This window comes from Novosphingobium lentum NBRC 107847, assembly GCF_001590965.1.
Classification (GTDB): Bacteria; Pseudomonadota; Alphaproteobacteria; order Sphingomonadales; family Sphingomonadaceae; genus Novosphingobium; species Novosphingobium lentum.
On sequence record NZ_BCTW01000016.1, the window covers coordinates 57,672 to 114,275 of the forward strand.

Consider the following 56,604-nt stretch of genomic DNA (forward strand, 5'->3'; position numbering starts at 1 on the left):
CATCCACCAGGCGGCCGAGCATGGCGATGTGCTCTTCCTCGCCCGGCGCGCTGGCGACCGCGAAGATCCGGCCGCCGATCGAGAGGTTGACGTTGCTCATCGCGGCATCCCGGCAAGGATCTCGTCGAGCTGGCGAAGGCCCTGCGCCACCGCCTGCTTGAGCTGCCCGTGGCGTTCCTCCAGCGCGGCAAGGTCCGCCGCCAGCTGTTCGGAATGTGCCTGATCGGCCTGGAGCGGGGCCGGGTCGGGCACGTGCGGCTGGCGCGCCGCCCGTTGCTCTGCCTGCGAAAGCGCCTGTTCCAGCCGGTCCAGCGCTGCGTCGAGTTGCTCGGTAACCATGTCACAATGGCTAGCACAATCGTGCGCCACCGCAACCGCGCGCTGCTGCAGATGGAACCACAGCTGCGCCGGGCGGCGGTCTGCGGTCCTGTGTGCAGGTGCACACGCCTTGACGCAAACTGGCATGGTGACCAAAGAGGCCCCGGCTCCGAATCGGCAGCGACGCATTCCGCATTTCAGGGAATGTTGCACAGGGGAAGGCAGTATTTCCGGCATGACCAGCGATCCGTCCACGATGGTAGCATCGTCGTTGCAGCAGGATATGGCCAACGCGATCCGTGCGCTGGCGATGGATGCGGTGCAAGCGGCGGACAGCGGCCATCCCGGAATGCCGATGGGCATGGCCGACGTGGCGACCGTGCTGTGGTCGAAGTTCCTGAAGTTCGATCCGGCCGCGCCGAAGTGGGCCGATCGCGATCGCTTCGTGCTGTCGGCGGGCCACGGCTCGATGCTGATCTACGCGCTGCTGCACCTGTCGGGCTACGCACAGCCGACGATGGACGACATCCGCAACTTCCGCCAGCTGGGCAGCCCGTGCGCGGGCCATCCCGAGAATTTCATGATGCCCGGCATCGAATGCACCACCGGCCCGCTGGGACAGGGCGTGGCGATGGCGGTCGGCATGGCGATTGCCGAACGCCACCTCAACGCCGAATTCGGTGACGACTTCGTCGATCACCGCACTTGGGCGATTGCCGGCGACGGCTGCCTGATGGAAGGCATCAACCACGAGGCGATCGGCCTGGCCGGGCACCTCAAGCTGGGCCGCCTCACCGTGCTGTGGGATGAAAACCGCATCACCATCGACGGCGCGACCTCGCTGTCGACCAGCGAAGACATTCCGGCGCGCTATATCGCCGCGGGCTGGCACGTCGAATCATGCGACGGGCACGACGTGGCCGACATCGAGCGCGCGATCGCCGCCGCCGTGGCGGACGAGCGCCCGTCGCTGGTTGCCTGCCGCACGATCATCGGCAAGGGCGCGCCCAACAAGCAGGGCACCAGCGGCGTCCACGGCGCCGCGCTTGGCGCCGCCGAAGTCGCTGCCGCCCGCGCTGAACTGGGCTGGACTGCCGCGCCGTTCGAGGTGCCCGCGCCGATCCTGGCGGGCTGGCGCGAAACCGGTGCTGCCGGTCGCGATGTTCACTCTGCTTGGGAAAAGCGCTGTGCAACCTCTTCGCGTGGTGCGGAATTCATTGTACGCATGGCCGGTGAATTGCCGCCGCTCGACGATTTCCGGGCCTACCTCGCCGATATCGCCGCCGCGCAGCCCAAGGTGGCCACGCGCAAGGCCAGCGAGAACGCGCTGGGTCCGCTGACCGAGTCGATCCCTGCAATGATCGGCGGATCGGCCGATCTCACCGGATCGAACAACACCAAGACCAAGTCCACCGGACCGCTCACCGCCACCGACTATGCCGGGCGCTATCTGTATTACGGCATCCGCGAATTCGGCATGGCGGCGGCGATGAACGGCATGGCGCTGCACGGCGGAATCATCCCTTACGGCGGCACCTTCCTGGTGTTCTCCGACTATTGCCGCAACGCCATTCGCCTGTCGGCGTTGCAACACGCCCGCGTGATCTACGTTATGACGCATGACAGCATTGGGCTGGGCGAGGATGGCCCCACCCACCAGCCGATCGAACATGTCATGAGCCTGCGCGCGATGCCGGGCCTTGCCGTGTTCCGCCCCGCCGACGCGGTCGAGACGGCCGAGTGCTGGGAACTGGCGCTCCAGCGCGCGGATGCACCCTCGCTGCTCGCGCTCAGCCGGCAGAACTTGCCCGCGCTGCGCAGCGATGTTTCGCAGAACCTTTCGGCCAAGGGCGCCTACCGCCTCGTGTCCGCCACGGCCGCGCGCAAGGTCGTGCTGCTCGCCACCGGGTCCGAAGTCGAACTGGCGCGCGATGTCGCCGCCAGCCTCGAAGCGCAGGGCATCGGCGCCGACGTCGTGTCGATGCCGTGCTGGGAACTGTTCGACGCGCAGGACGCGGCCTATCGCGCCGACCTGCTGCCTGCGGGCGTGTTGCGCGTCTCGATCGAGGCGGGCGTCACGCTGGGCTGGCACAAGTACGTGGGCGATGGGCTGACCATCGGCATCGACAGCTATGGCGCGTCGGCGCCGGCACCGGTCCTGTTCGATCATTTCGGCTTCACCGTCGACAAGATCGTTCCGCAGATTGTCGCCAGAATTGCTTGAATTTCAACATATCAGCAGGAGCTCCTGACATGGCCACCAAAGTTGCGATCAACGGATTCGGACGTATCGGGCGCAACGTTGCCCGTGCCATCCTCGAACGCCCCGATTGCGGGCTCGAACTGGTTTCGATCAACGACCTGGCCGATGCCAAGGCCAACGCGCTGCTGTTCAAGCGCGACAGCGTCCACGGCGCATTCCCCGGCACGGTGGAAGTGGACGGCAGCGACCTGATCATCAACGGCACGCGCATCCACGTGACCGCAGAGCGTGATCCGGCCAACCTGCCGCACGCCGCGCAGGGCATCGACATCGCGCTCGAATGCACCGGTTTCTTCACCGCGCGCGCCGCCTGCCAGAAGCACCTCGATGCCGGTGCCAAGCGCGTGCTGATCTCGGCGCCGGGCAAGGAAGTCGATCTCACCGTGGTGTTCGGTGTGAATCATGACAAGTTGACCGCCGATCACAAGATCGTCTCGAACGCGTCGTGCACCACCAACTGCCTCGCGCCGTTCGCCAAAGTGCTGAACGACGCGATCGGCATCGAGCGCGGGCTGATGACCACGATCCACGCCTACACCAACGACCAGAAGATCCTCGACCAGATCCACGAGGATCCGCGCCGCGCCCGCGCTGCCGCAATGTCGATGATCCCCACCACCACTGGCGCCGCCCGCGCCGTGGGTGAAGTGCTGCCCGAACTGAAGGGCAAGCTCGACGGTTCGGCAATCCGCGTGCCGACGCCGAACGTCTCGGTCGTCGATCTGACCTTCACGCCCAAGCGCGACACGACCAAGGAGGAAGTCAACGCGCTGCTCAAGGCCGCCGCCGAAGGCCCGCTCAAGGGCGTGCTGGCGTTCTCGAACGAGCCGCTGGTCTCGATCGACTACAACCACGATTCGCACTCCTCGACGATCGACAGCCTCGAAACGACGGTGATCGACGGCAAGCTGGTGCGCGTGCTGTCGTGGTACGACAACGAGTGGGGCTTCTCGAACCGCATGGTCGATACCGCCGGGGTCATGGGCAAGCTGATCTGAACACGACGACACGGTGTGCGAAATGGTGAGGATCGAAGAATGAACGCATTTCGCACACTGGACGACCTTGGAGATGTTACCGGCAAGCTTGTGCTGGTCCGCGAGGATCTGAACGTGCCGATGGCCGATGGCGCGGTGACCGACGATACCCGGTTGCGCGCCGCCGTGCCGACCCTGTCCGAACTGGCCGACAAGGGCGCCAAAGTGCTCGTGCTGGCGCATTTCGGACGTCCCAAGGGCCAGCCCGATGCGAAGTATTCGCTACGCCAGGTGATCCCGGCGCTGTCCTCGGTGCTCGGCCGTCCGGTCGAATTCATCGACGACTGCGCCGGGCCGACTGCGGCAGCTGCGGCAAAGGCCTTGGCCGATGGCACGATCTGCGTGCTGGAAAACACGCGCTTTCACGCGGGCGAGGAAGCCAACGCGCCGGACCTCGTAGAGCAGATGAAATTGCTCGGTGATCTCTTCGTCAACGATGCCTTTTCTGCCGCGCACCGCGCCCATGCGTCGACCGTGGGCCTGGCGCACGCGCTGCCCGCTTATGCCGGTCGCGCGATGCAGGCAGAGCTGGAGGCGCTGGAAAAGGCGCTGGGCAAGCCCGAGCATCCAGTGGCGGCAGTCGTTGGCGGCGCGAAGGTTTCGACCAAGCTCGATGTGCTCAAGCATTTGGTTGGTCAGGTCGATCACCTGATCATCGGCGGTGGCATGGCCAACACGTTCCTGGCCGCGCGGGGGGTCGATGTCGGCAAGTCGCTGTGCGAACACGATCTGGCCTCCACCGCCGACGAGATCCTCGCCAATGCCGACAAGGCGGGCTGCACCGTGCACCTGCCGTACGATGTGGTCGTGGCGAAGGAATTCGCCGCCAACCCGCCCAGCTTACGCACCTGCAACGTCCACGAAGTCGCGGCGGACGAGATGATCCTCGATGTCGGCCCGGCCGCCATCGAGGCGCTGGCCGACGTGCTCAAGACCTGCCGCACGCTGGTGTGGAACGGGCCGATGGGCGCGTTCGAGACGCCGCCGTTCGACACCGCCACCGTGGCGCTGGCACGCACCGCCGCCGCGCTGACCCGCGAGGGTTCGCTGGTCTCGGTGGCGGGCGGGGGCGACACCGTCGCCGCGCTCAACCATGCCGGCGTGGGCGGCGATTTCAGCTATGTCTCGACCGCCGGTGGCGCCTTTCTCGAATGGATGGAAGGCAAGGAACTGCCCGGCGTCGCAGCGCTAACCCAGGCTTGAACGCCGCAGTTGCGGACGGTCCGGGGCGATACACCACGCTCGACGGCATGCGCGGCATCGCGGCGATCGCGGTTGCGGTCATGCATTACGACGCCGCGCTGCTGCCCTGCGGCTACCTCGCAGTCGATTTCTTCTTCATGCTGTCGGGCTTCGTGCTGGCATCGCGGTACGACCAGCCGCTGGCCGATGGGCTCGGGCTGATGCGATTTCTGGCGATCCGGCTGGTGCGGCTCTATCCGGTTTACGCCGTCGGGACCGCATTCGGGGCAAGCATTGCGCTGTACCTTGTCCTGCGCCACGCGCCCGGCCAGTTGGCGCTTGCGCCATTCGCCGGTTCGCTGCTGGTCAACGCTGCTATGCTGCCTTCCCCCTTTTCAGCAGACCTATATCCGTTCGATCTCGCCGCCTGGTCGCTATTGTACGAACTGATTGCTAATATACTCTTGGCCACCGTGTTCTTGCGGATGGATCGCCTGTTCTTGGTAATTTTCGTTTTGGCGTCTGGGCTGATGCTGGTGGCCGCTACCTCGGGTGACATGGATGTGTCCTGGGGGGACAACTGGACGTCATGGCCGGTGGCGGTGGCGCGCACAGCGTTCGGATTCGGCTGCGGCGTGCTGATCTCACGCACCGTGCCACGGCGGAGCACGGTCAATCGCACTCTGGCGATGTCCGCCTGTCTGCTACTACTGGCAGTGTTCACGATACCGGCCCCGCGCGAGTGGCGTACGCCGATCGACCAAGTGATCGTCTTCCTGCTGTGGCCGGCGATATTGATATTCGGTAGCCGAATTGAACCATTCGGCCGCATTGGCAAGCTGATGATGTTTTTGGGCAGCATATCTTACGGGCTGTACCTTACGCATTTACCGTTGGTGTACATGTTCAGGCGCCTTGCGTTCAGAGTTGAAATTGACGAGTTCGCACTCATTCCATTGTTCGTACTGTTTGCGATAGCCACTGCGGTTCTCGCGCTGAAATTGGTGGATCTGCCCGGCCGACGATTGTTGGGACGCCTTCTGCTCGGGTAATCGCGCACGCCCCCCCGTTTCCGCACCGTCCTGATCCCGACCCCTCCAAAATTGACCAAGCAGACGAGTTGCAGAGCCATCCCCGCCCGACTATGGGCAGTCCCGCATACGAATGCACGCATCAGGAGCGACCATGAGCACGACGCCCACCGTCCAGAAAATTCTCGCCAATTATGAATCCGACAGCCCCGGCGTAAAGGCCAACCTCCACCGCATCCTGATGCAGGGCCGGCTGGGCGGCACCGGCAAGCTCGTCATCCTGCCGGTCGACCAGGGTTTCGAGCATGGCCCGGCGCGCAGCTTTTCGGTCAATGCCCCGGCGTATGATCCGCACTACCACTACCAGCTGGCAATCGATGCGGGCCTTTCGGCCTACGCCGCGCCGCTCGGCATGCTGGAAGCGGGCGCATCGACCTTTGCCGGGCAGATCCCTACGATCCTCAAGGTCAACAGCTCCAACAGCTGGGCGACCGGTGCCAACCAGGCGCTGACCGGCAGTGTCGAGGATGCGCTGCGGCTGGGCTGTTCGGCGATCGGCTTCACCATCTATCCGGGCAGCGACGATTGCTTCGAACTGATGGAAGAGATCCGCGAAATGTCCGCCGAGGCCAAGTCGGTCGGCATCGCCACGGTGATCTGGTCGTACCCGCGCGGCGGCGCGCTGCCCAAGTCGGGTGAACTCGCGCTCGATGTCGGGGCGTATGCCGCGCACATGGCGGCGCTGCTCGGCGCGCACATCATCAAGGTCAAGCTGCCCAGCGACCACATCGAGCAGAAGGACGCCAAGAAGGCCTACGAGGGCTTCGACAGCTCTACCCAGGCCAAGCGCGTGGCGCATGTCGTGCAAAGCTGCTTTGCCGGACGCCGCATCGTGGTGTTCTCGGGCGGGGCGGCCAAAGGCGCCGACGCGGTCTATCAGGACGCGCGCGACATCCGCGACGGTGGCGGCAACGGCTCGATCATCGGTCGCAACACCTTCCAGCGCGAACGTGGCGAGGCGATGGCGATGCTCGACAAGATCATCGGCATCTACAAGGGCGAGGGATAACGCAGTCGCTTCAGGCGGTTATGGCCTGAAGTCGAAGTGAAATCGATAATCGCCGGGCGCATCTGCGCGTCCGGCGAGCTTGCCGGGTTCGGCGCTGTCGAACACCAGTTGCCCGCCGCCGAGCGTCAGCGGCTCGCCCAGCGTCAGTTGCTGGAGCGAGGCCTTGCCGTGGTCGATCACGGTTGCCTCCACGATGAGCCGGCCCGCCCATACGCACCGCGCGTTCATCGGGCAGCGGCTGTCCTCGACCAGATGGTCGGGTCGGACCGATAGCGGGCCGGCGTGGGTGGTTTCTCCCAGCCGGGCAAAACCGTCCGCCGTGGTGGTATCGGGCGCGGCCGGTGTTTCGGCGCTGGCCAACGGCGTGGCAGCGGTCGCACCGGCGCGTGGAACGGTGGCGCATCCCGAAAGGAACGCTGCGGCGGCAAGGGGAAGCATCCATTTCATCCAGCGCACATCGGCCTTCGTCGATGAACGGTGCCCGAACCGCCACCGCCGAACCGCCCCCTCCAAACCGCCCCCTCCAAACCGCGATCGTTGCCGCCCGGACCTTGAGCCGCTAGAGCGCGCGCCATGGCCCAATCTCCCAACCGCACGCCCGCCTGCCAGCTGTACCTGATCTCGCCACTCGATGTCGGGGGGGCGTTTCCCGACCGGCTCGCCCGCGCGCTTGATGCGGGTGAGGTCGCGGCGTTCCAGTTCCGGGTGAAGGACATCGACGAACACGCCGCTGCCGCGCTGGCGGAGCCACTGCAGCGCATCTGCGCCGAGGCCGACGTCGCGTTTATCGTCAACGACAGCATCAGCCTGGCCAAGCGGCTGGGCGCGGATGGCGTGCATCTGGGGCAGGGCGACGGCGACATCGCCGAGGCGCGCGACCAGCTGGGCCGCGACGTGCAGATCGGCGTGACCTGCCACGACAGCCGCCACCTGGCGATCGCGGCGGGCGAGGCGGGGGCGGACTATGTCGCGTTCGGGGCGTTCTTCCCCAGCGAGACCAAGTCGACCGAGCATCGCGCCGAACTGGAACTGTTGTCGTGGTGGCAGCAGATGGTCGAACTGCCGTGCGTGGCGATCGGCGGCATCACGCCTGCCAATTGCGCCCCGCTGGTGACCGCAGGCGCGGACTTTCTCGCGGTGAGCCAGGCGGTGTGGGGCGACGACGAGGCTGCAGCGGTGCGCGCATTCCTCGACGTGATCAGCGCCGCGCCGCGCGATTTCTGAGCGCCGCGCGGCCGTATCCACGCGTCGGACCTTTCCGGCGCGCTGATCGTTTGCCCCTGGAACCAACCAGGGAAAACCGATGCAGCGCCAGATCCTTACCACCTGCCTTCTGACCAGCATGCTGGCGCTTGCCGCCTGCAATACGGCGGGGGCCGATCCCAAGAAGGACAGCGCGGCATCGGGTTCCCCTGCCGCCGCCGCGCCAACGTCACAACCCCTCGCCCCGCCCGCAGCCGACGGCATGCTGTCGCACGATCCGGGGCCGGGTGAGGTTGCTCCCGCATCGGCGGCCGACGACAAACCGCGCCCTGACATGCAGATACAGGTGGTGCTCGACCGGCTGGGCTTCACCCCCGGCGTGGTCGATGGCAAGACCGGCCTGTCCACCCGCAACGCGCTCATGGGCTTCCAGGAGGCCAACGGCCTGCCGGTAACCGGCAAGCCCGATGAGGCGACGACCACGCAAATGCAGCGCTGGTTCACCATCCCGGCAACAAGGCTCGTGACCATTCCCGCCGACTTTGCCGCAGGGCCGTTCGCGCCCACGCCCAAGGCGGCAGCGGATCAGGCGGCACTGCCCGCGCTGGGCTATCAATCGCTCGACGAAAAGCTGGCCGAGCGGTTCCACACCACCATCGCGGTGCTGCACGACCTCAACCCGCAGATCGCGGGAGCGCCACCGGTTGCTACAGGATCGCCAACGGCGGCTGGGGCCAGCCCGTCCGCGACGCCGGTGTTCGCCGACGGGCAGCAGATCCGCGTGCCGAACATCGGCGCGGACGCGATCGATCCCACGCTGGTCAAGGACCCGATCTGGCTTGCCACGCTGCAATCGCTGGGCGTCGGCACGGCGCAGCCCGATGTCGCGCGGATCGTGGTAAGCAAGGCGAAAGGCACGCTGCGCGCCTATGACGGCGCCGGCAAGCTGGTCGCGCTGTACACGGTCACCACTGGATCGAGCCACGATCCGTTGCCGCTGGGCAACTGGAAGATCAACGGCATCTCGCACAATCCCAAGTTTTCCTACAACCCCGAACTGTTCTGGAACGTGGCGGACAAGACCGACAAGCAGATGCTGCCGCCGGGTCCGAACGGTCCGGTCGGTGTCGTGTGGATCGACCTGTCCAAGCCGCACTACGGCATTCACGGCACGCCCGAGCCCGAGACGATCGGGCGGGCGCAAAGCCACGGTTGCGTGCGATTGACCAACTGGGACGTGGCGCGTCTGGCGCAGATGGTCTCGACCCGTACCAAAGTCGAGTTCACGGCCTGATCGCGATGGGCTTCTGGCAGAAGGCGCGGCTGGTCGCCGTCACGGTGACGGTGACGTCGGCGGCATGGATTGTCGCAGGCGCGATATACCTCGACAGTCTGGCGCCGGTGCCGACCGGTGCGCCCGCGCGGTTTCTGGGTGAAAGCGCGGCGGCCCGGGTCAGCCCGCCGGCCGGACAGGACCGGGGTGTCATGACGTCGCTTCTTCAGCTGCGCGGTGCGATCGCCATCCCGGTGCAGGGCGTGCAGGCGAGCCAACTGGTCGATACCTATACCCAGTCTCGCGCCGGGGGGCTGCGGGTGCACGATGCGATCGATATCCTGGCGCCGGTCGGCACGCCGGTGCTTGCCGCCGCGCCCGGTCGCGTGGAAAAGCTGTTCCTGTCGCACGACGGCGGGAATACGATCTACGTCCGATCGCCCGATGGCATGACGATCTATTACTATGCCCACCTCGATCACTATGCGCCCGGGCTGGCAGAGGGCCAGACGGTGGGGGCGGGGCAGGAAATCGCCGCCGTCGGGGCGACGGGCAACGCCGATCCCGCCGCACCGCACCTCCATTTCGCGGTGAAAGCCGCCACGCCGCAAACACCGTGGCACGAAGGCGAGCCGATCAACCCTTACCCGCTGCTGGGTGGCAAATGACCGGTCTTGCGCGCCGCGCTTTCCTACACGCGGCGAGCGTGGCATCAGGGTGGGCGAGGCCATGACGGGGCGGCTTGGGAGCGGGAGGCGACTTCTCCTCAGGGCGTGAAAACTCCGTCAACTTCGCCAGAAAAATTGACACTTTCCTGAACGGGAGACCCGCGTGGCACGAAGCGAATCGGACGGTATCGGCGGCCCTGCCGCAACGGTGCAGCCGCGCGAACTGACGCTGCGCAGCGTGGTGCTGGGCGCGATACTCACGCTCGTGTTCACGGCGGCCAACGTCTACCTCGGCCTGCGCATAGGCCTGACGTTTGCCACATCGATCCCGGCAGCGGTAATCTCGATGGCGGTGCTGCGGTTCTTTTCCGGCGCGACCATCCAGGAAAACAACATCGTCCAGACGATCGCCTCGGCGGCGGGCACGCTGTCGGCCATCGTGTTCGTGCTGCCCGGCCTGATCATGGTCGGCTGGTGGACCGGATTTCCCTACTGGCAATCGGTGGCGGTGATCGCGATCGGCGGCATTCTGGGCGTGATGTATTCGGTGCCGCTGCGCCGTGCGCTGGTGACCGGATCGGACCTGCCGTACCCCGAAGGCGTCGCTGCCGCCGAAGTGCTGAAAGTCGGCGCGGGCGTGGGCGGCGAGGAGGAAAACCGGCGCGGTCTGGCGGCGGTGACCGTCGGCGGGCTGCTTTCGGCGTTCTATCCGCTGCTCTCCAAGATGAAGCTGGCGGTCGACAGTGCGGGCACCGCGTTCCGCTTCGGCGGCGGCGCAACCTCGGCGTCTGCAGGCCTGTCGCTGGCACTGGTCGGGGTCGGGCATCTGGTCGGGCTGGCGGTGGGCATCGCCATGCTGACCGGCATCGTCATCAGCTTTGGCGTGCTGCTGCCGGTGCTGACCCACGGCGGACCGCCGGCGGGCACCGAACTCGCTGATTTCGTATCGGGCGTGTTCCGCGCAAAAGTGCGCTTCGTCGGCGCCGGCACTATCGGCGTCGCGGCAATCTGGACGTTGCTGCGCGTGATCGGCCCGATCGTGCGCGGCATCACCGCCGCGCTGGCCGCCAACGCCAAACGCAAGGGCACCGGGCTCGCCAGCCTCGAACTGACCGAGCGCGACCTGCCGATCGGTCTGGTCGGCGGCACGATCCTGCTGTGCATGGTCCCGATTGCGCTGTTGCTGGCCGATTTCGCGGCAGGAGGCCCGGTCGCCGGGGCGCTGGGGCTGACCATCACGCTGTCGGTGCTTTACGTGCTGGTCGCAGGCATCGTGATTGCGTCGGTCTGCGGTTACATGGCCGGACTGATCGGCGCGTCCAACAGCCCGATCTCCGGCGTCGGCATCCTTGCCGCGCTGGGCATTTCGCTGCTGCTGCTGGCGCTGTTCGGGCGCGGCGCGGCGGATGCCTCCTCGACCAAGGCGCTGGTCGCGTTCGCGCTGTTCGTCACTGCCATCGTGTTCGGCGTGGCGACGATTTCCAACGACAACCTGCAGGACTTGAAGACCGGGCAACTGGTCGGCGCGACCCCGTGGCGCCAGCAGGTGGCGCTGATCCTGGGCGTGCTGTTCGGCGCGCTGGTGATCCCGCCGATCCTCGACCTGCTCAACACCACGTTCGGGTTCCAGGGCGCGGCAGGGGCAGGGGCCAATGCGCTGGCGGCCCCGCAAGCCGCGCTGATCTCGGCGATTGCGCAAGGCGTGCTGGGCGGAAGCCTCGATTGGGGGCTGGTCGGGCTGGGCGCGGCGATCGGCGCGGTGGCGGTGCTCGCCGATGAAGTCCTGCGCGGCACCAAACGCGGTGCGCTGCCGCCGCTGGCGGTCGGCATGGGCATGTACCTGCCGATGGACGTGACCGCGCTGGTCATCGTCGGCGCGGTGCTGGGGCATGTCTACAACAACTGGGCCAGGCGCCAGCGCGATCCCGAATTCGCCGAGCGGATCGGCGTGCTGATGGCGACCGGCCTGATCGTGGGCGATAGCCTGTTCAACATCGTCTATGCGGCAATCGTCGCGGCCACCAACAATCCCGATGCGATGGCCGTGGTCAAGGATTTCGCCGGTGCCGAACTGGTTGGCGTGATCGTGTTCACGTCGATCGTGGTCTACGCCTACGCCCGCATGCGCCGCGATGGGGCCATGCCGGTGAAGGTTTAGCAGGCTGTTGAAGAAGTCTCTGGTGTGAGCGGGTTGTTCGTGATTCACTGATCGGGCTGGAGGGTCGGATGCGCGGATCAGACGAACGCACGGGAGCGCTATTCTCGTATGTCGATGTGGAGTCCCGGATACGTTCGGATCATCCGCTCCGGCGGATCCGGGAGATAACCAACGCGGCGTTGGCGGCTCTGGATGAGGATTTCGGGGCGCTTTACGCGCGCCGTTTTGGCCGGCCCTCGATCCCGCCGGAGCGGTTGCTGCGAGCGATGCTGCTGCAGGTATTTTACGGGATCCGTTCGGAGCGCCAGTTGATGGAGCGGATCGAGTTCGACCTTTTGTTCCGCTGGTTCGTCGGGCTGGGTGTCGACGAGGCAGTGTGGGATCATTCGAGCTTCAGCACCAACCGGGACCGGCTGCTCAGTGGCGAGATCGCCGCCAAATTCCTGCGCGCGATCCTCGCACAGCCCAAGGTGAAGCGGCTGATCTCGAGCGATCACTTCTCGGTGGACGGTACGCTGATCGAGGCATGGGCCTCGATCAAGAGTTTTCGCCGCAAGGATGGGAGTGACGATGACCAGCCGGGTCCGGGCCGCAATGCGGAGCGCGACTTCCACAAGGAGAAGCGCTCCAACGAGACCCACCAGAGCACGACCGACCCCGAGGCACGGCTCTACAAGAAGGGCGACGGCCAGCCCGCCAGGCTTTGCTATATCGGCCACGCCATGATGGAGAACCGTAACGGTCTGGCGGTGGACGGCGGCATTACCCAGACCAGCGGCACCGCCGAACGGGAAGCAGCGCTTGCGATGCTGGATCGCCGGACGCGTCGCCGCCGCATTACGCTCGGCGGCGACAAGGCCTATGACGTGCGGCAGTTCGTGGAGGATTTGCGCGAGCGGACGGTCACGCCGCACATCGCGATCGACGGGCATCTTTCGAAGACCGGCAAGCCCCGCGCCACCGCCATGGATCGGCGGACGACCCGTCATCCCGGCTATGCCATCAGCCAATGCTGCCGCAAGCGCATCGAGGAGGTGTTCGGCTGGATCAAGGGTTCCGCTCGCCTCGCCAAGGTCAAGCTACGAGGACAGGCCAAGGTCGACGCGGTCTTCACCCTCGCCTTGGCCGCCTACAACCTGATCCGCCTGCCCAAGCTCCTCGGAGTGCCGGCATGAGCCTCAAAGGCAAATGGCGCATCGTCGAAATGCCCGACTTCGACGCCGATTATCCCGACATGGTCGAGCCAGCCTACATCCTGTTCGAGGGCAATGGCTCGGGCGAGTTCGCCTTCGGGTGCTGCACCGGACACTTCTGGGAGGCGAGCAGCACCGAAGCGACCAGTATCGACTTTTCCTGGGACGGAAGTGACGAAATGACAGAGGTATGCGGAGACGGCTCCGCCGAACTCCAGCCAGACGGCTCCCTCCGCGGCGAAATCTGCTACCGCCACGGCGACGAATATGCCTTCATCGCCCGAAAATGGACTTCTTCAACAGCCTGCTAGCGCCTAACGCAGCAGCGGCTTGGCCGGCAGCGTTTCGGGTCCGTCGCTGCGCGAGGTGCCGCCCGGCTGGGTCGGGTCGCGGAAGCGTTCGCTGGGCGGCGGGCTGTCGGCCATCGCCGCCGGATCGCCAAAGCGGACGCAACGCAGCGGCGTTTCGGTGCCCCGGCTGTCCAGCTTGTGCAGGAAATTGTCCGATTGCATCGCATAGCGCGACCCTGCGAGCGAACCCGTGGTCATCACCAACTGGTCGGCCAGCAGCAGGTACGTGCCCCGGTTGCCGTCGGCGGTGCGATAGCTCGAATCGGGCACGACGGTGAACGTCTCGTCGCGGCGGGCGAGGGCGCCGGTCACGGCATCGCCGGGCAACTCGCAGAAATACGTGCCCAGATTGAGCGTGCCCAGCGTGCCGCCGGGAACCGCAGCCGCAGGCGCCGCCAGCCCGCAGGACAGCAGCACGGCGGCAGAAAGGCGCAGCGCACTCATCACCTCGCTGCGCTAGCACGGCGGTGCCGCTTGAAGCAATCGGCCGCAACGGCTAAGGGCCGCGCTTTCGAGACGATAAGGCTCTTTGCACCATGAAGATCAGCGGCGTGGACATTCGTCCCGGCAACATCCTTGAATATGAAAAGGGCATCTGGAAAGTTGCCAAGACGCAGCACACCCAGCCGGGCAAGGGCGGCGCGTTCATGCAGGTCGAAATGAAGAACCTGATCGACGGCCGCAAGACCAACGTCCGCTTCCGCAGCCAGGACACGATCGAGCGCGTGCGGCTCGATACCAAGGACTTCCAGTTCCTGTACGTCGATGGCGATGCCCTCGTGTTCATGGACCAGGAAAACTACGAGCAGATCACGCTGCCCGCCGACCTGATCGGCGAAGCCGCCGCCTTCCTGCAGGACGGCATGGAAGTGACGCTCGAAATCTACGACGAACGCCCGATCAGCGTGGCGCTGCCCGAACAGGTCGAAGCCACGATCGTGGAAGCCGACGCGGTGGTGAAGGGGCAGACCGCTTCGTCCAGCTTCAAGCCCGCGATCCTCGACAACGGCGTGCGCGTGATGGTGCCGCCGCACATCGGCAGCGGGACGCGGATCATCGTCGACGTCTACGAACGCACGTACGTCGGCAAGGTGGGCTGACCGGACCATGGCAATTTCGGGTCTCGTCCGGGTGATGGAGCGTGCGGCGCGCAAGGCCGGCACGCGCCTGCGCCGCGATTTTGGCGAAGTGGAGCATCTGCAGGTCTCGAAGAAAGGCCCGGCGGACTTCGTGTCGAAGGCGGACCGGGCTGCCGAGCGCACGATCTGGGACGAGCTGCGCGTGGCGCGGCCCGACTGGGGCTTCGTGATGGAAGAAGGCGGTACGATCGAGGGCGACCCGACCAAGCCGCGCTTCATCGTCGATCCGCTCGACGGCACCAGCAACTTCCTCCACGGCATTCCGCACTTCGCGATCTCGATCGCGGCGCAGGAGCCCAAGCTCGATGGTTCGGGCTGGGGCGATGTGATCGCCGGGATCGTCTACCAGCCGGTCACCGACGAAAGCTTCTGGGCCGAAAAGACGCGCGGTGCGTGGCTGCAGGACCGCCGCTTGCGCGTGTCCTCGCGCCGCCATCTGGACGAGGCGCTGATCGCCACGGGTATCCCGTTTGCCGGGCGCGGCGACATGGGTGAATGGACCCGCATCTACCACGAGATCGGTTCCCGAGTCGCCGGCGTGCGGCGGTTCGGCGCGGCCTCGCTCGATCTGGCGTGGGTTGCCGCCGGGCGCTACGACGGGTTCTGGGAAAGCAGCCTGTCGCCGTGGGACACCGCCGCCGGCTGCCTGCTGGTGCGCGAAGCGGGCGGGTTCGTGTCGGACTATCGCGGCCGCAATCTGCCGATCTGCGACGAAACCGTGCTCGCCGCCAACGATCCGCTGCATTCGCGGCTGCACAAGCTGGTGGTCGGCGCGATCAATCCGGCAAGCAGGCCCGCCAGCACGAAGCCGGTTGCGTGACGACCCGCGCCCAACTCTGATACTTGATGCAACGGCGCGGCCCCGCTAAGCCGCGCCTCCGGTGTGCCCCTGTGGCGGAATGGTAGACGCGATCGACTCAAAATCGATTGTTGCAAGACGTGCCCGTTCGAGTCGGGCCAGGGGCACCAAGGAAGTAAGTTGCGGCCTAGCGCATGGCGGATCAGATGCCACACGGCCCAAGCCGAACGACACCGAGCGCTACAGTACCTCGAACAGCCCGGCCGCGCCCATGCCGCCGCCGACGCACATCGTCACCACGACATACCGGGCGCCGCGCCGCTTGCCTTCGATCAACGCATGGCCGACCGCGCGGGCGCCGGTCATGCCGTACGGATGGCCGATCGAGATCGCACCGCCGCTGACGTTGAGCAGCTCGTTCGGAATGCCCAACCGGTCGCGGCAATACAGCACCTGCACCGCAAACGCCTCGTTCAGTTCCCACAAGCCGATATCGCTCATCGCCAGCCCGAACCGTTCGAGCAGTTTGGGCACCGCGAACACCGGGCCGATGCCCATTTCGTCGGGCTTGGTCCCGGCGACCGCCATGCCGACATAGCGCCCGAGCGGGGCCAGGCCCCTGGCCGCCGCAACGCTGGCCTCCATCAGCACCGAAGCGGACGATCCGTCGGACAGCTGGCTGGCGTTGCCGGCGGTGATGGTGCCGCCGTCGATCACGGTCTTGAGGCCTTGCAGGCCTTCCAGCGTGGTATCGGCGCGGTTGCCTTCGTCCGTGGCGAGGGTGATCTGCTTTTGCGAGGTTTCGCCGGTGGCCTTGTCGCTCACGTTCATCGTCACCGTGACCGGCACGATCTCGGCATCGAATGCGCCGGCGGCCTGCGCGGCGGCGGTCCGTTGCTGCGATTGCAGTGCATACGCGTCCATCGCGTCGCGCCCGATGCCATAGCGCTCGGCCACCACTTCGGCGGTCTGCAGCATCGGCATGTAGATATCGCCGTGCATCGCCAGCAGTTCGGGATCGGCCGCAACGCGCATCTGCGGGGTCTGGACCAGGCTGATCGATTCCTGCCCGCCCGCGACGACCACGTCCATCCGGTCGACGATGATCTGCTTGGCGGCGGTGGCAATGGCCATCAGGCCCGAAGCGCATTGCCGGTCCAGGCTCATGCCCGAAACGCTGGCGGGCAGACCGGCGCGCATCGCCACCAGCCGCGCGATGTTGCCCGCCTGCGTGCCCTGCTGCAGCGCCGAGCCCCACAGCACGTCGTCGACGTCCTCGCCCGCGATACCCGCGCGCCTGACTGCTTCTGTCACCGACAGAGCGCCCAGCGTGGCGCCCGGCGTAGCGTTGAAGGCCCCGCGATAGGCCCGCCCGATCGGCGTGCGCGCGGTACTGACGATGACGGCATCACGCATGGAACTCTCCGTTGGCTGGCGGGCAATGCAAGGGTTGCCCCTGGGTTGGGGTATCTAGGGATGCCGCGGGCAGGGGACAAGCCGGGGGTCGATGCGCGGTTCCGGTGCGGCCTTCATGCCTCTCGAACGCCATCAGGGTGGATATATCGCCAGCAGCAACACCTATTCCTGCATTTGCCGCTTGAATCGGCGGTTTAACTATGATTCTGTGCAGATATGAGACGGCGTCGCCCCAATCCCAGATTACCGCGCGAAGGCATCGGGCAATCGCTCGCGCTCGTTGCGTTGCTGATCTTGGGCGGCGTGGGCCTTGCCGGGCCGAGCGGGCTGCTCGCGTGGAGCGAAAACGCGCAGCTGCTGGACGAGCGGCAGGCCGAAGTGAAGCTGCTGACCGAACAGCGCGATGAATTGAAGAATCGCGTCACCCTGCTCGATCCGCGCCACGCCGACCCCGATCTGGTGGGCGAACTTCTGCGCAGCAATCTCAACGTCGCGCACCCGGATGAGTTGGTGATTCCGCGCCACTGATCGCTGCAGCAACGCATTCGACTGCGCGTTGCCCATTCTCTGCCAATTTACCACCGGATCGGCGTTGCACGACGGCTTCGCTTCGCCCTATACGATGTGCAGGCCCCCGCCGATCGAGCGGGGCCCGGGGCGCCCAGCAAAGGAACCGTCGATTGGCCAAGACTGTCAATACGCGCGCCACCAGCACGCAAACCACTGCCCCTGCCACCCGCAGGAAGGCGCTGACCAAAGCCGGACCCGGGCGCTCTGCCACGGACGCGGACGACTCCATCGCCGGTGCCGACGATGAAGCGACGTTCGCGCTGCGCAGCCTGCAACAGGCCCACGCCAACAACCGCCGCTACGACGCCAGCGACGAGGAGCTGCTCGATTTCTACGAGCAGATGATGCTGATCCGCCGGTTCGAGGAAAAGGCCGGCCAGCTTTACGGGCTGGGCCTGATCGGCGGGTTCTGCCACCTCTACATCGGCCAGGAAGCGGTCGCGGTCGGCCTGCAGTCGGCGCTGGTCACGGGCAAGGACAGCGTGATCACCGGTTATCGCGATCACGGCCACATGCTGGCCTACGGCATCGATCCCAAGGTGATCATGGCCGAACTGACCGGCCGCGCCGCCGGGATCAGCCGGGGCAAGGGCGGATCGATGCACATGTTCTCGACCGACCACCGTTTCTATGGCGGGCACGGCATCGTCGGCGCGCAAGTCTCGCTCGGCACCGGTCTGGCCTTCGGGCACAAGTATTCCGGCGATGGCGGCGTGTGCATGGCCTATTTCGGCGATGGCGCGTCCAACCAGGGCCAGGTCTACGAAAGCATGAACATGGCTTCGCTGTGGAAGCTGCCGATCATCTTCGTGATCGAGAACAACGGCTATGCCATGGGCACTGCGGTCAAGCGCGGCAGCGCCGAAACCGAGTTCTACCGGCGCGGGACGGCGTTCCGCATTCCGGGCATGGACGTCAACGGCATGGACGTGCTCGAGGTTCACCAGGCGGCGCAAGTCGCGCTGGAATATGTCCGCGCGGGCAACGGCCCGGTGCTGATGGAGCTCAACACCTATCGCTATCGCGGGCACTCGATGTCCGATCCGGCCAAGTACCGCAGCCGCGAGGAAGTGCAGGAAATGCGCGAGAAGCACGATCCGATCGAAGGCGCCAAGAACGAGCTGCTCAAGCGCGGCGTGCCCGAGGACAAGATCAAGGCGATCGACAAGGCGATCCGTCAGGTCGTGGCCGAATCTGCCGATTATGCCGAAACCTCGCCCGAACCGGACATGCACGAACTTTATACCGACGTGCTGGTGGAGCAGTACTGATGGCGATCGATCTGAAGATGCCCGCGCTTTCCCCCACGATGGAGGAAGGCACGCTCGCCAAGTGGCTGGTCAAGGAAGGCGACGCGGTCAAGTCAGGCGATATCCTCGCCGAGATCGAAACCGACAAGGCGACGATGGAGTTCGAAGCGATCGATGAAGGCACGATCGGCAAGATCGTGATCCCCGAGGGCACCGAGAACGTCAAGGTCGGCACCGTGATCGCCACGATCACCGGCGACGGCGAGGATGCCGCAACGCCGGCCCCGGCTCCCGCAGCCGCGCCTGCACCGGCCCCCGTGGCGAAGGCCGAAGCCGCTCCCGAACCGGCCAAACCCGAAGGGGGCGCGGCGCAACTTGCCAGCTCGGCCAAGCCCGCAGCCGATCCGGAAGTCCCGGCCGGCACCGCCATGGTTTCCACCACGGTACGCGAAGCGTTGCGCGATGCGATGGCCGAGGAAATGCGCCGCGACGACCGCATCTTCGTGATGGGCGAGGAAGTGGCCGAGTACCAGGGCGCCTACAAGGTCACGCAAGGCCTGCTCGAGGAATTCGGTCCGCGCCGCGTGATCGACACCCCGATCACCGAATACGGCTTTGCCGGCATCGGTACGGGCGCCGCGATGGGCGGCCTTCGTCCGATCATCGAGTTCATGACGTTCAACTTCGCCATGCAGGCGATCGACCACATCATCAATTCGGCGGCCAAGACCAACTACATGTCGGGCGGCCAGATGCGCTGCCCGATCGTGTTCCGTGGGCCCAACGGCGCGGCCAGCCGCGTCGGCGCGCAGCACAGCCAGAACTATGCGCCGTGGTACTCTGCCGTTCCCGGCCTGATCGTGATCGCGCCGTATGACGCGGCGGATGCCAAGGGCCTGCTGAAGGCCGCAATCCGCAGCGAGGATCCGGTGGTGTTCCTCGAGAACGAGCTGATCTACGGGCGCAGTTACGATGTGCCCGATCTGGGCGACGATCATGTGCTGCCGATCGGCAAGGCGCGCATCGTGCGGCCGGGCAAGGACGTGACGATCGTGACGTATTCGATCGGCGTGGGGCTGTCGCTCGATGCGGCAAAGCTGCTGGCCGACGAAGGCATCGACGCCGAAGTGATCGACTTGCGCACGCTGCGCCCGCTCGACAAGGCCGCCGTGCTCGAAAGCCTGGCGAAAACCAACCGCCTGGTGGTGGTCGAAGAAGGCTGGCCGACGTGCTCGATCGCATCGGAAATCATGGCGATCTGCATGGAAGACGGCTTCGATCATCTCGATGCGCCGGTGGGCCGGGTGTGCGACGAGGATGTGCCGCTGCCTTACGCCGCCAACCTTGAAAAAGCCGCGCTGATCGACGTTCCGCGGATCGTCGCGGCGGTCAAGAAGGCCTGCTACCGCTGATCGTTCACGCGGTGCCCTGCCGGTGAGCGCAGGGCAGCGGGCGCCGTCAGAACGAGTTGAACGCGGCACAGCCCAGTACGGGGTCGGGCACGGTCGGGTCGCGCTGGTAGATCTGGCTGAGATCGCGACTGTCGCGCACGTTGAACGCGGCGGTGGCGTGGACCGGGCCGCTCCGGGTGAACATGTCGGTCATCAGCGGCTGATAATCGTATGTCACTTCGACATAGATCACCGCATCGCCCTGAACCGCCTGAACTTCCTCGCCCGGGGGCCCCATGCCGTTGAGCGTGCCGGTCAGGCCGGCGCCTTCGGCACCATAGGCCGAATTGACATGCTTGGTGCCCTTGCACCGCTGCCAGTGGATATACTGCTTGTCGGCGGTGCCCGGAACGACCTCGAGGCTACTGATGATCACCCGTCCATGATCGAACAGGCCCAGCTTGCCGGCCTGGATGTTCGAACCGAGCATGAGGTCGTCGATATCGCTTTCGTAGATCTTGTGCGCGCTCAGTTGCGACGTGTCGCCGATCCGCGCGGCGTTGTCGGCAATCTGCACGGCCAACTGGCCGACGCGCATGTGCACCACCGCCAGATTGGCGGTTTCGGTGCCGAACAGCCCGGCGGTCAGCAGCACCGGCAGCGACATCGCAAACTCCACGGCGGCCACGCCCGATCGCGCGGCGAGCAGGCGGCGCAACAGTCCAAGGCTGCCGATCATGTGCAATTCCCCACGGTGGCGACGATTTTCTGGTCCGTATAGGGCTGGTTGCGCAGCACCGTCGCGGCTGCAGTCGTGACATTGGGCGACAAACCGATGAGCGAGGTCATCGGGAAGGCCCGCGGGTAGGTCATCGTCACGGTGTAGAGCACCGCGTCACGCGCGCCGCCGAGCCCGGCAACGCCGCGGTCGCGATCCCAGGTGCCGTTGCCGTTGGCATCCTCGAACGCTTCGCCGTTGTCGCATACCCCGTCGCCATCGGCATCGGTGAAATCCTCGGGCATGTTGACGTCGCCGAAGTTGGTGTACGATTTGCGCACGAACGTGAGCGTCGCGCGCGGGATCACGCGATGCACCGACGTGGACACGATGGAGTCGATCGATCCCAGCGTGGTCGCCGCACCCTCGATGGTGGAGGCGCGGGCGGCCTGCTGCAGCGATCCCTGCAGCATGGTCTGCGCGTACATGGTGTATGCCATGTCGAACAGGCCCATCAGCGTAACCATCAACGCCGGTGCGATCAGCGCGAATTCGACCGCGCTGACGCCTGAGCGATCCCGCGCAAGACCGCGTAGCCGCCGGCGGCCATCACCGATCGCCATCACAGGTTGAGCCTCAACTGACCGATCGCCTTGGCGATGTCGGAAAACGCCTGGTCCAGCTCGGTCGAGTTGCTCGCCGCGAAATAATGGCCTTCGCCCGCGCAATTGCTCATGATCGGGTTGATGTCGGTGCCGAACGCGATGAACCACACGGTGACGTTCTTTTTCTTGGCGGCTTCGCAGGCGTAGGAGAAGCGGTTCTCCACGGTCTGGGTCAGCGTTAGCGGGCTCGACGAATTCCACCGCCGCTTGTCGAGCGGTTCCACGCCATAAGCGCCGTAACTGATGTCCAGCGACGAGGTCGCACCGTCGGTCAGCATGATGATGTTGCGGTTGGTGCGGTTGTTGGGCGCGACATCGGCGTTTTCGGTCGCGAAGATTCCGGTCGGCGAAATCAGCCGCGCGCCCCAGATCATCCCGATGTCGTGGTACGTGCTGCCGCCCGGGGTGAGCGTCGCGACATAGGAATCGATATCGCTGGCAGACATTTCGGCCAGCTTGTGCGCCGCCGGAGGGCAGGCGGCGAAGCCGGGAATGTAGGGCGCGACATATTCGTCGTTGGTGGTGATCGCAGCGGTGTTGAAGCTGCCACCGCTCCACTTGAGCTGGCGTTCGTAGATCATCGCCGGATATTCCGGCCGCCACTGCGTCGATGTGTCGCCGGCATTGGGCACCAGGTCGATGTCGAGATCCTTGGCGCGGGTCAGGTCGACGTTGTTGTAGTCGTCGATCTCGTAAGTGCCGCGTTCCTCCATGCAGCCGTTGGACTCGGTGCGCCACGCGCTCGTGTCCTTGTTGACCAGCTGGTACTGCCAGTTGCTCCCGCCGTTGAGCTTGGGCTCGGTGATGTAGGTGTAGGCGCTGACATAGTTGCTGTAGATGGTCTGGTTGACCGTGCACGTGGTGCCCGACAGCGATGTGGCGTAAGAGCTTCCGTTTTGCGTACGCTGATAGGTCTCGACCGTTTGCGTGCCGGGAACGGGCGTTGTCACCGTTGTGCTGACGGTTGAAATGAGCACCGGGCTGCTGGTGGTCAGCGTGTTCGCAGGCTTGGTCGGACACGAATACGTGCTGCCGCTCTGCTTTGCGGCGTACGTCGAAACTGCGGAGGTGTAGTAGTTGCCCGAAACCGACGTCAGCGCACCGTAATAGCTGTACGTGCCGCCCGTGCTGCCGGTGCCGACCAGGACGCGCGAATCGTAGTTCCAGTTAGGCACCACCCAGGAATCCTGCAGCAGCGAGCCGACATTGACGTTGGTCGAATAGGGCACAAAGCCAAAACGGATGCGGCTGCCGGGCACCTTGCTGCCCATCATCTGCGCGTAGAACGTCTTGACCACCGATTTCAGCACGGCGATCTTGGGCTGGCTTTCGGTCGGCGTGTTTTCAGCCATCGAACCGGTCACGTCGAGCACCATCATGATATCGGTGTTGGTGACATTGAGCCGGGCCGAACAATCGATCTTCACCGGGATGCGCGTGTAGCCAAAGATCGACATGATCGAGGTCGGCATGTCGATCGCGGCCTTCCCGGTGATCGAGAAGTCGTTGTTGAGCACCATCGTGAACGAACGGTTTTCGCTGCCGTAGCTGCCATCGCGGAAGTTGACGTTGAAGAACTTGTTGCCCGCGTCGGTCACTTTGGGGCCGTCGGTCGAAGCATTGAAGTTCGCGCCGGCCCCCAGTGACTTGCGCGCGCCGAGCACGCCGGCATCGCAGGCGGACTGGAGCCGGGCCTGCGCGAGGTAGGCGCGGCCCATGTCAACGCCGCCGCCGATCATCGCCAGCAATGGGATCATCGCCGCCGCCACGATCGCGATCGTGTTGCCCGTGCGATCGCCTGCCAATCGTGCGAGGAACGGGCGTGCCAGGAGCGGGCGGGCCATGAACGGGCTGGTCCGCCGCGAACGAAGCGCGCGCGTCAGCAGGCTCAGCAATGTCGTGACCACCCCGTTCATGCGTCGACCATACCCGCGTGCGGTAAAGGTTGCCGCCAACAGGTATGGTTAACGAACGGTTAGCGCGCCGCCCGGGCAAGCCGCCGACCGGCTTCGGAAACAGCGCCTTACCCCGAGACACGCAAGTCTCCCATCGACTTGGCAATGTTGGAAAATACCGTTTCCAGTTCCGTGGCATTGCCGGCGGAAAACGAATGACCCACGCCGGCACATTGCGTCATGACAGGGTTAAGGTCGGTGCCGAATGCCACGAACCACACCGTGATGTTGCGCTTTTTCACTTCCTGGCAGGCAACGGTGAACCGCTTTTCCACCACCTCGGTCAACGACAGCGGCGACGATGGCGACCAGCGCCGGTGGTCGAGCGGTTCGATGCCGTACGCGCCATACGACAGGTCGAGCGGCGCGGTCTGCCCGTCGGTCAGGAAGATCAGGTTGCGGTTGGTCGGCTTGCCCGCGAGATCGGCGTTTTCATCCGCGAACAGGCCGGTCGAGGACAGCAGCCGTCCGCCCCAGATCATGCCAATGTCATGGTAGGTGCTGCCACGGGGCTGCAAGGCGTCGACATAGTCCGACAGATCCTGCGGCGTCATCGGCGCCAGCTTGCGCGCAGGGCTGGGGCAAGATGACAGTCCCGCCCATTCCGACATCATGAAGTCGCCGCCGAACGTGACCGGCCCCGGCGTGAAGCTGCCGTTGCCGTTCCAGTCCATGCTGCGCACCCACGAGATCTCGTTGAGCATGGGCTTCCACTGTGTATCCGGGTTGGCGCTGGTCGGGATCGTATCGAGATCGAGATCGAGCGCGCGGGTCAGGTCGACGTTGTCGTAATCGCCGATCTCGTACGTCGCGCGCTCTTCCATGCAGCCGCGAAACCAGGCGCGCAGCGGGGAAGGGCTGGCGGGAGACCCCGCCATGGGAACGTCGAGATAACCACCGGCCAGCGGCGCATCGTCGGTCGCACCTTTGAGGTTGCGCACATCGAACGCCATCGGCTTGTAGCGCCATGTGAACACCGGGTTGGTCACCGTGCCGGTCTTCTTCGTCGTCCAACTGTAGACATAGTGGTCGTAGGTGGTGCCGGTGACCGACTTGTTCCCGCTGTCGGCAAAGGCGCAGCCATAGGCGGTGCCGTTGATTTCGGCCGTGCCCGTCACGGTGCCGTCGGGGGCCGTGTTGTACGACAGCTGGGCCCATGTAACGGTGTTCGCGGGGCAGGTCGCCGACAGGTATGCTGCGACGGCGCTCGTCGTGCCGCTGACATAGGCATAGGAGGTGTCGTACGTGTCGTGCGTTTCGGTTGTCCCGGTGTCTTCCCCGACGCGGCCCTGGTAGGTCGCGCTGTCGGCAACCCAGCCCGATTTGAGCAGACCGCCGACGTTGACGTTGGTCGAATACGGCACGAAACCATAGCGTACGCGGGTGCCGGGGCTCTTGCTGGCTTCGAGCTGGCTGTAGAACGACTTCACCACGTTGCGCAGGACTTGCAGCTTGGGCGCGGTGTCACCCGGATTGGTGTCCGCCATCGATCCGGTGGTATCGAGCACCATCATGACGTCGGTGTTGGCGTAGTTCAGCCGGGCCTTGCAGTTGACGGTGATCGGCACTTGCTGGAAGCCGAAAATGCGCATCAGCGTGGTGGGCACGATGACGGTGGCGTGGCCCGAAATCGAGTAATCGCTCTCCAGCGCCATCGCGAACGTGCGGTCGGTGGTGCCGTAGCTGCCATCGCGAAAGTTGACGTTAAAGAACCGCTGGCCGATGGTTGCGGCCGCTTCGGGAATGGCGCCCGAGGTCGGCGCGACCGAGCCCAGTGACTTGCGCGCCGCGAGCGCGCCGGCATCGCAGGCCTGCTGGAGGCGCGATTGGGCGAGGTAGGCGCGTCCCATGTCCAGCCCGCTGCCGAGCATCCCGATCAGCGGAATGATCGCGGCGGCGACGATGGCAAGGGTGTTGCCGGCACGGTCGCGGGCCAGGCGCACGAGCCACGAATCGTCGCGGTGCACAATCCGGTCGGTGGTTTCGTCCAGTCCGAAACTGCTCACGCAAACCACTCCTTCCGGGATGTGGCTATAACTTTCGTTCAGGAATGAACCGGTAACTGCCGTGGTTAAGTTTCAGTTAAACCCATGACTATTTGATCCACTATGGTATTGAAGGCTATCTTGATTTGAAAGTCAGGAAATTTAACGGCTGTTGACGATATTTACTGCGTCAATTACTTATCGCCTGCATGACGATCCTGCACCGATGACCGGGCCGCTTGGCCCGCAGAGATTAACGCCCGACTGGCCACATCCCGTCCGTCAGCGCGCATTTTGGCGGTCCAGCGACTTGTCGGGGGCAGACTCGCCGCGAACGATCCCGTATCGCCGGGCCATGATGCCAACAATTCCCGACGGCAGGACGTGACCGCGCCGCCCGACCGACACGCCCTCATGGACACGCTCGATCCGCCCGAACGGCTGGCGCTGGCTTATGCGCCGCGATCGGTTGCGCCGCTGTGGCTGGGATTTTTCGCACTCGATGCACGGCTGAGGGAAACAGCCCGTCCCGGGCGTGAGCCGGTGATGATCCAGTTGCGGCTGGCGTGGTGGCGCGACCGGTTCACCACGCCCGCGGGCGATTGGCCGCGCGGCGAGCCCCTGCTGGCACACCTTGTCCCGTGGGAGACGGAGCGGGCTGCGCTGGCCGGGATGGTCGATGGCTGGGAAGCACAGGCCGTGGGCGAGGACGGCGGTGGCGAACTCGCCGATGCGCGGATCGCCGCGATGACTGCCCTGGCGCGGCTCTGCGCCATTGCCGACACGACGGCTGTAGGCAGCGCGGCGAGCGACTGGGTGCGCCCCGCCGCCGCCGGGCCGGGCCGCACTCTGAACCGCGCCATGCGGCCACTGATGCTCCTGCGCGGGCTGGCGGTTCGTGCCGCCGCGCGGGGAGGCCGGCCCGCTCCGATCGCGGACCTCGCGGTGGCGCTGCGGCTCGGCCTGATCGGGCGGTAACGACAGGCCCTACGTAATATTACGCAGGAATGGATGCGGTTGGGAGTCACCGCCCGACAGGACCGCGCTATCGTCAGGCCGGTCGCTCCGGCGGCGGCTGCGAGGGCGTCCGATGAACCGTATCGTATTGGGCGCGTTCGCCGCGTTGCTGCTGGTCGCCTCGGGTGTGTTTTGGTGGCAGGGCCGCGCCCAGACCGCGCGCAACGCGCCGCCGCCCAGCATCGCGGCAACCGATGGCGCGCAACCCGATGCCGAAGACCCGCCCGATGAAGACGGCGCGGGCCAGCACGGTGCTTCGCTGCCGCAAGCGAGCGAGGAATCGCGCGAAGCCCGCCGGTTCGACCGGTTCGACAAGGACCGTGACGGGCGGATCACGCGCAACGAACTGCTCGCGCCGCGGGTAAAGGCGTTCCGCAAGCTCGATGTCGATGGCAACAACCTGCTGTCGTTCGAAGAATGGGCGGTGCGCACCAGCAACAAGTTCAAGGGGGCCGACCACAATGGCGACGGCGCGCTCACCCGTGAGGAATTCGTCGCCACCAAGTCGAAGAAGTCGGCGGCCAAGTGCCAGTGCAAGCCCGCCGCAGGCAGCCATCGCGGCCGGAGCAAAGGCGGCAGGGCCGCGCGCGATCAGTCGGGCAGCGATCCCGCGTCAGGCAACGACGGTGGGGAGCCAGACGGCTAGATCGGCCTTGCCCCGGCCGGTGTAGGCTTCCTTGCGCTGCTTTTTCTTCACCTCGTCCGCCGGCGGTGGGAACAGGCCGAAGTTGACGTTCATCGGCTGGTAGCTGTCGGCTTCCGCATCGCCGGTAATGTGGCTGAGCAGGGCGCCGAGCGCGGTCGTGCGGGGCGGGGCGGTCCATGGCGTACCGGCGATCTGCGCCGCGGTCATCAGTCCCGCCAGCAAGCCCACCGACGCGCTTTCGACATAGCCTTCGCAGCCGGTGATCTGACCGGCAAAGCGGATGTGCGGCGCGCTGCCGAGCCGCAACTGCCGGTCGAGCAGCGTCGGCGAATTGAGGAACGTGTTGCGATGCAGGCCGCCCAGGCGAGCAAATTCGGCGTTCTGCAGCCCCGGGATCGTGCGGAACAGGCGCACCTGCTCGGCATGTTTCAGCTTGGTCTGGAATCCCACCATGTTCCACAGCGTGCCTAGCTTGTTGTCCTGCCGCAGCTGCACCACGGCATGGGCCCAGCGCCCTTGGGGATGTTCCGGACTGGCCCAATGCGGATTGTCGAGCCCTACGGGCTTCATCGGCCCGAACCGCAAGGTGTCTTCACCGCGCGATGCCATCACCTCGATCGGCATGCAGCCTTCGAAATACGGCGTGCTGGCTTCCCACTCGCGGAACTCGGTCTTTTCGCCGTCGAGCAGGCCCTGGCGGAACGCGACGTATTCCTCGCGCGTCATCGGGCAGTTGATGTAGTCCTTGCCCGAACCGTCGTCGCCACTGCCCTTGTCCCAGCGCGAGGCCATCCAGCAGATGTCCATGTCGATGCTGTCACGGTGAACGATCGGCGCGATCGCATCGAAGAACGCCAGCGAATCCGCCCCGGTCGCCGCGCCGATGCTGTCGGCGAGCGCGGGGGCGGTAAGCGGTCCAGTGGCGATGATCGTCAGTCCGGACGCGGGCAGCATGTCGATCCGCTCGCGCACGATCTCCAGCGTCGGCTGCGCGGCCAGCGCGGCTTCGACGTGCGCCGAAAACACATCGCGGTCGACCGCCAGCGCGGATCCGGCAGGAACGCTCGACTTGTCCGCCGCCGCCATCACCAGCGAGCCCAGCGCGCGCATTTCGTGGTGCAGCAGACCGACCGCGTTGCGTTCGTGGTCGTCCGAGCGGAAGCTGTTCGAGCAGACCAGTTCGGCCAGCGCATCGCCCTGGTGGGCCGGGCTGCGCTCGCCCGCGCCGCGCATTTCCGATAGTTTCACGCGGATGCCGCGCCGGGCGAGCTGCCACGCCGCTTCGCTTCCGGCCAGTCCGCCGCCGATGATATGGACCTGATGTGTCATGCCCCGCGCCATAGGCATTGCGCGCGCCGCGCGACAGCCCCAAACGGACTTTCGACGCCGTGCCGACAAGGCCCAACCCGAACAAGGAGCGAACGCGATGCCCGCGCGCGGATTGCTGGAACGCAGACCATGGCTGCTGGCCAGCCTCGCGTTCGCCATCAGTTACTGGTTTGTGGCCGATGGCCGGCTGCCCGGGCTTTACCAGATGGCGTGGAAGGGCGCGGGCGTGGCGCTGCTCGCGGTGTATGCGTGGACGCGCAACGGCTCGCGCGACGGGCACCTGATCGCGGGCGTGATGGCGCTGGGTGCGCTGGGCGACGTGCTGATGGAAATCGACGCCACCGCCGGCGGTGCGGCGTTTTTCGCCGGCCACGTGTGCGCCATTGCGCTGTACTTGCGCCATCGCCGGGCCGACACCAGCGTGAGCCAGAAACTGCTGGCGGTCGCATTGCTGGTCATCGTGCCGCTGCTGGCGTGGGTGCTTCCGTCAGACCGTTCGACGGCGGCGAACACCGCCCTCTACGCGCTGGTATTGGCCGGCATGGCGGGCCTGGCGTGGACCAGCAGTTTCCCGCTCTATGGCGTGGGGCTGGGGGCGCTGCTGTTCGTCGCCTCGGATGTGCTGATCTTTGCCCGGATGGGGCCGCTGGCTGCCAGCGCGCTGCCGGGCTGGCTGATCTGGCCGCTGTACTACGTCGGGCAGTTCCTGATCTGCACCGGCGTGATCGCCACGCTCAGCCGCAATGGCGAGGACGCGCGCTTGCAGGCGGCAGTGGGTTAGATCGCAGGGGGGTAGGTCGCAGGGGGTTAGGTCGCAGGGGGTTAGGCGACCGTGGGCAGCCGCACCGAGCCGTCCAGCTCGCGCTCCAGCGGCCCGTAAGCCAGCGTCGCCGACAGCGGCAGGGGCGCGTACAAGTGCGGGAAATCCTGACCGCCGCGCGATGGCTCCCATCGGATCGCATCACCCAGCGCTTCGACATCGACCGCGACGATATGCAGGCTATCCTGTCCGGCGAAATGCCGGTCGATCGTCTCGGCCAGTTGCGCGGCGGTGGACAAGTGGACGAAGCCGTCGGCCAGATCCACCGGCGCGCCCGCAAAGGAGCCCTGCGCCTCCAACTCGGCCATCTGCGCCCGGGTGAGCACTTTGTAGGCGACCAGCGGGCGGTCTGACGGGCCTGCACCCGCCGGGCTGGCATTCACCATCGAATCAGGCCGCGTCGTCGCCGCCGGGCGGCACGGTGTCGTCTGCCTCACCGTCATCGGGCAGGGCATCATCGGGCAAGGCATCATCGGCCGCATCGAGCAACCGGACCGCGCTGACCACGTGTTCGGCATCGGCCACGTTGAACAGCCGCACGCCCGCGCTGCCGCGCCCGATCACGCGCATCGTTTCGAGCGGCAGGCGGATCAGCTTGGCCTGGTCGGTCACCAGCATCAGCTGGTCGGCTTTGCCCGCCGGGAAGCTGGCCACGACCGGGCCGTTGCGCGCGATGTTGTCGATGTTGGTGATGCCCTGCCCACCGCGACCGGTGCGGCGGTATTCGTAGGCGGACGACATCTTGCCGTAGCCATTGGCGCAGACCGTGAGGATGAACTGCTCGCGCTCGGCCAGTTCGGCGATGCGCGCGGGATCGGCAGGATCGCCCTCACGCTCGCCCTTCCACGGGGCGAAGCGCAAGTAGTCCTCGCGCTCTTCCTGCGTGGTGCCGACGCGGTGGAGGATCGATAGCGAAATGACCTCGTCGTCGTTCTTCAACGTCATCCCGCGCACGCCGGTGGAGGTGCGGCTCTGGAATTCCCGCACGTCGTCACCGGCAAAGCGGATGGCCTTGCCCTGCCGCGTGGCGAGCAGCACGTCGTCGGCCGGTTCGAGCAAGGCGACGCCGATCAGGCGATCTTCGGAACCGTCCTCGAACCGCATGGCGAACTTGCCGTTCGACGGAATGCTGGTGAACGCATCCATGCTGTTGCGCCGCACGTTGCCGCGCGCGGTGGCGAACACGACGTTGAGCTTGCCCCACTCTGCCTCATCCTCGGGCAGCGGGAGCACGGCGGCGATCGTCTCGTCCTTGTCGAGCGCGGGCAGCAGGTTCACCACCGGACGGCCGCGCGTGGCCGGGCCGCCTTCGGGCAGGCGCCACACTTTCATGCGATAGACTTTGCCGGCGGTGGAGAAGAACAGCACCGGCGTGTGGGTCGAGGTGACGAACATCGTCGCGACCGCGTCTTCCTGCTTGGTCGCCATCCCGGCGCGACCTTTGCCGCCCCGGTTCTGGGCGCGGAAGGTCGAAAGCGCGGTGCGCTTGATATAGCCGTCGAGCGTGACGGTGACCACCATCTCCTCGCGCTCGATCAGGTCCTCGTCCTCGATCCCGTCGGCGGCAGGCGCGATTTCCGACAGGCGCGGGGTGGCATAGCCCTGGCGCACTTCGACCAGTTCCTGCCGCATCAAGGCGTACAATTTCTGCCGGTCAGCGAGGATTTCGAGGTAGCCGGCGATGGCCGTGGCCAGCACCTGCAACTCGTCGCCGATCTCGTCGCGGCCGAGCGCGGTCAGGCGGTGGAGGCGCAAGTCGAGGATTGCGCGGACTTGCGCTTCGGACATGCGATAGGGCTTGCCCGATCCGTCCTCCGCGTCGTCCTCGATCGCCTCGACCAGGCGGATGTAGGGCGCGATTTCGCCGATCGGCCATTCGCGCGCCAACAGCGCCGCGCGGGCCAGGCCGGGGTTGGCCGATCCGCGGATGATCTTCACCACCTCGTCGAGGTTGGTGACCGCGATCACCAGGCCCAGCAACAAGTGCGCCCGGTCGCGCGCCTTGTTCAGCTCGAACTTGGTGCGGCGGGTGATCACTTCCTCACGGAAGCGGATGAACGCCTCGATGATGTCCTTGAGCGTAAGCGTTTCGGGGCGGCCGCCCCGGATCGCCAGCATGTTGGCGGGGAAGCTCGATTGCGCCGGGGTGTGGCGCCACAGCTGGTTGAGCACCACTTCGGGCGTGGCATCGCGCTTCAGTTCGATGACCACGCGCACGCCCAGCCGGCTCGATTCGTCGCGGATGTCGGAAACACCCTCGATCCGCTTGTCCTTGGCGGCTTCGGCGATCTTTTCGACGAGACCCGACTTGCCGACCTGGTACGGGATCGTGGTCAGCACGATCGACCGCCGGTCGCCGCGCCCTTCCTCGATTTCATAGCGCGAGCGCATGATGATCGAACCACGGCCCTCGGTGTACGCCTTGCGCGCGCCCGACAGGCCGAGGATCAGCGGCCCGGTCGGGAAATCCGGCCCGGGAATGATGTCGATCAGTTCGTCCAGCGTGATCAGCGGGTTGTCGATATAGGCCAGGCAGCCGTCGACCACTTCGCCCAGGTTGTGCGGCGGAATGTTGGTGGCCATGCCCACCGCGATGCCGCCAGCGCCGTTGACCAGCAGGTTGGGGAAGCGCGCGGGCAGGACCGACGGTTCGCGACGCGAGCCATCGTAGTTGTCGACGAAATCGACGGTGTCCTTGTCGAGATCGTCGAGCAGGAAGTTGGCGACTTTGGCCAGCCGCGCCTCGGTATAGCGCATCGATGCCGGATCGTCGGGATCCATCGAGCCGAAGTTGCCCTGGCCATCGACCAGCGGCACGCGCATCGACCAGTCCTGCGCCATGCGGACCAGTGCGTAATAGATCGCGCTGTCGCCGTGCGGGTGATAGTTGCCCATGACGTCGCCGACGATCTTGGCGCATTTGCGATAAGGCCGGCCGGCGACGAAGCCGCCTTCCTGGCTGGCAAACAGGATACGGCGGTGGACCGGCTTCAGCCCGTCGCGCACATCGGGCAGCGCGCGCGCCACGATCACGCTCATCGCGTAATCGAGGTAGCTGGTCTTCATTTCATCGACGATGTCGATCCGCTGAAATTCTGGCGCCGCTGAAGGGGCGGGGGGATCGATAATGTCGGTATCGTCGCTCACGTGGGTGGCTTTTTCGCTCTGTTGTAGGGAAGGATTGAGGCCCTAGGCCATCGTGCGGGCAATGACCAGCAATGCGGTTCGAAAGCTGCGGGGCAGCCTTCAGTTTTCCACATTTTCCGGCCCGAATCCGGCCCGAATTGCCGATCGTGCGACGGACCGTGCCTAAAATCCCATTCAAATGCCGTTCACGCCGTGAACCCTAACCCGGCACCAGTTGCCAAGGCGGTGAATTCGCGTCAGTAGCGCAGCCGCCCATGGTGAGAGGACGCCGGCAGAAATTCCTGTCGAATGCACGTCCGGGTCGATCAGGAGAATTGAGAATGCGGGGTATTTTCGGAAACATCGGCATGACGGCGATTGCGCGTGGCGCATTGGCCGTGGCTCTTGCCGGCGGCCTGCTCGCCGGCGGCGTCGGTCTTGGCGCAACTGCGGCATTTGCCAAGGACAGCGCACCCAAGGCTGGTGGCAACTCCAAGGAATTCGTGGCTGCAGCCGGACCGATCCAGAAGACGCTCGAAGCCGCCAAGCCGCTCAAGGCCAAGGTCGATGCTTCGACTGGCGCCGACAAGGCTGCCGCGCAGTCGCAGCTGACCGCAGCGCTGGCCACGGCCCCGGCCGAACTCGCCGCCGTCGAGGCCGCGGCCAAGACCCCGTCCGACAAGATGATCGCGGGCCAGTGGGGCGTTGCCCTTGGCGGCATGATCAACGACGTGAAGATGCGCCAGCGCGGCATCCAGTCGATGCTGGACAGCGGCCTGGTGCCCGCCGCGAACCTGTCCGAATACCAGTTCTACCTCGGCAATTTCGCGTATGGCAACAAGGACTATCCCACCGCCGTCAAGGCGCTTACCCCGGTCGTTGCCGCCAACTACAAGGAAGACGCCGCCGCCGAGCTGCTGGCCGATTCCTATGCTCAGCAGGGCCAGAACACCCAGGCGCTGGATTCGCTGAAAGCCGCCGTCGCGGCACGCAAAGCCGCCGGTGGCGCAGTGCCCGAAGACTGGTTCAAGCGCGCGAACCTGATCGCCTACAAAAACAAGCTGGGCCCGCAGGCGATCGAATGGGCAACGCTCATGGTCCAGAACAGCCCGACCGCGTTCAACTGGCTCGGCGCGGGCCAGCTGGTGCGCGAATTCGGCAACTTCACCAACCAGGAATCGCTGGATCTGGGGCGCCTGCTGCTGCGCAGCGGCGGTCTGTCGAACGATCCCAAGTACGTGGAACGCGAATACGTCGAGTACATCCAGGCTGCCGATCCGCGCCGCCTGCCGGGTGAAGTGGTGAAAGTCGGCGAAGCGGGCATTGCCGCTGGCGCGCTGAGGGCCAACGATTCGTTCGTGACCGATGCGATGACGCAAGCGCGTGGTCGCGTCGCCGCCGACAAGGCCTCGCTGCCCGGGCTTGCCCGCGATGCCGCTGCTGCCGGCAACGGCGTGGGTGCGCTCGCCACGGGCGATGCCTACCTCTCGTACGGCGATGCCGCCAAGGCCGAAGGGCTGTACATGCTGGCCGTACAGAAGGGCGGCGTCGACAAGGATCGCGCGCTGACCCGGCTGGGCATCGCGCAGTCGGACGAAGGCAAGTATGCCGAAGCCAAGGCAACGTTCGCGCAAGTCGGCGGACCGCGCGCGCCGCTGGCAAAGCTGTGGACGATCTATGTAGATCAGAAGGCTGGCGGCACCGCTGTCCACTGATCGATACCAACAACGCTGAGACAGGAAGGGCGGCCCGCAACGGCCGCCCTTCTTGTGTTCAGGTCGCCCGCCGTGCCGCGTGAGGCTCAGGCCACCGAATGAAATTCGCCCGAGTCCTCGTCCAGCACGTGCAGCACCCCGTCGGAAATCGCGAAGAACGCGCCGCGCAGACGCAGCTCGCCGTCGCGTTCCTTGCGGCGAATGCACGGGAACGTGCGCAGATTGGCCAGGCTCACTTTCACGCCGGCCAGTTCCATCGCTCGCTCGGCAGCGCGGCCGTGGATGCCGTACTGCGCTGCCACCGGTTCACGTGCTTCGTCGAGCATGGCGATCCAGTCGGCGATGAAGCCGCCTTCGCCGGGCTCTGCCCCTTGCAGTTCCTGGGTCAGCGCCGCCTTGCAACCGCCGCACATGCCGTGGCCCATCACCACGATTTCCTTGACCTTCAGCACCTGCACCGCGAATTCCAGCGCGGCGGAAACGCCGTGACGGCCCGGCGTCGTTTCGAACGGCGGAACCATCGCCGCCACGTTGCGCACCACGAACATCTCGCCGGGATCGACGTCGAAGATCTGCGCCGGATCGACCCGGCTGTCCGAACAGGCGATCACCATGACTTCGGGCTCCTGCCCTTCGCCCAGCGTGGTCCAGCGCTCGCGGCGCGGGGTCCATCCGGTTTCGCGAAAGCGGCGGTATCCCGAGATCAGTCGGTCGAGCTGGGGGGAATGAGATTCGGCCATGCGATGTCTATGGGCGAGGATGATTGCCACTGGCAAGCCGCGGCGGTTGGTTCTATCTGGGCAGGATGAACGACCTTGCCGCAGATCCCCGCACATCTCGTCCCGAACCCCGCCAGCGCAAGCCGGACTGGATCCGCGTCAAGGCGCCCACCAGCAAGGGGTATGGTGAAACCCGCCAGTTGATGCGCGATCTCGGGCTCAACACGGTGTGCGAGGAAGCCGCGTGCCCCAACATCGGCGAATGCTGGACCAAGAAGCACGCCACGGTGATGATCCTGGGCGACGTGTGCACGCGGGCCTGCGCGTTCTGCAACGTCAAGACCGGGATGCCGCGCGCCGTCGATGCGCAGGAACCCGAACACGTCGCCGAAGCGGCCGCCAAGCTGGGGCTTGAGCATATCGTGATCACTTCGGTCGATCGCGACGATCTGCCCGATGGCGGGGCCAGCCAGTTCGTGAAGGTGATCGAAGCCCTGCGGCGCACGACGCCGGCGACCACGATCGAGATCCTGACGCCCGATTTCCGCAACAAGATGGACAGCGCGGTGGAGGCGATCGTGGCGGCCGGTCCCGACGTGTACAATCACAACCTCGAAACCGTGCCCCGGCTCTATCCCACGATCCGGCCCGGCGCGCGCTACTACGCCTCGCTGCGCCTGCTGGAACAGGTCAAGCGATTGGACCCGCGCATCTTCACCAAGTCGGGCATCATGCTGGGGCTGGGCGAGGAACGGCTCGAAGTGCACCAGGTGATGGACGACATGCGCTCGGCGGGGATCGATTTCCTGACCATGGGGCAATATCTGCAACCCACCCCGCGCCACGCCAAAGTCGCCGATTTCGTCACGCCCAAGGCGTTCGACGCTTATGGTGCGATTGCGCGCGCGAAAGGCTTCCTGCAAGTCGCGGCCAGTCCGCTGACCCGCTCAAGCTATCACGCTGGCGACGATTTCCGCGCCATGCGCGCATCGCGCGAGGCGCAACTGGCCAAGGCCGCTTCCCGGGGCTGAGCCATGCCGCGCATCACCGAAACCCGCCACCTGCCGTTCACGCCCGAACAGATGTTCGATCTGGTCGCCGATGTCGGCCGCTATGCCGAGTTCCTGCCGTGGGTGGTGGCAACGCGGGTGAAATCGAACACCGAGAGCGAGATGGTGGCCGACATGCTGGTCGGCTTCAACGCGCTTCGCGAGAAGTTCACCTCTCGCGTGCGCAAGACCCGGCCGCGCGAGATCGTGGTCGATTACCTCGACGGCCCGTTGAAAAAGCTGGAGAATAACTGGACGTTCGCGCCCGATGGCGACGACGGCTGCATCGTCGATTTCTGCGTCGACTTCACGTTCCGCAACCAGCTGTTCGAACGGCTTGCCGGCCAGTACGTCGATCGCGCCTTCCGCAAGATGGTGGCGGCGTTCGAGAGCAGGGCGACGGCGCTGTACGGCGAGCAGAAGATGGTTCGCCCGGCCTGACGGCGCTGCAACACCGATCCAGGGCCAGATTCAGGGCAGCAGCAGTTCCAGCGCGATGATCGTGGCGCGCAGGCGCACGTCGGCGCGGCTGGTCGCTTCGGCAAAGTGCTTCAGTTCGGCGTCGACCGCTTCGGGATCCTCGCCGCGCACGGCCTTGGCGAACACGACCGTGCCGACCGGCTTCTGCGCGGTGCCGCCATCCGGGCCTGCGACTCCGGTGATCGCAACGGTCACGTCCGCCCGGCTGCGCTTGAGCGCGCCTTGTGCCATCGACCAGGCCACGGCGAGCGAGACGGCGCCGAACGTGTCGATCAGGTCGCCCGAAACGCCGAGCAGTTCCTGCTTGGCCTCATTGGAATACGTCACGAACCCGCGATCAAGTACCGCGGAACTCCCCGCAACCTCCGTGATCGCGGCGACAACGAGGCCGCCGGTGCAGCTTTCGGCCACCGCCACCGTGCGACCAAGCGCCTTGTTTTCGGCCACCACCCGGCGGGCCAGCACCATGATTTCCTCGGGCAGCAGGCAGTCCACGGTCAGTTGCTTCCCGCGATCGGACACAGCGGGATGTCAGCCGTCTTGCCCGGCTTGGGCTTGTCGGCCACCGCGACGATGAACGCCACCAGTTCGGCGGTGTTTTCGGGCGGCAACGGAGCGAGGATGCGCGATGCCCGCTCGATCGCCTGGCACTGGTCCGGCTTGATCCCCGACCCCACCATCTGCGCGACCATCGCCTCGACAAACGGCTGCAGCGCGTTGTCGGGCAGCGCCTTGACCGTATCGGTCATCTTGGCGTCCTTCGCCGATCCGATCTTGAGGAAGGCGGCCTTGGCGGCGGGCCACGCAGCATCCTTGCGCGCGGCGTAACGGGCCACGAGCGCGGGGCCTTGCGTCGCGAAATAGCCGTTGGCGGCAAGGTGCGGCTTGCAGCTGGCCATCGCGCCATCGAGCACCGACGGCATGGCGTAGGCGGCCATTCCGGTCAGTTCGGTTTCGGTCAGGCACGCAGCGGCTTGCGCCGCCTGCGTCTGAACCAGGGCAGCGATCGCACCTGCGACAAGAACGGTCCGGGGAATACGCATGATCAACACTCCGGGATGGCGGTAGCGGGGAACACTGTGGCGATCGGGAATACCGTGGCCGGGAATACCGTGGCGATGGCCTGGGCGGCAATTCCTTCGCCGCGCCCGGTGAATCCCAGCCGTTCGCTGGTCGTGGCCTTCACGCTCACGCAGGCGATGTCAATGGCGAGGATGGCGGCAAGCCGGGCGCGCATCGCGGCTTTGTGCGGGCCGATGCGCGGGGCCTCGCAGATGATCGTGACATCGACGTTGCCGATCGCCTGACCGGCCTCGCCGACCAGGCTGGCGGCATGGGCGAGGAAGCGGTCGGACGAGGCACCGCGCCATTGCGGATCGGACGGCGGGAAGTGATCGCCGATGTCGCCTGCGGCAATTGCGCCAAGCAACGCGTCGACCAGTGCGTGAATGGCCACATCGGCATCACTATGCCCGGCAAGGCCTTGTGAATGCTCGATCTTTATTCCGCACAGCCACAACTCTTCGCCATCCGCCAGGCGGTGGACGTCGAAACCCTGGCCGACGCGAGGCAGTGCGCTATGGTTCATGTGATCCCTGAAGTCTGAAGCAAACGTCACCTTGCGCAAGGCCTCATCACCATCGACCAGCGCGACGGTGATGCCAGCGGCCGCGGCGACTTGCGCATCGTCGCCCGCGACGGTCTCACCCTGCCAGTTGCGATGCGCGGCGAGGATGGCGGGGAACCGGAACGCCTGCGGGGTCTGCACGCGATACAGCGCCTCGCGCGCAACCGGCTGCTGCATGATGGCATCCTCGCCGCGCACCAGACTATCGACGACCGGGAGCACGGGGATGGCGGCGTCGTGGTCCGCCAGACCGGCGATCAGCGCCGAGATCACGGCACCCGGCAACACGGGCCGCGCGGCATCGTGGATGAGGACCAGCTCGGGCACCAGCAACGGTTCGGCCATAGCGAGCGCTTCGAGCGCCGCGCGCACCGAATCCTGCCGTGTCGCGCCGCCCGCGACGAAGCGGACCGCAGACAGGCCCTGTGCGACCTCTGCCGCCTCAGCTTCCCAGCTTGCGGGAACGGCGACGACGATCGGTGCGATTCCGGCGGCTGCCAGCGCTTCGAGCGAATGGCGCAGCAGCGGTTTGCCGCGCCACGGGGCGAATTGCTTGGGCACCGTGCCGCCCGCGCGCAATCCCTTGCCCGCCGCCACGACGATGGCCGCGGTTCGCGGAAGCGATGCGATCGCAGGGGTGTCGTCGGGCAGCATTGTGCGCGGCGTCTATCAGCCTTGCCGTAGATGCTGCAATGCACTAAGCGACTGCCTGCTTTTTAGGCAGCTTTTCTCCCATGTCGAACCTTCCCGTGCCCCCCGTTCTTGCGCCGTTGACGATCGGCAACGTGCATGTCGCGTGCCCGGTGATCCTGGCGCCGATGACCGGGGTGACCGACCGGCCGTTCCGCACGCTGGTGCGGCGCTTCGGCTCGGGCCTCAACGTGACCGAGATGATCGCCAGCCCGGCGATGATCCGCGAAACGCGCCAGTCGCTGCAGAAGGCGGCATGGGACGCGATCGAAGAGCCCGTTTCGCTCCAGCTGGCGGGCTGCAATCCTTTGGAAATGGCGGAAGCGGCCAAGCTCAACGCCGATCGCGGCGCAGCGATCATCGACATCAACATGGGCTGCCCGGTGAAAAAGGTCGTCAATGGCGATGCCGGATCGGCGCTGATGCGCGACCTTCCGCTGGCCGCCGCGCTGATCGAGGCAACGGTCAAGGCGGTCGACGTGCCGGTGACGGTCAAGATGCGCATGGGCTGGGATCACGCAGCGCTCAACGCGCCCGAACTGGCGCGCATCGCCGAAGATCTGGGCGCGCGGATGATCACCGTGCACGGCCGCACCCGCAACCAGATGTACAAGGGCAGCGCGGACTGGGCTTTCGTGCGGCGGGTCAAGCAGGCGGTGTCGCTGCCGGTGATCGTCAATGGCGACATCTGCACGATCGACGATGTCGCGACCGCACTGGAGCAGAGCGGCGCCGATGGCGTGATGATCGGGCGCGGGGCTTATGGCCGTCCGTGGCTGCTGGGTCAGGTGATGCACTGGCTGGCGACGGGTCAGGAACGCGCCGACCCGACGATCGACGAACAATATCGTTTGATCGTCGAGCATTACGAAGCGATGCTGGCGCACTACGGTAGCGAAACCGGCGTGAAGATGGCGCGCAAGCACCTCGGCTGGTATACGCGCGGACTGCCGGGATCGGCCGAATTCCGCAACCGCGTGAACTTCATCGACGATGCGCGCGAGGTGCTGTCCAGCCTCAAGCGGTTCTACGTGCCGACGGAGCGGCGCGCGGCGGCATGACGCGGGCGCTGCCGGCGTGAGCGGACCCGCAGACTGGCGTCGTCCCGATGCCATCCGTCTGGTCGCCAGCCTGCCGATGGCCGTGCTGGTGCTGGGGCCCGATCTGGTCATCGCTTCGGCCAATCCTGCGGCCGAGCAGCTGACCGGGCAGGGCGCGCGGCGGCTGGTGGGCAAAGCGGTCGCGCAGCTGTTCTCGTTTCAGGAGCCGCTGATCCTGGAGCGTCTGGCCGATGGCGATGCCCAGTTGTTCGCGCGCGGCGCCGGGGTGCGGATCAACGACCAGCCGGTGCGTCGGCTTGACGTCATGACCGCGCCTGTCACCCATTTCCCCGGCTGGCAGATGCTCGTCCTGCACGAATCCGTCGGTGTCGAAGCGCTGAGCGGTGACGGAGCAGGTGCAGGCGGCGGGGAGGGCGTGGCCCTGCGCGCGCCCGAAGTGCTCGCGCACGAGATCAAGAACCCGCTCGCCGGCATCCGCGGCGCGGCACAGCTGCTGCACCGCAAGCTGGCTGGCGCGGAGCGCGCGCTGACCGAGCTGATCACCTCGGAAGTCGATCGCATCGCCAAGCTGATTGACCAGATGCAGTCGCTGTCGCAGCGCAGCGCCGAACCGGTGGTGCCGAGCAACCTGCACGAAGCGGTGCGGCGGGCGCAGGCGATCATCGCGGCGGGCCATCCGGCAGCGGTCGCGATCGAGGAGGAGTTCGATCCGTCGCTGCCGCCGGTGCTGTGCAATCCCGATGCGCTGGTCCAGGTGCTGCTCAACCTGCTGACCAACGCGCGCGAAGCCTGCGGCCAGCGCCCGGCGAGCCGCATCGCGGTGCGGACGCGGTTCGCCAGCGGCATCCAGGTCCATGCCGGGCCCGGCGGCAAGCCGTTGCGCCTGCCGATCGAACTGCGCGTGAGCGATAACGGTCCGGGCATCGACCCGGGGGTGCGCGATCATATCTTCGAACCGTTCGTCACCGCCAAGAAGCAGGGGCAGGGGTTGGGCCTGCCGCTGGTCCAGAAGCTGGTGCGCGACATGAACGGCCGCATCACCCATGATCGCGACGATACCAGCGGGTGGACCCATTTCCGCCTGCACCTGCCGATCGCCAAAGCCGACAGTGCCGGACTGAAGAAGGCCCGGCCATGAGTACAAAGTCATGAGCACCATGTCATGAGTAAACGCATCCTGCTGATCGAAGACGATGTCTCGATCGCGCTGGTGATCACCGCCGCGCTGGAAGCGGAAGGCTTTGTCGTCGACAGCAGCGACAGCATCGCGGGCCGCGATCGGTTTCTGGCCGGGGCATCCTACAAGTTGCTGATGACCGACGTGATGCTGGCCGACGGGGACGGGATCGATAGCCTGGGCGGGATTCGCGATGCGCATCCGGCGATGCCGATCATCATCCTTTCGGCCCAGAACACGCTGGATACGGCGGTTCGCGCCAGCGATACCGGCGCGTTCGAGTATTTCCCCAAGCCGTTCGATCTTGAAGAGCTGGTCCGGGCGGTTCAGCAGGCGATCGGTTCCGGCGCCCCGTTCGATGACGTTCCATCGGCCGACGATGTGACGCAAGCCCTGCCGCTGGTCGGCCGCAGCGCCGCCATGCAGGCGGTGTACCGGATGATCACGCGCGTGTTGCGCAACGACCTGACCGTGCTGATCCTGGGCGAATCAGGCACAGGCAAGGAACTGGTGGCCGAAGCGATTCACCAGCTCGGCAACCGCGCGACGGGTCCGTTCATCGCGGTCAACACTGCGGCGATCCCGTCCGAACTGATCGAGAGCGAGCTGTTCGGGCACGAAAAAGGCGCGTTTACCGGGGCGGTGGCGCGGCACGTCGGCAAGTTCGAGCAGGCGGGCGGCGGCACGCTGTTCCTCGACGAGATCGGCGACATGCCGATGCAGGCGCAGACCCGGCTGTTGCGCGCGCTGCAATCGGGCAAGATCCGGCGCGTGGGCGGGCGCGAGGAGATCGCGCTCGACGCGCGCATCGTCGCGGCCACCAACAAGGACCTGATGCCGCTGATCGCCGCCGGGCAGTTCCGCGAAGACCTGTACTATCGGCTGGCGGTGGTGCCGATCGAGTTGCCGCCGTTGCGCGACCGGCGCGACGATATCGAGGCGCTGGCCCGTCATTTCCTCAGCCGCGCGGCGACCGAGGGGCTGCCCCGGCGGCAACTCGGCGCGTCGGGCGCGGACCTGCTGTCGCGCCTGCCGTGGCGGGGCAACGTTCGCGAGCTGCGCAATTTCGTGTTCCGCCTGGCGCTGCTGGCGCGCGAGGACGTGATCGACGCGGCGACGATCGAACCCCTGCTGGTGGGCGAGGGCATCGCTCCACCGCAGCCAACGCCGAGCGGAGGGTTGCCGGTGCCGTCCGGTGGGTGGGCTTCGGTCGGCTCCGAGGAACTGCCAGACTTCGGTCGGGCGCTGACTCACTGGTTGGCGGCTGCCACGCCGCCGCACGGCCAGCTTTATGACACTGCGCTGGCGGCTTTCGAGCGCCCGCTGTTTGCCTTTGCCCTGGCTAGCACCGGCGGCAACCAGTTGCGCGCAGCCCAGCTGTTGGGGATCAATCGCAACACCTTGCGCAAGCGGCTTGGCGAACTTTCGATCAATCCGGACAGCTTCGTAACCAGAGTGTAGCATTCTCGATCCCATTGGCCGAATAGTACTTGCATTTTTGCAACAGGGCCGTTGTATATCGGCAACGATGGTCGATACGCAGATTGCAAATCCCAGGATAATGCGCGCGCGCCGATGGCCGCGCTGGAGCCGCAGGCTGCTCGTCTGGTCCCGACGCGCCAACGTTTTCGCGATGCTGGAATTCGCCGTCGCCGCGGTCCTGGCAATCATGCTCGTGGTTAGCTGGCTGGCGGTATCGTCCAGCGAAGGGCGGGGGCAGCTGCTGGCGTCGCGCCTCACCTCCAGCCTGCTGATCGGCACGCTGGTGCCGGCGATGGCGCTGATGATGCTCTACGGTCGGCGCATGGCGATCCGGCGCGCGGCGCTGAGCGTTGCGGGCACCAATGGCCGGTTGCACGTTCGCCTGGTCTGGCTGTTCTCGCTGATCGCGGCCATCCCGACGCTGCTGGTGGTGGTGTTCGCCTCGCTGCTGTTCCAGTCGGGCGTCGAATTCTGGTTCTCGGACAATTCGCGCGGGATGCTGGAGAACGCCAACAAGCTGGCGCAAGGCTATTATGAGCAGAACTTGCGCGATGTCGGCAACGAAAGCGTCGCCATGGCCGGCGACTTGCACGATTACCTCAACCAGGCGGCGATCAGCAGCCCCGAATTTGCCGAAGGCTATTCGTTCCAGGTCGTAAGCCGCCGGCTGAATGAATCGGCGATCGTGGAAAAGGGGCCTGACGGCACGTTGCGCACCGCCGCCATTGTCGATCCCGACAAGAACGACAATCGCGAGCGGGTTTCGCTCGACGAACTTCGTCGGCTGGAGGCGGGCGAATCGGTGGTGACCCATGCCAGCGCCCAGCGGATCGAGGCGGTCACCCCGCTCGATCGCGCGCGCGGGATCTACCTGTACGCCGCGCGCAATTCTGATGCGCTGGCCTTGAGTCAGTGGGAGCGCGCGCAGTCGGTGCTCAAGGCCTACGACATCCTCACGCGCCGGGCGCGCGCGCTGCAGCTGCGCTTCAACCTGGCCTTGTTCACGATCAGCCTGGCGCTGGTCGGGCTGTCGGTCTGGGTCGCGCTGCGCTTTGCCGATCGGCAGGTGGCGCCACTGGCAGAACTGGTATCGGCGGCGCGAACCGTGGGCAGCGGCAACTTCGCGATGCGCGTGCCGCAACACGGCGCGGTCGATGAAATCGGCCTGCTCAACCGCGCCTTCAACCGCATGACCGAACAGATCGAGGGTCAGACCCGTGCGTTGGTGGGCGCCAATGCCCAACTCGAGATGCGCCGCGCGTTCATCGAGGCTGTGCTGGAATCGATCACCGCCGGCATCGTCTCGATCGATCGCAACGGCGCGATCCGCCTGATCAACAGCTCGGCGCAAAAGCTGCTGCACGACCGCGAGCGGCCGGGTCCGCTGGGCATGACGCTGGGCGAACTGGCACCGCAGCTGGCGCAACTCGTCGCCAGCGGCCAGTCGGGCGGCGTGGTGCTTTACGCCAAGGACGCCGAAATGCTGACGCTCGCGGTGAAGATCGTGGCCGACGCCAACGGTCATGTGATCACGTTCGAGGACATCACCCGCCAGCTGCTCGACCAGCGCCGCGCGGCGTGGTCCGACGTCGCGCGGCGTATCGCGCACGAGATCAAGAACCCGCTGACCCCGATCCAGCTGGCCACCGAACGGCTCAATCGCCGCTACAAGCGCCAGATCACCGCCGATCCCGAACTGTTCGAGGAGCTGACCAGCACGATCATCCGGCAGGTCGGCGATTTGCGGAAGATGGTCGACGAATTTTCGTCGTTCGCCCGGCTGCCCAAACCCGTGTTCCGCAACGAAGACGCGAGCGACCTGGTTCGTCAGGCGCTGTTTCTGCAGGAAATCGCGCATTCGGAGATCGCCTTCAGTTTCTCGGGCGAGAACGCCGACGTCGCCGTCGCGTGCGACCGCCACCAGTTCGGCCAGGCGATGACCAATGTGCTCAAGAACGCGGTCGAGGCGGTAGAAAGCCGCGCCCGCGCCGAGGATGTCGATTTTCGCGGCAGGATCGCGGTCGGGCTGGTGGGCGATCGCGATTCGATCACGGTCACGGTGGCAGACAACGGCGTCGGGCTCCCCGCCGACCGCGACCGGATCCTCGAACCCTACATGACCACGCGCGAAAAGGGCACCGGCCTGGGGTTGGCGATCGTCAACAAGATCGTCGAGGAACATGGCGGTGAAATGGCGTTCACCACCCTGCCCGACGGGGGAACGCGCGTGACCATGCGCTTTGCCCGCGATCCGCTGACCCGCATGGCCGCCGTCGGCGACATTGCTCCGGCAGCTGCCGAATGACCAAAACACAATGACCGACTTTACCAATAGGACCACATCATGGCGCTAGATATCCTGGTCGTCGACGATGAGCGCGACATTCGCGAGCTCGTGGCCGGCGTCCTCAGCGACGAAGGTTATGGCTGCCGCACTGCGGGCGACAGCACGGCGGCGCTTGCGGCGATCGACGAACGCCGCCCCAGCCTCGTGCTGCTCGACGTCTGGCTGCATGGCAGCCCGATGGACGGGCTCGAAGTGCTCGATGCGATCAAGGCGCGCGAGCCCGAATTGCCCGTGATCATCTTCTCGGGCCACGGCAACATCGACACTGCAGTATCCGCGATCAGCCGCGGGGCGATGGATTTCCTCGAAAAGCCGTTCGAAGCCGAACGCCTGCTGCTGCTGGTCGAGCGGGCGACCGAGACCGAACGATTGCGCCGCGAAAACGCGCAGTTACGGCAGGGCTTTGCCATGGCGGATGAATTCACCGGCAACAGCTCGGCCATCAACCAGGTCCGCGCCACGCTGAAACGCGTGGCTAGCACCGGCAGCCGCCTGCTCATCACCGGGCCCGCCGGCTCTGGAAAGGAAGTCGCAGCCCGACTGCTCCACAGCTGGAGCCCGCGCGCGCAGAACGCGTTCGTCACGGTCAATTCGGCCCGGATCACCCCCGAACGGTTCGAACAGGAACTGTTCGGCGAGGAAGCCGACGGCAAGCTGGTGCGGGCAGGGCTGCTGGAAATGGCCGATGGCGGCACGCTGTTCCTCGACGAAGTGGCCGACATGCCGGCGTCCAGCCAGGCCCGGATCCTGCGCGTGCTGACCGAACAGGCGTTCGTGCGGGTGGGCGGCCATCGCCAGATCCGCGTCGATGTGCGCGTGGTGTCGTCATCGTCGCGTCCGCTGGAGCACGAGATCGCCGAACGCCGGTTCCGCGAGGACTTGTACTATCGGCTCAACGTCGTGCCCGTCGCGATCCCCTCGCTGATCGACCGGCGCGACGATATCCCCGCGCTGGTCGACCACTTCTTCGCCCGCTACGCCTCCGAACAGGGCGTGACGGCGCCGGGAATCTCGCCCGAAGCGATGGCGGCGATGCAAAGCTATGACTGGCCGGGCAATGTTCGCCAGCTGCGCAACGTGGTGGAGCGCACGATCATCCTCGCGCCGCGCGATCGCCTGGCGCGAATCGATTCCGACATGCTGCCGTCCGAGATCGTCAGCGGCCGTATGGGCGGCGACAGCACCGGATCGGCGCTGATGGGCGTACCCTTGCGAGAGGCGCGCGAGAACTTCGAGCGTGAATACCTCAAGGTGCAGATCCGGCGGTTTTCGGGAAACATTTCCAAAACCGCGAGCTTCATCGGGATGGAACGATCGGCGCTGCACCGCAAACTGAAGCTGCTGGGCATGGCGGAACGCCGGGAGGACGAGGAAATCGACTGAACCGCCCATTGTGCGGCAAGTGCAACCCAGCGGCACCGCTGACTTGCAATAATATCGTTATAAAACAGTTATATACTCCAGACACTCCGACGGCGGAGGGAGGGATTGTGGTCCCTGTCGCTTTTTCCAAGTTTACGCGCGGCGGATACCGCCATACAATCGCGTGGAACCCGGTCCCGAACGAAGCGTCAGCTTAGCGATGGGCCAGATCGCGATGTCCATAAGGGCATCGCCAAAAGCATGGAGTCACAACCAATGACCGGAAAGACGCTCACCGCGCGTCCTCGCGCCAAGCAAGACTCAGAACCTGCTGCGGAATCGGCTCCGTTGGCCATTGTGCCGCAAGCGTCGGGCGGCAAGCCGCAGAACTTGCAGGACTTGTTCCTCAACCAACTGCGCAAGAACAAGATTCCGGTGACGATGTTTCTCGTCAAGGGCGTGAAGCTGCAGGGCATCGTCACCTGGTTCGATAACTTCTCGATCCTGTTGCGCCGCGATGGCCAGTCGCAGCTGGTCTACAAGCACGCGATCTCCACCATCATGCCCAGCCAGCAGCTCTCGGTGGCGCACTTCGCCACCGGGCCCGAGGAAAACAGCCGCAAGGCGCGCCTGCTGCAGGAAGTGTTCCTGTCGAGCGTGCGGGATGCCGGCGTGCAGGTCACCATGTTCCTCGTCAACGGCGTGATGCTGCAGGGCAAAGTTGCCGCCTACGACCTGTTCTGCATGCTGCTCGAGCGCGAAGGCTACGTGCAGCTCGCCTACAAGCATGCCGTTTCGACCATTCAGCCGGCAAGCCATGTCGATCTGACCGGCGAATGGGACGGTGAGGACGCCAACTGACCGACGATGACATCACGCGCAGCCCCGAAGAGCTGCGCAACGAAGTTTCGCGCGGGGCCAGGGCGCTGGTCGTCCTCCCCGATATCCGTTCGCGCGGCGCCGGTTTCGGCGAAGATGCCGAATCGCGCCTCGAGGAGGGCAGGGGTCTTGCCCACGCCATCGGCGTCGAGGTGGTCGATTCGTTCATCCTGCCGATCCGCGCGGTGCGACCATCGACGCTGTTCGGCGAAGGTCAGGTCGAACGTATCGGCATCGCCGCGAACCAGTCCGACGCGGAACTGATCGTCGTCGACGGGTCGCTCTCGGCGATCCAGCAGCGCAACCTCGAAGACAAGCTCAAACGCAAGGTGATCGACCGCACCGGCTTGATTCTGGAGATCTTCGGCGAGCGTGCGGCAACCGCCGAAGGGCGGCTGCAGGTCGAACTGGCGCACCTCGATTACCAGGCCGGGCGCCTGGTACGCAGCTGGACTCACCTTGAACGCCAGCGCGGCGGCTTCGGCTTCCTCGGCGGGCCGGGCGAAACGCAGATCGAGGCGGATCGCCGGCTGATCCGCAACCGGATGGCGCGCATCCGTCGCGAACTTGAACAAGTGCGCCGCACCCGCGGCCTGCACCGCGACCGGCGCCAGCGCGCGCCGTGGCCGGTGATCGCGCTGGTCGGCTATACCAACGCCGGCAAGTCCACGCTGTTCAACCGCCTGACCGGGGCGGATGTCATGGCCGAGGACCTGCTGTTCGCCACGCTCGACCCGACGATGCGGTCGATCCGGCTGCCCGGCGTGGAAAAGGCGATCCTGTCCGACACGGTGGGGTTCATTTCCGATCTGCCGACGCAGCTCGTCGCCGCCTTCCGCGCGACGCTGGAGGAAGTGACCGCGGCCGACCTGATCGTGCATGTCCGCGATATCGCCAATCCGGCAAGCGCGGCGCAGAAGCAACAGGTCGAGGCAGTGCTGGCCGACCTCGGTGTCTATGGCGACGACGGTGTGCCGACCGTCCCGATCATCGAGGCGTGGAACAAGTGGGACCTGCTCTCACCCGACGAGCGCGACACCCGGCGCGCGGTCATCGCCGCTGACGTCCCCACGCTGCCGGTCACCCCGATTTCGGCCATGACCGGCGAAGGGACCGCCGAACTGCTCGACCAGATCGGCACGATCCTGACCGGAGAGGCGCGCGTGCACGAGATTGCGCTTCAGGCGGGCGACGGCCAAAGACTGGCGTGGCTCCACGCGCATGGCGAGGTCCTGTCCGAATTGCAGTCGGAAGATGCGAATGGCATGCCGCTTGTGCGCCTTAAAGTGCGGCTGACGCCGCGAGAGTTCGGGCGCTATACCCAACAATGAGGTGTGGTGATGTCGGCGACTTTTGCGGTTACAAAGGCGCACAAAGGGGTGCCGGATCGCCTGAATCACCCCGGTAACTGGATGATGTGGCGCTGTATGACTTTGTAACCGCGCTTCAGCCGGTTTCCCGCTCTGTGGCCTTGACCTGCTGCCATAGGTGCTCCTGCTCATCGAGCGTGAGCTGCCCGAATTCACCACCGGCCAGACGTTCCATGGCGCGGTAGCGGCGTTCGAACTTGGCGTTGGCGGCGCGCAAGGCATCTTCAGGCGCAATGCCGTAGCTGCGTACCAGATTGACGGCGGCAAACAGCAGGTCGCCGGCCTCCTCGATCCGCTCGGCCGGCGTGGTTGCCTCGGCCAGTTCCAGCGTTTCCTCGACCAGCTTGGCCGACGGTCCCGAGGGATCGGGCCAATCGAACCCGTCGCGCGCGGCGCGGCGCTGCAGCTTTTCCGCGCGCATCAGTGCGGGCAGCGCGAGCGCCACACCGTCCATCGCGCTGGACTGGCCGCGCGCCGAACGTTCGGCCGCCTTGAGCGCCTCCCAGCGTTGCTCGCGCGGTTCCGTCTGCGGTCCGCCATCGCCGAAGATATGCGGGTGACGCGCTTCCATCTTGGTGGAAATCGCCTGCGCCACGTCGACAAACGCGAAGTGACCGGCCTCTTCGGCCATCCTTGCATGAAACACGACCTGGAACAGCAGATCGCCGAGTTCATCCTTGAGCGACGCCATGTCGAGGCGCGCGATGGCATCGGCGACTTCGTAGGCTTCCTCGATCGTATACGGCGCGATCGAGCCGAAGTCCTGCATCCGATCCCATTCGCAGCCATGCGCGGGATCACGCAAGCGCGCCATGATCGCGAGCAGTCGCTGCAATGCATCTGCAGCTGCCGGAGAAGGACCGCTCGACAGCTTGGGGGAGTCGGCTGGGAATGCCATGTGCACGACCGTCAGTTGGGATTGATAATAAGTATTATGTAAAATAGCGGTGGACCGGATTTCGGCATTTCGCCACTACCAACCCATTTGCCGGAACACCAAAGCCGCCAGCAAGATGATCACCAGCCACGCGACTGCCATCCACGCCTTGGTCTCGAACCGCAAGTTGCGCGCGCGAAGCCCGGCGCCAACGATCACCAGCGCCATCACGATCCCCACGATCTGCAGCGCGCCATCCGCCGTCACGCCACGATCTCCAGACCATCGAAGCCCGGCTGGATGTGCGCCGGCAATTCCGCGCACAGCGTGGCATAGTCCATGCTCTTGTCGAGATGCGTCAGCACCGCGCGATCGGCCCGACAGGCTTCGACCAGTTCCAGCGCCATGGCGAGATGCGCATGCGTGGGATGCGGCTTGCGGCGCAAGGCATCGACCACCAGCACATCACAGCGATCGAACAGCGTGACCATCTCGGCCGTAATCTCGCTGAAGTCCGTTGCGTAACCGATTGATTTTCCGTCCTGTTCGAAGACGTACGCGGTCGACTGCGCCGGCCCGTGCGGCATCTGGCAGTGCCGTACGCCGATCCCGCCGACCATCCGCACCCGATCGAGATTGTCGAGCGCGACGATCGTCGGATAGCCGAACTGGCCCGCAAACACGTACCCGAACCGCTGACGCAGGCGCAGCACGGTTTCGTCGGCGGCATAGCCGGGCAGCGACGCGGTCCGCGCCATGCGGAACGGCCGCAGGTCATCGATGCCGTGGCAGTGGTCGGCATGGTCGTGCGTCCAGAACACGCCGTCGATCCGGTCGATCTCATTGGCGAGCAGCTGGTGCCGGAGATCGGTGGAGGTATCGACCAGCAGGCGAACCTCGTCCGCCCCTTCGACAATGATCGACACCCGCGTGCGGCGATTGCGCGGCTCGAGCGGATCGCATTCGCCCCAATCGTTGCCGACACGCGGCACCCCGGTAGAGGTGCCCGAACCCAGCATGATCAGCTTCACAACGCCACCTGCGGCGGCTGCGCCTTGGTGAACAGACGAAAGAAGTTGGCGCTGGTGGTCTCGGCCAGGTCCTCGCGCGACACCCCGCGCAACTGCGCCACAAATGCACAAGTGTCCGCCACGAACGCAGGTTCGCAGGGCTTGCCGCGATGCGGGATCGGCGCCAGGAAAGGTGCATCGGTTTCCACGAGCATTCGCTGTTCGGGCAATTCTCGTGCGATTTCCTGCAGATCCCTGGCGTTCTTGAACGTGACGATACCCGACAGCGAGATCGTCAGGCCCAGATCGAGCACGGTCCGGGCAAAATCGGCCGACGCGGTGAAGCAGTGGATCAACGCGGGGAACGCCCCCTTCCCCATCTCGTCCGCCAGGATCTCGGCCGTGTCCGCTTCGGCATCGCGCGTGTGGATGATCAGCGGAAGTCCGGTGTCGCGCGCAACCCCGATATGCATGCGGAACAGCGCGCGCTGCACCGCGCGGTCCGAGTGATCGTAGTAATAGTCCAGCCCGGTTTCACCAATCGCGATCACGCGCGGATGTGCCGTCGCGGCGCGCAATGCCTCGGCGCCGAGATCGGCGTGGGCGTCGGCTTCGTGCGGGTGGATGCCGACACTCGCCCAGACATCGGGCTCGGCCTCGGCGACGGCGACCACCGCATCCCATTCGCTCTGCCGCGTGGAAATGTTGAGGAAGCCGGTCACGCCCGCAGCGCGCGCGCGCGCCAGCACGCCCTGCTGGTCTTCGGCGACGCCCTTGTAGTTGAGGTGGCAGTGCGAATCGATCAGCATCAGGCGGATGCTTCCTCGGGCGGCAGTTCGAGGCGCGGGAAAGCGCCAATGGGCTGCGCCACGGCGAAGCCGCTCGCCGCCAAAGTCGCGAACCAACCCGCATCGTCGAGCGCGGCGAAATCGCGCTGGCTGACGGAAATTCCCATTTGATCGAGCAGCTTGTCGATTGAAGCTGGCACGACAGGGCGAACCGCGATCGCCAGCGTGCGGACGCAGCGGAACAGCGTCATCAGCACCGCCGCCATTCGCTGCGGATCGGTCTTGCGCAGCGCCCACGGAGCCTGCTCATCGACATACTGGTTGCAGGCGAACACGGCGCGCATCCAGGCATCGAGACCATCGCTGAATTGCAGCGATTTAAACGTCGTTTGGAGGGTCACGATATGGGCGCGAACCTCGACTTCAAGTGCCGTGTCAGCTTCTGCTGCAGGTAAATCAGCATCAAGTACCCCATACAGGTTCTTGAAAATCATCGACAAGCTGCGCTGCGCCAGATTGCCGAAACTGTTCGCCAGTTCGGCGTTGCAGCGCGTGACAATCGCTTCGGGCGAATAGCTGCCATCCTGCCCGAACGCGACTTCGCGCATCAGGAAGTAGCGGAGCGGATCAACGCCGAACCGCTGGGCCAGTTCGGTCGGATCGGTGACGTTGCCGAGCGACTTCGATTCCTTCTGCCCGCGGTTGAGCAGGAAGCCGTGGCCGAACACCTGCTTGGGCAACGGCAAGCCGGCGCTCATCAGGAAGGCCGGCCAGTAGATCGTGTGGAACCGGACGATGTCCTTGCCGATCAGATGCAAGTCTGCCGGCCACCACTTTGCGAACTCTGGCGTTTCGTCGGGAAAGCCGAGTCCCGTCAGGTAGTTGGTCAGGGCATCGACCCACACGTACATGACGTGGGCTTCGCTGCCCGGCACCTTGACCCCCCAATCGAAGCTGGTGCGCGACACCGACAGATCGCGCAGCCCGCCCGCGACGAACGCGGCCATTTCGTTGCGCCGGCTGTCGGGCTTCAGGAAATCGGGCTGGTCGCGATAAAGATCGAGCAGCGGTTGCTGGTACTTCGACAGGCGGAAGAACCAGCTTTCCTCGACGGTCCATTCCACCGGCGTGCCTTGCGGCGAAAGCTTTTCACCGTCGGCACCATCGACCAGTTCCGAGCCGTCGTAATACGCCTCGTCGCGCACCGAGTACCAGCCTTCGTAGCGATCGAGGTAGAGATCGCCGCTGGCCTCCATCCGCCGCCACAGCTCCTGGCTGGCGCTATGGTGCTGTGGCTCGGTCGTGCGCTGGAAAACGTCGTAGTCGATGTTGAGAACGGCGCACATATCGATGAAATATTGCGACATTTCATCCGATAGCTGTTTCGGCGTCACACCCAGCTCTCGCGCCTTCTGCGCCATCTTCAGCCCGTGTTCGTCGGTCCCCGTCTGAAAGCGCACGTCGCGGCCCATCGCTTTGTGGAAGCGGGCGATCACATCGGCGGCAATCGCTTCATAGGCATGGCCGATATGCGGCTTGCCGTTGGGATAGCTGATCGCGGTGGTAATGTAATAAGGTTCGCCCATGGGGCCTTTCGCATCTCGCTGGAGCTAGTTCGCCCCTTCCCTAGTCGGCGCCACCGATGCCAGCAACCCGCCGATTTCCAGCAGCAGCAAGCCGGGGTCGAAGTTGTGCGTCGGCACTTGCGCGGCGAGGCGCACCAGCGCGCCATGCGCCTCGATCAGTCGGGGTCGCGCGACGTCGCCCACCGTAAGCACGGCCTGCGCCACGGTCATCCGCGCAGCCTCGACCGCCGCGAGTTGCCGCTCGCGATCAGGACGCGCGCCCAGCGCCTGCGAGAGTTCTCCGCGCAGCGCCAGATCGGGATCTCCTTGGACCAGCAGCCTGGTGAACAGCGCTGACAGCGGGCCCAGCTTCTGTTCGGCAAAGGCGATAGCCTGACCCGGCGATCCGCCGGAAAACGCCAGCGCCGCCTCGCGTTCGCGCGCGTCGAGCCCGGGCACCGCGGTATCGAGCACGCGCGCCAGATCGGCGTCTTCGAGCGGCGCGAACCTCAGCACCAGGCAGCGCGAGCGGATGGTCGGCAGCAATCGCCCGAGGCGATGCGCGACGAGCAGGAAGAACGTGCCCTGCGGTGGTTCCTCCAGGCTCTTGAGCAGCGCATTGACCGCCGACTTCTCCAGATCGTCGGCGGCGTCGATGATCACCGCCCGGCGCGAGCCGAGCGTCGGGCGGGTTACCAGGCGGCGCTGCATCTGGCGGACCTGGTCGACCGTGATGTTGCGCTTGGTGGCGAACGGCTTGCCCTCGGCCTGTTTCTTCGCCTCGTCGTCGTTCGCCGCCAGCGGGGTCAGCACGTGGATGTCCGGGTGCATCTCGGGTGCTGGCTGGGGCAGGCCGGGTTCCGCCACCAACTCGGCCGCCGCCGCCACGGCGAACCCGGCCTTGCCGATCCCGCGCTTGCCCGCCAGTATCCACGCATGGTGCATCTTGCCCCCGCTGCGCGCGGCACGCCAGGCTGCCCACGCGGCATCGTGCCCGACCAGTGACGTCATGACGGCAGCATTCCTGCCAGTGCATCGAGGATGCGGCAGTGCACCGCATCGGCGTCACCATCGGCGGCGATGGCCGCGAACCGCCAAGGTTCCTCTTCGGCAAAGCGTCGGAACGCCAGTGCCACGTTGGCGTGATAGCCTGCGTCGCGGCCGCCGATACGATCGGCGTTGCCGCCGTCACGCAGCGCGAGCCGCCCGGCGGCCAGCGCCGGGTCAAGGGTGAGCAGCAAGGTCAGGTCGGGCAGTACGCCCACGCTGCCGATGCGATGGAGTTCGCGCACGTCGCTGTCGGCAAGGCCGCCGGCACCGCCCTGATAGGCCCGGCTGCTGTCGAGGAAACGGTCGCAGATCACCCAGCGACCCGCCGCCAGCGCCGGACGGATCAGCCGCTCAACATGGTCGGCGCGCGCGGCGGCGAACAGCAGGGCCTCGGCGCGCGTGCCCCAGCCCTCGCCTTGCGGATCGAGCAGCAGCTGGCGGATGGCTTCGGCCCCGGTGGTTCCGCCGGGCTCGCGGGTGACGACCACTTCAAGCCCGCGCCGTTCCAGTTCGCGGGCGAGCAGCCGCGCCTGGGTGGACTTGCCCACGCCTTCGCCGCCCTCGAAGGCGATGAACCGGCCGCTGCCCCCGCTCACAACCCGGCCAATGCGAACAGGCCGTTGCGCAGGCGATCGATCGCGCCGCCGCGACCGACGTCGTTGGCCGCCACCAGCGGCAGCGATGCGTCGGGCTGTCCGTCGGTGTGGACGACCAGCGTGGCCACCGGTTGCCCTTTGGCCAGTGGCGCCGTCAGCGGACCGCGATAGCGCACGGTCAGCCCGTAGCCCGCCCTGGTGCCGGTTGGCCGGACCGTCCGCAGATCGCGAGGTGCCAGCAGCCCAACCATGCGATCCGTGCCGCCCTGCACGCGCGCCTCCGCAACCTGTACCCCAGCGTTGAACAGTGGCTGCGTCTCCCACGCGGAATAGCCCCATTCGATGAAGGCGCGCGATTGGTTGCGGCGCGCCTCGAGCGTATCGAACCCCGCCACCACCATCAGCAAGCGCCGACCATCGCGTTCGGCCGAGCCGACCAAGCCATAACCGGCCTCGTTGGTGTGGCCGGTCTTCACCCCGTCGGCACCGGCGGTTACGCCATAGAGCGGGTTGAAGTTTTCCTGCGTCACGCCGTTGAAGGTCATGTCCTTGTGCCCGAAGAAGCGATGGTAGAGGCCCGGATGCCGGGAAATCAGCGCGCTGGACAGCGTGGCGAGATCGGCGGCGGAAACGTACGTGCGCCCGTCGTCGGGCCAACCGTTGGGCGTGTTGTAATGCGTGTCCGGCATGCCAAGGTGGTGCGCCGCCGCATTCATCAGCGTGGTGAAATGCGGTACGTCGCCGGCGATACCCTCGGCCAGCACAACGCAGCCGTCGTTGGCCGACACCGTCACGATGCCGCGCAACAGGTCTTCGACCGTCACGCTGCTGCCTTCGGCCAGGTTCATGCTGGTGCCCTTGCCATGCCATTGCCGCCAGGTTTCATCGCGAACCGGCATGGTCTGGTCGAGGCCGAGCCGGTGTGCGTCGATCAGTTCGAACGCGACGTAGGCGGTCATGATCTTGGTCAGCGACGCCGGAATGAACCGGCGCCGTTCGTCGCGCGCGAACAAGGTCCGGCCCGATCCCATGTCCACCATCAGTGCAATCGGCGCGGTCGTCTGGAATGCAGGCAGGGCCGCTCCCTGCGCGGGCGCGGTCATCGCCACGTCGGCGCGCGCGGGTGCGGCGGCGAGCAGCACCGCGAGCAGGGCTGGAACTGTCCTTGGCAAAATGCGGTCCCCGAACGTTGGCGGACCGTGACGCGCGATCAGGGCGCGGTCAGGATCCGGCTACCCGCATAGCCTTTGGCATGCGCCTTCGCCAGCGCCGCTTCGGCTTGGGCGCGCGAAGCGAACGGCCCCATGCGCACGCGCCACAGCTTTCCGACCGGGCTGATCGAGCCATCGACCGCTGCGGCAACGGTTTCGGCCCGCGCTTTCTCGCCGAACGCCGCCACCTGAACGTAAAGGCCGCGCTGCGCCGCTGCATGGTCCTGGACCGCAGGCGCGGGAGCAACCTTCGGCTCCGGAGCGGAGGCCACTGCTGGCCGAGGCGTTTCTACCGGCGACGATACCGGCTTGGGGGAGACCGGCTTTGCCGCGATGGGCGATTTGCCCTTCCCTGCCGGCTTGGCAGTTCCCTTCACCGGGGCATGGGCCACAGCCGGCACGGGCGTGGTCGGCGGCGCCACAGCAACCGGAGCGACGGGCCCGCCAAGTTTGCGCATCAGTACGTTGAGCAGGCCCTTGGGCGTTTCCATGCGCGCGGGCGCCTGCTGGCCGGTGCGCAGCAGCGCGCGTTCGATCTCGGGCGGGTTGACCCGCCGCACGCGAACCGGCGCCTTTGCGCCATCCGCCAGGCCGAGTTGCGCCCATGCCCCGGCCGACAGATCGATCAGGCGATCGCCGGTCATCGGCCCGCGATGGTCCAGACGGACAAGAACGGTCTTGCCCGAATCGAGCGCGGTCACTTCGACGTAGCTGGGCAACGGCAGCGTGCGGTGCGATCCGCTGATCGCCGCCCCGCCCTCGCCTTGCGCGGCATAGCCCACGGCATCGTAGTTGAGCGTGTCGCCGGGCGTATAGGTGACGCCGTCGACGACGAAGGGATCGCCCAGCACCATCGGATAATCGGCGGCCGGTCCGCCGGGGATCGCCACATCGGCAGTCTTGGGCGATCCGGCGAGGACCGGGGCGGCCACCATGGCCGATCCGGCAACGATCAGGGCAGCCACGGCGGCGGCCCGG

54 protein-coding genes and 1 tRNA gene (2 of these 55 running past the window's edge) are annotated in these 56,604 nt (G+C 65.9%); 30 read left to right on the forward strand and 25 right to left on the reverse strand.

Translation table 11 applies throughout. The annotated features are described in order from the left end of the window. Both NL2_RS14620 and NL2_RS14625 read right to left on the reverse strand, forming a co-directional pair. Positions 1-100, reverse strand: partial view of a cell division protein ZapA gene (locus NL2_RS14620; RefSeq protein ID WP_068076431.1) — the beginning only. The gene continues 263 nt to the left of window position 1, outside the view; 100 of the gene's 363 nt are visible here — the first part of the coding sequence; the start codon lies at positions 98-100; the stop codon falls past the left edge of the window. Continuing rightward, positions 97-339: a hypothetical protein gene (locus tag NL2_RS14625; RefSeq protein WP_068076432.1), complete on the reverse strand. Its 243-nt coding sequence runs from the start codon at positions 337-339 to the stop codon at positions 97-99. Before NL2_RS14625 ends, NL2_RS14620 begins: the two co-directional genes overlap by 4 nt. A 214-nt stretch (positions 340-553) precedes the next feature. Between NL2_RS14625 and tkt the strand changes: the two genes are divergently transcribed. The 5 genes from tkt to NL2_RS14650 all read left to right on the forward strand — a co-directional run bounded on the left by tkt (position 554) and on the right by NL2_RS14650 (position 6,900). After that, positions 554-2,542, forward strand: a complete 1,989-nt coding sequence (gene tkt / locus NL2_RS14630; protein ID WP_245647701.1) for a transketolase — start codon at positions 554-556, stop codon at positions 2,540-2,542. 29 nt (positions 2,543-2,571) lie between these two features. Beyond that, positions 2,572-3,579 (forward strand): type I glyceraldehyde-3-phosphate dehydrogenase, encoded by a 1,008-nt coding sequence (gene gap, locus NL2_RS14635; RefSeq protein ID WP_068076433.1) that lies wholly within the window; start codon positions 2,572-2,574, stop codon positions 3,577-3,579. Between the two features lie 39 nt (positions 3,580-3,618). Next, positions 3,619-4,821, forward strand: a complete 1,203-nt coding sequence (locus NL2_RS14640) for a phosphoglycerate kinase (RefSeq protein ID WP_068076434.1) — start codon at positions 3,619-3,621, stop codon at positions 4,819-4,821. Further along, positions 4,818-5,852, forward strand: a complete 1,035-nt coding sequence (locus tag NL2_RS14645) for an acyltransferase family protein (protein WP_169799518.1) — start codon at positions 4,818-4,820, stop codon at positions 5,850-5,852. The genes NL2_RS14640 and NL2_RS14645 overlap by 4 nt, the downstream gene beginning before the upstream one ends. Positions 5,853-5,985: 133 nt before the next feature. Further along, a complete protein-coding gene (locus NL2_RS14650; protein ID WP_068076436.1) occupies positions 5,986-6,900 on the forward strand; it encodes a class I fructose-bisphosphate aldolase in 915 nt (304 codons plus the stop codon). Positions 6,901-6,918: 18 nt separating this feature from the next. Here NL2_RS14650 and NL2_RS14655 read toward each other — a convergent pair whose 3' ends face one another. After that, the gene (locus NL2_RS14655; protein WP_157083184.1) at positions 6,919-7,338 is read right to left on the reverse strand and encodes a hypothetical protein; all 420 of its coding nucleotides are present in this window, start codon (positions 7,336-7,338) and stop codon (positions 6,919-6,921) included. A gap of 135 nt (positions 7,339-7,473) precedes the next feature. On the opposite strand from NL2_RS14655, the gene thiE reads away from it, so the two are divergent. From thiE to NL2_RS14685, 6 genes are all read left to right on the forward strand, one after another. Further along, positions 7,474-8,124 carry a thiamine phosphate synthase gene (thiE, locus tag NL2_RS14660; protein WP_068076438.1) on the forward strand — a complete coding sequence of 217 codons (651 nt, stop codon included), beginning with the start codon at positions 7,474-7,476 and terminating at the stop codon, positions 8,122-8,124. Positions 8,125-8,203: 79 nt separating this feature from the next. Beyond that, a complete protein-coding gene (locus NL2_RS14665; RefSeq protein WP_068076439.1) occupies positions 8,204-9,397 on the forward strand; it encodes a L,D-transpeptidase family protein in 1,194 nt (397 codons plus the stop codon). A gap of 5 nt (positions 9,398-9,402) precedes the next feature. Next, positions 9,403-10,044, forward strand: coding sequence for a M23 family metallopeptidase (locus NL2_RS14670; RefSeq protein WP_068076440.1), 642 nt, complete (start codon positions 9,403-9,405; stop codon positions 10,042-10,044). Between the two features lie 163 nt (positions 10,045-10,207). Beyond that, entirely contained in the window at positions 10,208-12,202 is a 1,995-nt protein-coding gene (locus NL2_RS14675; protein WP_245647702.1) for an OPT family oligopeptide transporter, read from the forward strand. 68 nt (positions 12,203-12,270) lie between these two features. Then, the gene (locus tag NL2_RS14680; RefSeq protein WP_068076441.1) at positions 12,271-13,377 is read left to right on the forward strand and encodes an IS5 family transposase; all 1,107 of its coding nucleotides are present in this window, start codon (positions 12,271-12,273) and stop codon (positions 13,375-13,377) included. After that, the gene (locus NL2_RS14685; RefSeq protein WP_068076442.1) at positions 13,374-13,706 is read left to right on the forward strand and encodes a hypothetical protein; all 333 of its coding nucleotides are present in this window, start codon (positions 13,374-13,376) and stop codon (positions 13,704-13,706) included. The genes NL2_RS14680 and NL2_RS14685 overlap by 4 nt, the downstream gene beginning before the upstream one ends. Before the next feature lie 3 nt (positions 13,707-13,709). On the opposite strand, the gene NL2_RS14690 is transcribed toward NL2_RS14685, so the two are convergent. Next, complete coding sequence (locus tag NL2_RS14690) at positions 13,710-14,189, reverse strand: hypothetical protein (RefSeq protein ID WP_157083185.1); 480 nt, start codon at positions 14,187-14,189, stop codon at positions 13,710-13,712. 92 nt (positions 14,190-14,281) lie between these two features. Here NL2_RS14690 and efp point away from each other — a divergent pair, with 92 nt between their 5' ends. The 3 genes from efp to NL2_RS14705 all read left to right on the forward strand — a co-directional run bounded on the left by efp (position 14,282) and on the right by NL2_RS14705 (position 15,853). Then, on the forward strand, positions 14,282-14,845 hold the full coding sequence (gene efp, locus NL2_RS14695) for an elongation factor P (RefSeq protein WP_068076444.1): 564 nt from the start codon (positions 14,282-14,284) through the stop codon (positions 14,843-14,845). Positions 14,846-14,852: 7 nt separating this feature from the next. Next, positions 14,853-15,704, forward strand: coding sequence for an inositol monophosphatase family protein (locus NL2_RS14700; RefSeq protein WP_068076445.1), 852 nt, complete (start codon positions 14,853-14,855; stop codon positions 15,702-15,704). A gap of 65 nt (positions 15,705-15,769) precedes the next feature. After that, positions 15,770-15,853 (forward strand) — tRNA-Leu (locus tag NL2_RS14705). Between the two features lie 70 nt (positions 15,854-15,923). On the opposite strand, the gene NL2_RS14710 is transcribed toward NL2_RS14705, so the two are convergent. Next, on the reverse strand, positions 15,924-17,099 hold the full coding sequence (locus NL2_RS14710; RefSeq protein ID WP_068076446.1) for an acetyl-CoA C-acyltransferase: 1,176 nt from the start codon (positions 17,097-17,099) through the stop codon (positions 15,924-15,926). A gap of 216 nt (positions 17,100-17,315) precedes the next feature. On the opposite strand from NL2_RS14710, the gene NL2_RS14715 reads away from it, so the two are divergent. From NL2_RS14715 to NL2_RS14725, 3 genes are all read left to right on the forward strand, one after another. Then, positions 17,316-17,627, forward strand: a complete 312-nt coding sequence (locus NL2_RS14715; protein WP_068076447.1) for an FtsB family cell division protein — start codon at positions 17,316-17,318, stop codon at positions 17,625-17,627. Positions 17,628-17,779: 152 nt separating this feature from the next. Beyond that, complete coding sequence (pdhA, locus tag NL2_RS14720; protein ID WP_068076448.1) at positions 17,780-18,940, forward strand: pyruvate dehydrogenase (acetyl-transferring) E1 component subunit alpha; 1,161 nt, start codon at positions 17,780-17,782, stop codon at positions 18,938-18,940. Then, positions 18,940-20,331: a pyruvate dehydrogenase complex E1 component subunit beta gene (locus NL2_RS14725; RefSeq protein WP_068076449.1), complete on the forward strand. Its 1,392-nt coding sequence runs from the start codon at positions 18,940-18,942 to the stop codon at positions 20,329-20,331. The genes pdhA and NL2_RS14725 overlap by 1 nt, the downstream gene beginning before the upstream one ends. Positions 20,332-20,377: 46 nt before the next feature. On the opposite strand, the gene NL2_RS14730 is transcribed toward NL2_RS14725, so the two are convergent. From NL2_RS14730 to NL2_RS14745, 4 genes are all read right to left on the reverse strand, one after another. After that, positions 20,378-21,049, reverse strand: coding sequence for a TadE/TadG family type IV pilus assembly protein (locus NL2_RS14730; protein ID WP_068076450.1), 672 nt, complete (start codon positions 21,047-21,049; stop codon positions 20,378-20,380). Next, positions 21,046-21,651, reverse strand: coding sequence for a TadE/TadG family type IV pilus assembly protein (locus NL2_RS14735; RefSeq protein WP_068076451.1), 606 nt, complete (start codon positions 21,649-21,651; stop codon positions 21,046-21,048). Before NL2_RS14735 ends, NL2_RS14730 begins: the two co-directional genes overlap by 4 nt. Continuing rightward, positions 21,651-23,609, reverse strand: a complete 1,959-nt coding sequence (locus tag NL2_RS14740) for a Tad domain-containing protein (RefSeq protein ID WP_068076452.1) — start codon at positions 23,607-23,609, stop codon at positions 21,651-21,653. Before NL2_RS14740 ends, NL2_RS14735 begins: the two co-directional genes overlap by 1 nt. A gap of 107 nt (positions 23,610-23,716) precedes the next feature. Then, positions 23,717-25,654 (reverse strand): TadE/TadG family type IV pilus assembly protein, encoded by a 1,938-nt coding sequence (locus tag NL2_RS14745; RefSeq protein WP_068076453.1) that lies wholly within the window; start codon positions 25,652-25,654, stop codon positions 23,717-23,719. A 393-nt stretch (positions 25,655-26,047) separates the two neighbouring features. On the opposite strand from NL2_RS14745, the gene NL2_RS14750 reads away from it, so the two are divergent. Both NL2_RS14750 and NL2_RS14755 read left to right on the forward strand, forming a co-directional pair. Further along, positions 26,048-26,611 (forward strand): hypothetical protein, encoded by a 564-nt coding sequence (locus NL2_RS14750; protein WP_157083186.1) that lies wholly within the window; start codon positions 26,048-26,050, stop codon positions 26,609-26,611. 112 nt (positions 26,612-26,723) lie between these two features. Beyond that, on the forward strand, positions 26,724-27,296 hold the full coding sequence (locus NL2_RS14755; protein ID WP_084356108.1) for an EF-hand domain-containing protein: 573 nt from the start codon (positions 26,724-26,726) through the stop codon (positions 27,294-27,296). On the opposite strand, the gene trmFO is transcribed toward NL2_RS14755, so the two are convergent. After that, positions 27,264-28,625 carry a methylenetetrahydrofolate--tRNA-(uracil(54)-C(5))-methyltransferase (FADH(2)-oxidizing) TrmFO gene (gene trmFO, locus NL2_RS14760; protein ID WP_084356115.1) on the reverse strand — a complete coding sequence of 454 codons (1,362 nt, stop codon included), beginning with the start codon at positions 28,623-28,625 and terminating at the stop codon, positions 27,264-27,266. The two genes, NL2_RS14755 and trmFO, sit on opposite strands and share 33 nt — an antisense overlap. Before the next feature lie 97 nt (positions 28,626-28,722). Between trmFO and NL2_RS14765 the strand changes: the two genes are divergently transcribed. Beyond that, positions 28,723-29,406: a lysoplasmalogenase family protein gene (locus tag NL2_RS14765; protein ID WP_068076487.1), complete on the forward strand. Its 684-nt coding sequence runs from the start codon at positions 28,723-28,725 to the stop codon at positions 29,404-29,406. 41 nt (positions 29,407-29,447) lie between these two features. Here NL2_RS14765 and NL2_RS14770 read toward each other — a convergent pair whose 3' ends face one another. Both NL2_RS14770 and gyrA read right to left on the reverse strand, forming a co-directional pair. Continuing rightward, positions 29,448-29,831 carry a DUF952 domain-containing protein gene (locus tag NL2_RS14770; protein WP_068076456.1) on the reverse strand — a complete coding sequence of 128 codons (384 nt, stop codon included), beginning with the start codon at positions 29,829-29,831 and terminating at the stop codon, positions 29,448-29,450. 4 nt (positions 29,832-29,835) lie between these two features. Further along, complete coding sequence (gyrA, locus tag NL2_RS14775) at positions 29,836-32,592, reverse strand: DNA gyrase subunit A (protein WP_068076457.1); 2,757 nt, start codon at positions 32,590-32,592, stop codon at positions 29,836-29,838. Positions 32,593-32,912: 320 nt separating this feature from the next. Between gyrA and NL2_RS14780 the strand changes: the two genes are divergently transcribed. Beyond that, positions 32,913-34,286: a hypothetical protein gene (locus NL2_RS14780; protein ID WP_068076458.1), complete on the forward strand. Its 1,374-nt coding sequence runs from the start codon at positions 32,913-32,915 to the stop codon at positions 34,284-34,286. Positions 34,287-34,372: 86 nt separating this feature from the next. Here NL2_RS14780 and NL2_RS14785 read toward each other — a convergent pair whose 3' ends face one another. Beyond that, complete coding sequence (locus NL2_RS14785) at positions 34,373-35,026, reverse strand: carbonic anhydrase (RefSeq protein ID WP_068076459.1); 654 nt, start codon at positions 35,024-35,026, stop codon at positions 34,373-34,375. A 65-nt stretch (positions 35,027-35,091) separates the two neighbouring features. Between NL2_RS14785 and lipA the strand changes: the two genes are divergently transcribed. After that, a complete protein-coding gene (lipA, locus tag NL2_RS14790) occupies positions 35,092-36,036 on the forward strand; it encodes a lipoyl synthase (RefSeq protein ID WP_068076460.1) in 945 nt (314 codons plus the stop codon). 3 nt (positions 36,037-36,039) lie between these two features. Further along, complete coding sequence (locus tag NL2_RS14795; RefSeq protein WP_068076461.1) at positions 36,040-36,495, forward strand: type II toxin-antitoxin system RatA family toxin; 456 nt, start codon at positions 36,040-36,042, stop codon at positions 36,493-36,495. 30 nt (positions 36,496-36,525) lie between these two features. Here NL2_RS14795 and NL2_RS14800 read toward each other — a convergent pair whose 3' ends face one another. The 3 genes from NL2_RS14800 to NL2_RS14810 are packed head-to-tail and all read right to left on the reverse strand — an operon-like array spanning position 36,526 to position 38,815. Continuing rightward, positions 36,526-37,002, reverse strand: coding sequence for a CinA family protein (locus tag NL2_RS14800; RefSeq protein ID WP_068076488.1), 477 nt, complete (start codon positions 37,000-37,002; stop codon positions 36,526-36,528). 29 nt (positions 37,003-37,031) lie between these two features. Next, positions 37,032-37,577: a hypothetical protein gene (locus NL2_RS14805; protein WP_157083187.1), complete on the reverse strand. Its 546-nt coding sequence runs from the start codon at positions 37,575-37,577 to the stop codon at positions 37,032-37,034. Positions 37,578-37,579: 2 nt separating this feature from the next. Continuing rightward, positions 37,580-38,815, reverse strand: a complete 1,236-nt coding sequence (locus NL2_RS14810; protein WP_068076463.1) for a bifunctional 2-C-methyl-D-erythritol 4-phosphate cytidylyltransferase/2-C-methyl-D-erythritol 2,4-cyclodiphosphate synthase — start codon at positions 38,813-38,815, stop codon at positions 37,580-37,582. A gap of 80 nt (positions 38,816-38,895) precedes the next feature. Here NL2_RS14810 and dusB point away from each other — a divergent pair, with 80 nt between their 5' ends. The 7 genes from dusB (at position 38,896) to hflX (ending at position 48,490) form a co-directional block, all read left to right on the forward strand. Beyond that, positions 38,896-39,912 (forward strand): tRNA dihydrouridine synthase DusB, encoded by a 1,017-nt coding sequence (dusB, locus tag NL2_RS14815; protein ID WP_068076464.1) that lies wholly within the window; start codon positions 38,896-38,898, stop codon positions 39,910-39,912. Between the two features lie 16 nt (positions 39,913-39,928). Beyond that, positions 39,929-41,050: a two-component system sensor histidine kinase NtrB gene (locus tag NL2_RS14820; protein ID WP_068076465.1), complete on the forward strand. Its 1,122-nt coding sequence runs from the start codon at positions 39,929-39,931 to the stop codon at positions 41,048-41,050. Between the two features lie 24 nt (positions 41,051-41,074). Next, entirely contained in the window at positions 41,075-42,550 is a 1,476-nt protein-coding gene (locus NL2_RS14825) for a sigma 54-interacting transcriptional regulator (RefSeq protein WP_068076466.1), read from the forward strand. 100 nt (positions 42,551-42,650) lie between these two features. Continuing rightward, the gene (locus NL2_RS14830) at positions 42,651-44,876 is read left to right on the forward strand and encodes a sensor histidine kinase (protein ID WP_157083189.1); all 2,226 of its coding nucleotides are present in this window, start codon (positions 42,651-42,653) and stop codon (positions 44,874-44,876) included. A 39-nt stretch (positions 44,877-44,915) separates the two neighbouring features. Then, positions 44,916-46,301, forward strand: a complete 1,386-nt coding sequence (ntrX, locus tag NL2_RS14835; protein ID WP_068076467.1) for a nitrogen assimilation response regulator NtrX — start codon at positions 44,916-44,918, stop codon at positions 46,299-46,301. A gap of 255 nt (positions 46,302-46,556) precedes the next feature. After that, positions 46,557-47,141, forward strand: a complete 585-nt coding sequence (gene hfq, locus NL2_RS14840; RefSeq protein ID WP_174522621.1) for an RNA chaperone Hfq — start codon at positions 46,557-46,559, stop codon at positions 47,139-47,141. 11 nt (positions 47,142-47,152) lie between these two features. After that, positions 47,153-48,490, forward strand: a complete 1,338-nt coding sequence (gene hflX / locus NL2_RS14845; RefSeq protein WP_500797115.1) for a GTPase HflX — start codon at positions 47,153-47,155, stop codon at positions 48,488-48,490. A gap of 115 nt (positions 48,491-48,605) precedes the next feature. On the opposite strand, the gene mazG is transcribed toward hflX, so the two are convergent. The 9 genes from mazG to NL2_RS14885 form a co-directional block, all read right to left on the reverse strand. Then, positions 48,606-49,427 carry a nucleoside triphosphate pyrophosphohydrolase gene (gene mazG / locus NL2_RS14850; RefSeq protein ID WP_068076469.1) on the reverse strand — a complete coding sequence of 274 codons (822 nt, stop codon included), beginning with the start codon at positions 49,425-49,427 and terminating at the stop codon, positions 48,606-48,608. Between the two features lie 75 nt (positions 49,428-49,502). Beyond that, the gene (locus tag NL2_RS21225) at positions 49,503-49,673 is read right to left on the reverse strand and encodes a hypothetical protein (RefSeq protein ID WP_157083190.1); all 171 of its coding nucleotides are present in this window, start codon (positions 49,671-49,673) and stop codon (positions 49,503-49,505) included. Beyond that, on the reverse strand, positions 49,670-50,437 hold the full coding sequence (locus NL2_RS14855; protein WP_068076470.1) for an MBL fold metallo-hydrolase: 768 nt from the start codon (positions 50,435-50,437) through the stop codon (positions 49,670-49,672). Before NL2_RS14855 ends, NL2_RS21225 begins: the two co-directional genes overlap by 4 nt. Beyond that, positions 50,434-51,225, reverse strand: coding sequence for a TatD family hydrolase (locus NL2_RS14860; protein ID WP_068076471.1), 792 nt, complete (start codon positions 51,223-51,225; stop codon positions 50,434-50,436). The genes NL2_RS14855 and NL2_RS14860 overlap by 4 nt, the downstream gene beginning before the upstream one ends. Then, complete coding sequence (metG, locus tag NL2_RS14865) at positions 51,225-52,790, reverse strand: methionine--tRNA ligase (RefSeq protein ID WP_068076472.1); 1,566 nt, start codon at positions 52,788-52,790, stop codon at positions 51,225-51,227. Before metG ends, NL2_RS14860 begins: the two co-directional genes overlap by 1 nt. Positions 52,791-52,814: 24 nt before the next feature. Beyond that, on the reverse strand, positions 52,815-53,780 hold the full coding sequence (locus NL2_RS14870) for a DNA polymerase III delta subunit-related protein (protein ID WP_068076473.1): 966 nt from the start codon (positions 53,778-53,780) through the stop codon (positions 52,815-52,817). Next, the gene (gene tmk, locus NL2_RS14875) at positions 53,777-54,415 is read right to left on the reverse strand and encodes a dTMP kinase (protein ID WP_068076474.1); all 639 of its coding nucleotides are present in this window, start codon (positions 54,413-54,415) and stop codon (positions 53,777-53,779) included. The genes NL2_RS14870 and tmk overlap by 4 nt, the downstream gene beginning before the upstream one ends. Beyond that, positions 54,412-55,587 (reverse strand): D-alanyl-D-alanine carboxypeptidase family protein, encoded by a 1,176-nt coding sequence (locus tag NL2_RS14880; protein WP_245647703.1) that lies wholly within the window; start codon positions 55,585-55,587, stop codon positions 54,412-54,414. Before NL2_RS14880 ends, tmk begins: the two co-directional genes overlap by 4 nt. A 38-nt stretch (positions 55,588-55,625) precedes the next feature. Then, positions 55,626-56,604, reverse strand: partial view of a septal ring lytic transglycosylase RlpA family protein gene (locus tag NL2_RS14885; protein ID WP_068076475.1) — the 3' portion only. 17 nt of this gene lie beyond the right edge of the window; the window shows 979 of its 996 coding nt (coding positions 18-996); the start codon falls outside the window, past its right edge; its stop codon occupies positions 55,626-55,628.

What these genes read in the sequence shown, in the direction of transcription:
- NL2_RS14625 (WP_068076432.1), bottom strand. Translation starts at nt 339, where the DNA reads ATGGTTACCGAGCAACTCGACGCAGCGCTGGACCGGCTGGAACAGGCG.
- tkt (WP_245647701.1), top strand. Translation starts at nt 554, where the DNA reads ATGACCAGCGATCCGTCCACGATGGTAGCATCGTCGTTGCAGCAGGAT.
- gap (WP_068076433.1), top strand. Translation starts at nt 2,572, where the DNA reads ATGGCCACCAAAGTTGCGATCAACGGATTCGGACGTATCGGGCGCAAC.
- NL2_RS14640 (WP_068076434.1), top strand. Translation starts at nt 3,619, where the DNA reads ATGAACGCATTTCGCACACTGGACGACCTTGGAGATGTTACCGGCAAG.
- NL2_RS14650 (WP_068076436.1), top strand. Translation starts at nt 5,986, where the DNA reads ATGAGCACGACGCCCACCGTCCAGAAAATTCTCGCCAATTATGAATCC.
- NL2_RS14655 (WP_157083184.1), bottom strand. Translation starts at nt 7,338, where the DNA reads ATGCTTCCCCTTGCCGCCGCAGCGTTCCTTTCGGGATGCGCCACCGTT.
- thiE (WP_068076438.1), top strand. Translation starts at nt 7,474, where the DNA reads ATGGCCCAATCTCCCAACCGCACGCCCGCCTGCCAGCTGTACCTGATC.
- NL2_RS14665 (WP_068076439.1), top strand. Translation starts at nt 8,204, where the DNA reads ATGCAGCGCCAGATCCTTACCACCTGCCTTCTGACCAGCATGCTGGCG.
- NL2_RS14670 (WP_068076440.1), top strand. Translation starts at nt 9,403, where the DNA reads ATGGGCTTCTGGCAGAAGGCGCGGCTGGTCGCCGTCACGGTGACGGTG.
- NL2_RS14680 (WP_068076441.1), top strand. Translation starts at nt 12,271, where the DNA reads ATGCGCGGATCAGACGAACGCACGGGAGCGCTATTCTCGTATGTCGAT.
- NL2_RS14685 (WP_068076442.1), top strand. Translation starts at nt 13,374, where the DNA reads ATGAGCCTCAAAGGCAAATGGCGCATCGTCGAAATGCCCGACTTCGAC.
- NL2_RS14690 (WP_157083185.1), bottom strand. Translation starts at nt 14,189, where the DNA reads ATGAGTGCGCTGCGCCTTTCTGCCGCCGTGCTGCTGTCCTGCGGGCTG.
- efp (WP_068076444.1), top strand. Translation starts at nt 14,282, where the DNA reads ATGAAGATCAGCGGCGTGGACATTCGTCCCGGCAACATCCTTGAATAT.
- NL2_RS14700 (WP_068076445.1), top strand. Translation starts at nt 14,853, where the DNA reads ATGGCAATTTCGGGTCTCGTCCGGGTGATGGAGCGTGCGGCGCGCAAG.
- NL2_RS14710 (WP_068076446.1), bottom strand. Translation starts at nt 17,099, where the DNA reads ATGCGTGATGCCGTCATCGTCAGTACCGCGCGCACGCCGATCGGGCGG.
- NL2_RS14715 (WP_068076447.1), top strand. Translation starts at nt 17,316, where the DNA reads ATGAGACGGCGTCGCCCCAATCCCAGATTACCGCGCGAAGGCATCGGG.
- NL2_RS14725 (WP_068076449.1), top strand. Translation starts at nt 18,940, where the DNA reads ATGGCGATCGATCTGAAGATGCCCGCGCTTTCCCCCACGATGGAGGAA.
- NL2_RS14730 (WP_068076450.1), bottom strand. Translation starts at nt 21,049, where the DNA reads ATGATCGGCAGCCTTGGACTGTTGCGCCGCCTGCTCGCCGCGCGATCG.
- NL2_RS14735 (WP_068076451.1), bottom strand. Translation starts at nt 21,651, where the DNA reads ATGGCGATCGGTGATGGCCGCCGGCGGCTACGCGGTCTTGCGCGGGAT.
- NL2_RS14740 (WP_068076452.1), bottom strand. Translation starts at nt 23,609, where the DNA reads ATGAACGGGGTGGTCACGACATTGCTGAGCCTGCTGACGCGCGCGCTT.
- NL2_RS14750 (WP_157083186.1), top strand. Translation starts at nt 26,048, where the DNA reads ATGGACACGCTCGATCCGCCCGAACGGCTGGCGCTGGCTTATGCGCCG.
- NL2_RS14755 (WP_084356108.1), top strand. Translation starts at nt 26,724, where the DNA reads ATGAACCGTATCGTATTGGGCGCGTTCGCCGCGTTGCTGCTGGTCGCC.
- trmFO (WP_084356115.1), bottom strand. Translation starts at nt 28,625, where the DNA reads ATGACACATCAGGTCCATATCATCGGCGGCGGACTGGCCGGAAGCGAA.
- NL2_RS14765 (WP_068076487.1), top strand. Translation starts at nt 28,723, where the DNA reads ATGCCCGCGCGCGGATTGCTGGAACGCAGACCATGGCTGCTGGCCAGC.
- NL2_RS14770 (WP_068076456.1), bottom strand. Translation starts at nt 29,831, where the DNA reads ATGGTGAATGCCAGCCCGGCGGGTGCAGGCCCGTCAGACCGCCCGCTG.
- NL2_RS14780 (WP_068076458.1), top strand. Translation starts at nt 32,913, where the DNA reads ATGCGGGGTATTTTCGGAAACATCGGCATGACGGCGATTGCGCGTGGC.
- NL2_RS14785 (WP_068076459.1), bottom strand. Translation starts at nt 35,026, where the DNA reads ATGGCCGAATCTCATTCCCCCCAGCTCGACCGACTGATCTCGGGATAC.
- lipA (WP_068076460.1), top strand. Translation starts at nt 35,092, where the DNA reads ATGAACGACCTTGCCGCAGATCCCCGCACATCTCGTCCCGAACCCCGC.
- NL2_RS14795 (WP_068076461.1), top strand. Translation starts at nt 36,040, where the DNA reads ATGCCGCGCATCACCGAAACCCGCCACCTGCCGTTCACGCCCGAACAG.
- NL2_RS14800 (WP_068076488.1), bottom strand. Translation starts at nt 37,002, where the DNA reads ATGGTGCTGGCCCGCCGGGTGGTGGCCGAAAACAAGGCGCTTGGTCGC.
- NL2_RS14805 (WP_157083187.1), bottom strand. Translation starts at nt 37,577, where the DNA reads ATGCGTATTCCCCGGACCGTTCTTGTCGCAGGTGCGATCGCTGCCCTG.
- NL2_RS14810 (WP_068076463.1), bottom strand. Translation starts at nt 38,815, where the DNA reads ATGCTGCCCGACGACACCCCTGCGATCGCATCGCTTCCGCGAACCGCG.
- dusB (WP_068076464.1), top strand. Translation starts at nt 38,896, where the DNA reads ATGTCGAACCTTCCCGTGCCCCCCGTTCTTGCGCCGTTGACGATCGGC.
- NL2_RS14825 (WP_068076466.1), top strand. Translation starts at nt 41,075, where the DNA reads ATGAGTAAACGCATCCTGCTGATCGAAGACGATGTCTCGATCGCGCTG.
- NL2_RS14830 (WP_157083189.1), top strand. Translation starts at nt 42,651, where the DNA reads ATGCGCGCGCGCCGATGGCCGCGCTGGAGCCGCAGGCTGCTCGTCTGG.
- ntrX (WP_068076467.1), top strand. Translation starts at nt 44,916, where the DNA reads ATGGCGCTAGATATCCTGGTCGTCGACGATGAGCGCGACATTCGCGAG.
- hfq (WP_174522621.1), top strand. Translation starts at nt 46,557, where the DNA reads ATGACCGGAAAGACGCTCACCGCGCGTCCTCGCGCCAAGCAAGACTCA.
- mazG (WP_068076469.1), bottom strand. Translation starts at nt 49,427, where the DNA reads ATGGCATTCCCAGCCGACTCCCCCAAGCTGTCGAGCGGTCCTTCTCCG.
- NL2_RS14860 (WP_068076471.1), bottom strand. Translation starts at nt 51,225, where the DNA reads ATGCTGATCGATTCGCACTGCCACCTCAACTACAAGGGCGTCGCCGAA.
- metG (WP_068076472.1), bottom strand. Translation starts at nt 52,790, where the DNA reads ATGGGCGAACCTTATTACATTACCACCGCGATCAGCTATCCCAACGGC.
- NL2_RS14870 (WP_068076473.1), bottom strand. Translation starts at nt 53,780, where the DNA reads ATGACGTCACTGGTCGGGCACGATGCCGCGTGGGCAGCCTGGCGTGCC.